Raw genomic sequence first — 40,446 nt, forward strand, 5'->3', positions numbered from 1 at the left:
GGAGGGCCACGTCGCCGCCGAGGTGCTCGTCGACGAACCGGACGCGGCCATCGACGAGTTCGACGCCCGCATTCGTACAGAGCTGTTTCACACCGTCTGTGAGCCGTGCGACGACGCCTGCCTGCCACTCCAGCAGTTCGTCCCAGTCGATGTAGGGGTCGGCGTAGATCCCCATCGACTCTCGGTGGCCGGCGTCGTGGACGATGTCCGCCGCCGAGAGCAGCGCCTTCGACGGGATACAGCCGTAGTTTAGACAGACCCCGCCGAACGCGTCGGCGTCGGCGAGTGTGACGTCCAGACCCAATTGTCCGGCTCGAATCGCGGCGGCGTAGCCGCCGGGGCCAGCACCGATAATTAGGACATCCGTCTCTGTAGGAGGTGACGACATTGCCACCGGATGGCCACCGCCTGTGATAATAGTTCTTGCGTTCCGCTAGGCCCGTCGGTGTCCACGACCCGCTCCGTGGGTCGAGCGAACCTGGAGTCGTCGGGCCGACGGCGCTCATCTGATGGTGTACCCGCCGTCGACGACAAGCGTGGTTCCGGTGACGAACGACATCAGGTTGGAGGAGAGTGCAATAACGGCCCGCCCGATGTCCGACGGATCCCCCATCTGTCGGAGCGGGATATCACCCTTGTCGACCGACTGGTGTCTGTCGCTGGTGTTGAGTCCGCTCATCGTATCCGTCTCGATCGGCCCGGGACAGATGGCGTTGACCCTGACGTCCCGTGGTCCGTACTCCTCAGCGACGTGTTTCGTGAGGCCGATGACGCCCCATTTCGAGGTGGTGTAGTGCGCCCCAGCAAGCACGCTGATTCGCTTGCCGGCTATCGAGGAGACGTTGATGATGGACCCGCCCCCCGAGCCAGCGATAAGGGGGGCACCGATCGAACAGCAGTGGTGGACCCCGTCGAGGTTGACCGACAGTACCCGACGCCACCCCTCGTGGGATATCTCGTCATACTCCGCTGGATCGATAATGGCCGCGTTGTTTACGAGGACATCGAGGCCGCCGAACCGGTCTTCGATTTCGTCAAATAGCACCTCGACTTCTTCGGGATCGGAGACGTCCGCTTCAAGTCCCACCACGTCACCCCTCACGTCGGTCAGTTCGGCGGCAGTCTCCTCGAGACGGGCTTGCTGGATGTCGTTGATGACGACGGTACACCCGTACGAAGCGAGCGTCTCCGCGATGCCGCGGCCGATCCCCTGGGCGCCGCCGGTCACTAGTGCTGTCTGCCTGTCGAACTCGCTTTTGTTCACACTCATCTATCGATTGCAACAGGCTCGCCGCAATAAACACTCGGTTCGGGCTAACTCTTACGACGGGCGTGCTCTGAAACCCGCGCCGGTTCGTTTCCCGGTATCGACGGCGACATAACCGTCGCCTTGACGCCAGCGTCAGTCCCCGTCAGCGTCGACGGATGGGACATCGTACTCGGCGGTGATGCGATTCGCCGCCGCTTCGAGACGGTCGAGGTAGTCGGAGATGTCCGCGCCCAGTATCGGGTTACCGTGGATGGGGGCAACCGCTGACACCTCGTACCGGTCGAAGATATTGTCGAGCGCCTGGCGGAGTTTGGTGGGGTCGACGTACCGAAGCCAGACGAGGTTCTCGGCGTGGTACCGGTAGACGGACTCCACCGGGATGCCGTCGTCGAACTCCGGCGAAAGGAGGTCACACTCGTCGTCGTGGTAGTTCCCGAAGCCGTCGGCGGTGAACAATACCTTCGACTCGTCGTCGTGGATCCACGTTGTGTGCGAGCGGTCGGCGAGCGGCGGATCGATGAACGAGAATGTCCGCCCGAGGACATTGAGCTCCTCGCCGATGACGCAGCGCCGGGCGTTGGAGAGACCCTGGATGGCCGGCGATCCCGAGGACGCGACCAGTTCGACATCGTCCCACTCTGCTCGGAACGTCGAGACGTTCGCGGAGTGGGGATAGTCGGAGTGTGATAAGAGTATCGCGTCGAGACCCGCGCCGCCGGTCGTCGTCTCGATGGCCGACCGAAGTTGCGCCTCGTGGTGGAATGACCCCGAGTCAACGAGGACGTACGAGCCGTCGTGTTCGATGAGGTAGACTGAGACATGTTCGTGATGGCCCTTGACCGGGTGACAGACTGACAGCCATTCGACCGTTGAGGTGAGTCGTCGTACCACCCTTATCCCCCCAGCGCCCCGACTCGGTCTCGCCGTTCGATCTCCGCAACGACATCGGTCATCAGTTCCAGGTATTCCGTTGTGCGTTCCCTGATGACGAGTCCGTGCGTCGGGAGGACCAGTTCTGGGTCGTACGTTTCGACGACCTGTCGAATCTCGCGCTGGACCTTCTCGACGTTGACGTACTGGTGCCAGAACAGGACGCGACCGTGGAACTCCACCAGCTGGTCAAGGGTGAGGTCGTAGTCGAGTTCGTCGACGCAGGTCAGTCGGTCCGCATCGTGGTGGGGGAAGCCCATCCAGTCGACAGGGAGCAGCATCTCGTGGGTCCGCTCGGTCATCCACAACGAGATGGGCGCGTCGAGGAACGTCGCTTCGTGGAACGCGACCGTGAACCTCCCGAGGTCGATCTCGTCGCCCTCGCCGATGTGCATCGCCTCGTCGAGGTGGTAGAGGTCGTGAGCGTTCCCATACCTCGGTGCGACGAGCGTGATGTCGTCGTACTCGTCGAGAATGGCCGACGCGTTCCCAGCGTGTGGGACGTCCGGGTGCGAGACGACAAGGTAGTCGAGGGATCCACCGTCCAGTGCGTCGTCGAGGTCTGCGAGTATCTGCTCGCGGCTAGCCGGCGAGAGCGTGTCGAACAGCAACGACCGCTCGCCGTCGAACAGGTACGAACACTGCGGGATGCGCACCGCCGACCCTGGTTCGTACCAGTCCGGAGCACTCCGGCCGTCGGTGACCATCTCGAGTCGGTCCGGCCCGGGTTCGTAGAACCAGTGGAGTCCGGGGAGTACCTCCCGGCCCATCAGCCGGTCCTCCGTGACCGTCGCGATCGACGGGTCGGTGACGGGCGCTGCCTCGGTGTCGCTGTCGGTCGCCAGGCGCGGCGGGCGGGCCGCCCGCCTGCATGACGGTCGCGTAGTGGACGAATCATCAGTGATCTCCCAGCGTCGTGACGTGGGGATACGCCTTACGAGACCCCACCACACAATAAATGTACGTGAAGTACGGCCTCCGCTGGGAGTGGACGACGCAGCGGACGGGAGTGATCCCCAGCGTGGCGGTCAGCGGTTCGTCCGGGTTCCTCAGGAGTCGACCGCCCCAGGGTCGTCCGGAACGAGTGCCGCGTGGACGAGGTCCGGGTTGTGTGCCTCACCCGGTAATTGGCGCTTGATAGCCGTCTCGGCGTCCGCGACGGAGAGGACATGAGAGTTGATTCGCCCGATGGACTCCGCATTCCGTTCGAGGATGCCCATGGCTCGCTCGACATCGAGCGCCTGCCCGCGACCGCCGAGCAGCGAAATCTCGTCGACGACGACTCGGTCCAGGTCGACCGACACCGGTTCGCCTGACATTCCGACGAGGACAACAGTGCCCCGCTCGCGGACGACATCGATACCGAGCTGGATCGCGGGCGAGGACGGGGCAGCCACGACCACCACGTCGAACCCATCGACGATATCACGCGCCCGGTCGACCGCGTCGTCCCGGTCGGCGAAGACGGTATGCGTCGCGCCGATGGACTCTGCGAGTGAGAGCTTTGTCGCGTCGGCCTCCAACCCGAACGCCGAGATGGGCCTCGCCCCGACCTCTGAGGCGACGACGGTCGACGCCAACCCCTGTGCACCGGGACCAACGACGGCGACGCTGTCGCCGGCGGTGACCTGGCCCTTCCGGAGTACCCAGCGGACGCCGTTCCCGACGACGGTGCCGAGACAGGCCGCGCGAGGTGGCACGTCGCCGGCGTCGTGGACGCGTGAGTTCGGGTCGAGGAACATGTACTCGCCGTAGCCACCCCACAGGTGCGGAGCCTTGTCGGCGGGGATCGTCACACCGTACGCCCGATCCTCATCACACATGTGGTAGTTCCCGCTCAGGCAATTCTGACAGTCTCGACAGGGTACGTACGGTTCGGGGACCACCCGGTCACCGACGGCGACTCCCCACCGATCGAGCGTCTCCGCGTCGCCGGCGACAACGCGACCGACGACCTCGTGGCCGAGGACGACTGGGGCGGTCCCCATCGCGGACTTCCCGGCATAGAGGCCGACATCGGTACCACAGACGGACGTCATCTCGACCTCGAGCAGCGCACCCTCCGTGACCGGCTCGGGGAGTTCGAACGTCCGTGGTTCGAGATGTCCCGGCTCGGTCAACACCATAGATGTGGTTTGCATGGCAACGAATCGATGATCAATCGGTATCGGTATGAGTGTTACTATCACCCGATCGCCGCTCCCCACCCATTACCGTCCGCCATCGGCCGCACTCGCTCGCCGGGTGTTTTTTTGCCCCTGGGCGGGTGGGAGTGACATGGACGACCTTTCGGCGGCCGAACTTGAGGAGTTGAGCGACGCCATCGGACTTCCGGTCAAGGACGGCGAGATGGCCGAAGTCAGGGCGACGGTCGCGACGTTTCACGAGGAACTGGACGCGGTCGACGAGTTGCCGACAAGCGGGTCGGTGTCGCTGAGCGAGCGTCGCTGGCGCCCCCCCGACTCGAACCCCTACAACGCCATCTCGCGACGGTGTCATGTCCCGCCTGCTACGGACCACTCGGGCGACCTGTCGGGCATCGAGGTCGGTCTCAAGGAGATTATCGCCGTCGGCGGCCTCCCCATGGAGTGTGGCTCGGCGACGATGGCGGGATACGTTCCGCGAACGGACGCGACGGTCGTCGAGCGCCTCCGGGAGGCAGGCGGCACTATCACGACGACGCTCGCGCTCGACGAGTTCGCCGGCAGCGCCAGCGGCACCACCGGCGTCGATGGACCGGTCAGGAACCCCCACGACCCCGAACGGACCGCCGGCGGGTCGTCCGGCGGGAGCGCGGTCGCGGTCGCCATCGACGACGTCGACGTGGCCCTAGGGACCGACACCGGTGGATCGGTCCGCATTCCGGCGTCGTTCTGTGGCATTGTGGGGCTGAAACCGTCCTATGGGCTGATCCCGTTGACGGGTGTCGGAGAGAACACGTACACGCTCGACCACGTCGGCACGTTCGCGGAAACGGTGTCGACGACGGCGAGGATCCTCGACGTGCTGGCGGGGGCCGACGACGCCGATCCGGCGAGCCTACAGGCGGCCGGACGAGCGGGATACCGGATCGGCGACTACGAGAGCGCGGTCGAGGCGGAGAGCGTCGAGAACGTGACCGTCGGCGTCCTCAAAGAAGGGTTTGGTGACGGCGTCTCATCGGTCGTCGCCGAGCACACGTTGGGGACCATCGACGAACTCGAAGCCGACGGCGTCACTGTCGAGTCGGTGTCCGTCGACCACTTCTCGGCCGGGAAGGCCGTCAAGAATCTCCTCAGTCTCACCGAACTCGCGACGCTGTGGCGCGACGGTGGCGTGCCGTACCGACGAGCGAGCGTCGTTGACGACGGCTACCAGGCGGCATTCGCGGCTCGATCGCGCGCCTTGGGGAGGAAGCTCAGTACGTGGTACAAGAGCAAACTGCTCGCCGGGGCCGCCCTCGTCGAACGCGACTACGGACTGCGGTACGGGCGGGCGCAGGCGGCCCGCGATCTGCTCGCGCGCGAACTTGACGACGCCCTCGACGGCGTCGACTGTCTGGTACTCCCGACGATGCCCGAGACGGCCCCGCGTATCGCGGACGCGCCATCCCCGGATTTCGACTACGCTCGGAACACGCGCCTGGCGAACATCACTCGCGCACCGGCGCTCACGCTCCCGAACGGAACCGTCGACGACCTCCCGGTCGGGCTACAGCTCCTGGCCGGGGAGTTCGAGGAGCGGACGTTGCTCCGCGTCGCCTCCTACGTCGAATCCCGGCTGGCGTAACTCACTGTTCATCGGTCGCGCCGAGGGCGTTCCGGAGGCGCGCTATCTTCCGGTCGCGGCGATGAACGACGGTCTCCAGCGACTCATCGTAGTCGTAGAACCCCGCGCCGGCGTCGACGCCCTCCCGCCCGGCCGTCAGAAGCTCGTCAAACCGCTCGCTCGGCGTCTGCCGCGCGGAGAGTTCCGGGTACAACTCCTCGCCGATAGTCTCGAACAAGTCAACTCCCGAGATGTCGACGGTCTCGAACGGGCCGACGGTGGCGGTCCGCAGCGCGTACCCGTCACGGACGGCGGCGTCGACCGCTTCGACGGACGCAATTCCTTCGTCGACGATGTGTATACACTCCCTGAGCACCGCAAACTGGATGCGGTTCCAGACGAACCCCGCCGCGTCCCGTTGGAGCCGGATGGGCGTCCGGTCAACCGACTTGACGAGACTCTCCAGTTCGTCCACCGTCGCGTCGCTCGTCTCCTCGCCCGGGACGAGTTCGACCAGCGGCATGATGTATGGAGGGTTCCACCAGTGGCAGCCGACAATTCGCTCGGCGTACCGCTCCGCCCCGGCCGCGATGTCGGTGATGCGCAACCCCGAGGTGTTCGACGCCAGTATTGCGGTGTCGGGAGCGGCTTCTCCGATGGACCGGAACAGCTCCCGTTTCACGGCGAGGTCCTCCGAGACGGACTCAACGACGAGCTCGGCTGACGAGACGCCCGCCTCCCGGTCCAACGTGAACTCGATTCGCTCCAGTAACGCCTCGGCCGTCGTCTCGGCGCACGACTCCTTGGAAAGCAATTCGGCTGCGTCGACGATTCTCTCGATGGCGTCGTCGAGGTTGGACTGGCGGTGGTCTACGAGCGTCACCGGGTGGCCGTGACGCGCAAACTGGACCGCGAGTCCCGCGCCCATTGTTCCGGAACCAACGACCGAGACGGTGGTCTGTGAACTCATATTTTGACACTCCCGCCGGGAGGCTTAAAACTGGAGGTCGAGACTGACCGACAGCGGGCGACGGCTCACTCCGCGCCGTGATCGAGCAGTCGTCGCTGTTCCTCAACGACGGGCCGGTCAACGAACGTCCCCTCGAAATAGACGACTCCGGCGTCGGCCGCCTCGAAGGCGTCTACAAGGCGACGTGCCCGGTCGAGTTCGCGTTCGGTCGGCGCGAACCCCTCGTTGACGTTCGGTATCTGTGACTCCGCAATGGCCATCTTGCCGTCGAACCCAATCTGTCGGGCCTCCTTGGTTTCCGCGCGGAGGCCGGCGTCGTTCTCTCTATCGAGGAAAACGGTGTCGAGCGCGCGACAGCCGACCGCGCTGGCGGCCATCGAGATGAGGTAGCGCGGGAGGTAGACGTCTGCGTTCGAGTCGAGAGCCGACATCCCGATGTTCATCCGGAAGTCAACGGATCCGAACGCGAGCATGATCGTTCGCTCGCTCGCGCCCGCGATTTCGTGGACGCGGAACACGGCCTCGGGGCGTTCGATGAGCGGGACGAGACCGATATCCGACGATGCCGAATCGAGTTTGTCAGTGACTATCTGCACCTCCGTCGCGCTGCGGACATCGGGGACGACAATCGCCTCAGGGACGGCTGCACAGTCGATGAGGGCCTCAACATCAGCCATCACAAATTCGGTGTCGAGGCCGTTGACTCGGACGTACAGCGTTGGGTCGTCCGCCGACCACTCTTCGACGGTTCGTACGGTGGTATGGCGTGCCGACGCTTTCGCGGATTTCAGGACGGTATCTTCAAGATCGACGATGATGGCGTCCGTGCCGGATTGCTTCGCTGACTCGATCGCGTCTTCGTCATCGCCGGGGACGAACAGGTGGCTTCGGTCGCTCATCGGTCGTCCTGTAGTCGGCGCAGGTGGTAAATGAACGAGTCGGTCTCTACGTCCACATCGTCGTAGGTGAGTATCGCGTCGCGATCGACCGGTTCCGTCACAGTCGCGCCGTCAAGTAGTTCGAACGGAATGTGGCCCGACTCGTCGACAGTCGTGGCGTCCTCGAGGACGCCGTAGATAGTATACCCGCCGCCGCCGTCGAGATCCTCGCCAGGCTCGAGTGGCTGTTTCGCCCGCGCGACCACCTCGCCTACTCGGTGGTACGACGCGCCGGTCGGCTCGTCGTACAGGACGGCGTTGGCGATGCTAATGGTCGTTTCCGCTCCAGGGAGGTGGTATGGGCGATAGAAAACCTGGTAATCGCCATCGTCGGAGACGTAGAACCCCGTTCCAGCGTTCTCCTCCAAGTAGGCCCGGGTACGCTCGGTCGGCGTCGTCGTGACAACGAAGACGCCGAAGCTGATGTCGCGGGTGACGCTCGATCCGTCGGGGTGCAACGAACTCACGGTCTCGACCACGCCCATGTCGTCAAGCAGACCGCCGTCAGACTTCGGGCGCAAGAGGTTTGGTATCTCAGGTATCTCCGCGGTCGGGAGGTGCATCCCTGTCCTGTCCGGGCGCAGGCCCGTCGCGTTGGCAACGGCACACATCTCGACAGCGACCTTCGTCCCGTCGAGGAAGGAGTTGTACATCCGTGCGTTCAGGTCGTGGGAGTCAACGAACGCCTCATCCAAGTCAAGACGGTCGAACACGTCGTCGGGCGTGCCGTGCCGGTACTCCTCCAGGTACGCGTTGCCTTTCCCCGCAGCCACGATGTCGAGACCGACGCTCTCGGCCCAGTCGCACAGTTCGACGATGAGTGCGGGTTGATCGCCGTACGCCATCGAATAGACGACGCCGCACTGTTCGGCCAGTTCTGTGAGAATCGGGCCGACCACGGAATCTGCCTCGACCGTCGCCATCACGACGTGCGTGTCGTTCACGATGGCGTCGTACGCATGGCGAGCACCAAGGTTCGGGATGCCGGTCGCCTCGACGACGACATCGAGGTCCATCTGCACTAGGTCCAGACCGTCGTCGAGGATCGTTCGTTCGTCGGCGGTAATGGCCTCGTTAGCGTCTCTAGGCGTCTGAGCGGTGACGACGGTGCGTTCGTCGACGCCAGCGGCGCGGTACGTCTCGGCTGCCTTCTCAGCGTTGACGTCCGCGATGGCTGCCGTCCGCATCCCCGGCACGCGCTCGATCTGGGCAACGGTGTTGCTGCCGAACAGTCCCGCCCCGATGACTCCGACCCGGACTGGTGACTCTCGATCAGCGAGCTTTCGCGATGTGTTTAGCATCGCTAGCTTTGTTTTTCGGTGGCCTACTAAGTGTGACGCAAACTGGCATAGAGTGTCCAGAGTCGAATAGTGCCGCCACCAAGGCTCTTGCCGCGAGATTCGATAACCACGTTTATTTTTGGCCGCTTTGGGGGCGTCTCCCGCTGGGGATACCCCTTTGTCAAATCCTGCTTATCGGAGAACATTTGTACATCGTCACGGAGGGGTGGTGCAGTATTGAGATGTGATCCTCTGTTAAATCTCAGATCTTCAGGGGTGGGGGATTGCACTGCCACGGGTCTATTGAATCCGCAGAAGGCGAGGGGATTCACGACTTGAGGGCCTGTTCGACGTTGTAGACGGCAGCGGTGAGCGAGATTTCACGAAATTGGCGATACCACGCTCGCGCTCGGACGGCGGAGCCGTACGAGCGCTTGATCACCGAGTTCACGCACTCGCAGATCGATCGTTGATGATAGCGTTCGCTCTCGATCCGCGCGTTGTGCGCGTGATCGTAGGGCGCGAAGACACGGTGTTTGATCAGCGAACGGACGCCTTCGGCCCAGAGAGCCTCGCGGAAGCTCATGTCGTCGTAGCCCTTGTCGGCGGCCAAACTGAGCAGGTCGCCCGCGTTCCGCAGGGCGACCTGCGGACCGACGTTCGTCCCGTTTGGCCACTTCGCACTACAGTGAACGTCGATCACCGCGCCCTGAGCGGTATCGACGAGAAACGTTGCCTGGATCGTTCTGACGTCTCGGTCACACCGCTTGAGATAGTGGCTCGACGCCTCCCGGCGGTCGAAGTAAGTGGCGTCGATGGCGGCGTGGCCTGACTGGTCGAGCAGCTCCGACTCTCGTCGGAGCAGCTCTCGCCAGACAGCCATCGGTGCGTGATCGAAAGACTTGCACAACGCCGATGGACCGATGAATTCGCCCCGTTGGAGTGCGAGCCGGGCTCGCATTCGCTCCATCTCTTCGGCCCAGTCGAGAACTTCGCTGAGCGTCGCTTCCATATGAACACGGAGGAAGTGCAGGACGGCGTGCTTCCAGCCGGCAACGGAGTTGCCGGCAGGATCGCGGATCTGCATCAGCGCTGCATCGGTGAGTTTTCGTGCGATCGAGACAGCTTGCTTGACGAAGCGGAAGAAGCCAGTTGTGCAAAAGGTCCTCTTTCGCTTCAACGCTGTCGTTCTAACGACTCAACCTGCTGCCGTCGGTGGATTCAATAGAACCCACTGCCACTAATCACACTCCTTCTCGTTCTACCGAATCAGACAAATCAACATCTGGTACAGACCTCCTGGACTTTCCGATAATTATAAGTATGCACAGCTTGGGTAGACTGTTGTTAACAATGGTGAACAGACGAGACGTACTAAAGGGCAGCGTAGGACTATCTGCGGTAGGGTTCGTAGGACTTAGTGGTTGTACGGGCAGTAGCGGCGGAGGGAACAGTAGCGGCGGAGGGAACAGTAGCGGCGGAGGGAACAGTAGCGGTGGAGGGAACAGTAGCGGTGGAGGGAACAGTAGCGGTGGAGGGACTATCCGAGCTGCGACGGTGTTCAACCAGGATCATATCCAAGCACGAATACTCAAGCGGGGAGTAAACAACTTCATCGAGACCGCCGAGGGCGACTACAGCCTGGACCTCCTCGCCGGTTCCATCGGGGGAGAAGAGGACCAGATGGAGGCCGCTGCGAGCGGGAACGTCGACATCCACAGCACGAGCTACGGTGGCCTCACCAACCGATACGCTTCCGGCTATGGGTTCCTCTCGGCACCGTTTGTTGCACAGAGCTGGGAACACCTCCAGGCGATGGAGAAAGAGTACGTGGAGGGTGAGAATGGACTGAATAGCGTACTCTCTGAGGAAGGAGGCCAGCGGGTCATCCGAGCGGCGTACCGCGGCGTCCGTCACACCACGTCGAACAAGCCGGTCAAGTCACCAAAGGATCTCCAGGGTGTCCCAATGCGGATGCCGGAGATCAGTTCGTGGATCGCCCCTTGGAAGACCATCGGCGTCGATGTCACACCCGTCCAAGCCGACGAACTGTACTCCGGTCTACAGACCGGCGTTGTCGAGGCGTCGGAGGGCCCGATCGGTCAGTTCGTCGATTTCAGCCTCTACGAGGTCCAGTCGCACTTTTCGAAGACCGGGCACATGATTCAGGCGTACCCGCAGGTCGTCAGCACGTCGTTCTGGGACGGGCTCTCGGACAGCGAGAAGGAGACGTTCAATACGGCCGTCGACGACGCGGTCAACTGGGGGTACGAGACCATCCAGAGCGAGTTCGAGGACCTGACGCAGATGGTCCAGGAGGAGCACGATACTACGGTTATTCCCGCCGATGAGGTTGACCAGCAGGCGTTCCAAGAGACCGCCGCCCCGGAGATCAGACGTCTATTCGAGGAGAACTGGAACACAAGCTACGACGACGTACAGAGCCTGGTATAACTTACCGACCGCGAGTCCACCACAACCATTGACATCACATAACATCCTTGAGAAGGTTCACACGATGCTGGAGATCGTTGGCGTCGCGCTCGTCGCCGTCATCGGCGTCACAGTAACCCTCCGGGTCGCCTCACGTCCGCTCGACTTCCTTCCCGACCTCCTCTGGACCGGCGAAATCGCTCGCTACAGTCTCGTCCTCCTCACCATCGTCGGCATCCCTTACGCGATGCGAACGAACGACCACATCTCCATCCGACCCTTGCTGAAGTCCTTTTCCGGGAATTACCAGACAGTTCTATTCATGGTGACGAACGTCCTCATCACGGTGTTCTGTCTCTTCATCGCCTACTCGTCGTTCGTCGTCTCCAGGCGAACGCTAGGCAACCCGCTGCCGACGGTCAGGTGGCTGAACTACGGGTACGTCAACCTCGTCATGGTCGTGATGTTTCTCCTGACGGCGGTCTACACCACCAATGACACGCGGGGCCTCTGGCGGGAGTATCGGACACCGAATCATGAGGAGACGGAAACCTCAGAGGCCAGCACGGAGGCTCGTCGATGAGCGGCGAGATACTACTGGCGCTGGCCTTCCTAGTTGTCCTCCTATCCCTCTATCTGCTGGGAGTACACGTCGCGTTCGCCATCGGCATCTCGTCGGTAGTGATTATGCTGTTGCCGTTCGGTCCCGGGTTTAATGTGCAAATCGTCGCCCAGCGTTTCTACACGGGGTTGAACAGCTTTATCCTCATCGCCGTCCCGTTCTTCCTGCTCGCGGGACGCATAATGAACGAGGTTGGGATGACCGAGGACATCTTCGACTTCGCCGAGGAACTCGTCGGACCCGTTCCAGGCGGACTAGGACACGTCAACGTCGTCGTCAGTATGATATTCTCCGGGATGAGCGGCTCGGCCGTCGCCGATGCCGCCGGTCTTGGCGTCATCGAGTATCGCTCGATGGTGGACCGGGGGTACGACGAAAACTTCGCCGCGGGCATCACAGGCGCCTCCTCAACCATCGGCCCAATCATCCCCCCGAGCATCCCCATCATTGTCTACGGCGTTCTCGCGAACGTTTCTATCGGTGCCTTGTTTATCGCAGGGGTGGTTCCAGGTCTGCTGATGGGGCTCAGTCTGATGGGGATGGTACTTATCCTGAGTTTCCGTGGTGAAGACATCGGCACCGTTCAATCGTACGATCTTGGACGGCTCGGTCGAACGTTCCTCCGTTCGATTCCCGCTCTCATTACGCCTGTAATCATCGTGGGGGGAATCCTGACGGGAATGTTCACGCCAACTGAGGCTGCTATCGTCGCGACAATCTACGCGCTGGCGGTCGGGTTCTTCTACTATCGAAGTCTGAGTTTTTCGTCGCTCTACAAGACCACTCAGAAGACATTCCTTGACACAGCTGTTCTGCTGTTCATCATCGGCATTGCGAACCTCTATGGCTATCTGCTGGTCCTCTCAGGCGTCCCTGACCTCATAGCAGGGCTACTGCTAACGGTATCGAGCGACCCGACAGTTGTCATCCTAATCCTCGCGGTAATCCTCCTGTTGCTGGGAACATTCATGGAGACGCTCGCCATCATCACTGTCATGGTGCCCATTCTCATCCCCATTTTTCCAGATATTGGAATAAATCCTCTTTCCTTCGGGATTATAATGATGGTTGTCCTGATGATAGGCATCATCACGCCACCGTTTGGTATTGCACTATTCTCGCTTGAACGGGTGACCGACAGGAAACTTGAACAGATTGTCCGGGGGGTCGCTCCGTTCTACATACCGCTAATCCTCATTGCGCTAGCGCTGATCCTCGTTCCAGACATCGTGCTTGCGCTCCCCCGCTCGTTCGGACTTACTTGACTGGCGAACACTTCTCTCGACGCCAGGCAGGCGTTTGTAGCGCGTCGTGACTCGCCAACCGCCAATCAGACGGCCAGGACTTACACCACCTCCGAGAAGAACGCGCGTATCGCGCTGTTCGCGCGCTCGGGACGTTCGTAGTGCGCGAAGTGCCCCGCATGCGGAAGGCTGTCGAACTTACAGTTCGAAAAATACTCGTCCAATCGGTCTGCCCACTCGACTCTGAGGACGGGATCGAGTTTTCCCCAGAGGACGCGGGTGGGTACGTCTATCGTCGGCAAGGACGGCGCTCCCTCGCGCATTAGTCGTTTCCGGGCTTCGTCCGCCGCCACGTACCAGTTGAAACCGCCTTGGAGATTCCCCTCACGTAGGAAGTTGTCAATCCAGGCTTCATGATCCTCTCGGTCGAACGCCTCCGGGTCGTCGGCCCAGTGAGTGAGGAAATGCCCGATATACGTCGCACACGACTCGCGGGACGAACCAACAAGGGCGGCGGCCCACGGCTGCTGGTTGAACGACTGGTACCATATCTCGCCGATCCATTCGGCGCGAAGCCACCGGTCGCCGATGCCGGGATACGGACAGTCGAAGAAGAACAGCCCTGTCACCGATTTCGGGTACTCCCGCGCGAACTGCTGGGCGATGAGTGCACCAAGGTCGTGGCTGACGAGTCCAAACTTCTCGATATCCAGCGCCGTCGTCAACGCTTGTAGGTCTGCGACGTGGTCCCCGACAGTGTACCCTTCTTTCGCCGGTAGATCCGGCTTCTCGGTCGCACCGAATCCGCGGAGGTCGGGCGCGACGACATCGTAGGTCTCCGAAAGAGTCGTTAGGTTCTTTCGCCACGTCCGCCAGAACTCCGGCCAGCCGTGGAGGAAGACAAGAGGGTGGCCAGCGCCTTCTCGGACGTAGTGGATGTCAATACCGTTCGCCGAGACCTGTGAGTGAGAGAATAGCATGATTAGTAGCAATACTGCGAGGGGTATAAGTAAATATTTTCTTGTGGTCAGAATGACACCGTTAACCTATCTCGGTTTGACAGAGGTTCCTCAAGCACTCACCTATCAAGCGAACCGAGATCGAAGAATGCAACAGAAGTAATTAAATCATATTACTGATCGACGACCCGCCTAATCATTCCTTAGATAATTGTACCGGAGGACAGTCAGTAAACGGAGTACTAGAAGCTACGGATTCAAAAGCCAGGTGTGGAACGGATAGCACCATGGTACAGTGACCGATACCACACCCGGCAATATAGTCTTTGAGAAGTTTTATTATAAATGTTTGCCCTGTCGACCTCGCGCAGTTGTGGAGGCGCTCGAACACCAATCGCTCGGCTTTCTGCCGCTCTTACTCCTCGGGAACAAGGCTCTCCCTCCTGGTGAGGGGGCGTTCTTTGTCGATCTGCGCGATCACGTCATTGAGTTGGAAAGCAGGACGCTCTGTTGGATGGAAGGCTTTACCACGGTCGCATGTCGACGTTCTACCGGTATGCCCACTACCAGTGACCGCGTTCTCCGAGTCAGTTGAACAACAGCGGTTCGACCGATTGATGAGCCTCTCACCCAGCGCTAAGCTCGTGTTCGTCGTTCTCCAGAACGACCACCCACTCACCACCCAGGAGATACACGAAGAAACACTTCTCCCGCCCCGAACCGCACGATACGCGCTCAACAAGCTCACCGACGCAGATATCATCAATAAGCGGGTCAATCCACACGAACCGCGTTCACAACTCTACACTCCACAACCTGTTGCTGAACGGTAATCGACTACGGGTCTCTGTGGTCCAACAGCAGCCCCTGCGCTCAGGGGCCCTGAAACCGTCTCCCGAAGAGAAATTGAGCTATTGGATAATTCCAGAAAACCAGCATCCACTACTCGGGGATGGCCATCGGAACCCCTACTGAACGGAATGCGAGGGGTAGGATTCGAACCCGCGAACCCCTACGGGAGCGGATCTTAAGTCCACCGCCTTTGGCCAGACTCGGCCACCCTCGCCCACTCACGTCTCGATAGTCATAGGCATGGTCGTTTCGGTCGGGCGGGAATTTCCCGTCACCTTCGCCATCCAAGGCCGGGTTCTCTGGCATCCTAGTCGACAGCGTATCGAAACAGTCTCACACGTACCCTAACGTCCCGCTCTCTCTTCGGCCGATTCACCCGGTTTAACGAGAGGTCCCCGAGCTCACGTCCGTAGCGGGGCGTCTCTTCCAGAGGGGTCCTTCGGCAAACAGACCTATAAGATCTCTTCGCGTACACCGAAATAATGGCGACATGCTTCGTCCCGACCCATGTGCGGTCCGCAACACCAGTCGTCGAAACTGACCACGAGCGCACTATCACTGAACGCGATGCATTCGCCAGATTCGCCGACTGTGTCGCCGATTTCGATGTCTCATCGGTCGATCTGCACCCAGACCATGCCCAGCAGGCACCCGCACAGACACTGGTTGCTCCCGAGACAGCAACGCGCACCAAATCCCCACTCGCGCGTGTTCGTGGCGCATACCGTGACTCCGTCATGAGCGTGCCTCACTACGACGAGGAGTACGACGACTCGCTTCTCGAGAGTCTCACTGGGGAATTCAGCCCCGAGGTTGCTGCCGCGGTACTCACTAACGATCAGCTTACGCCCCACCTCCGAGACCGACTCATCGACGCTACTCACCAAGCCCGAGAGAGTCGACACGCCCTCTTACAGGGTCTCAACAACGAACGCACCGCTCTCGAAGCTACCAACGAGAACCTCACCCGCCTTGGTGCTGATCTCGATGACGTCCTCTCCGCTCAGTCATTCCACACATGGACTGGTGAGGAACTCGCGACCGCGCGAGAGTGCATCCACGCACGCCAGCAAGAATGTGATCAGCTCGCCGCCGACCGCCAAGCCACCCTCCAAAAACAGCGGATTCCCAGCACTCACCACATCGATCACGAGTTCACACAGTATCTCTACGAGTCACTGCCAGTGACCTATCCTGTTTTGACGGATATCACCAGTCTCGTCGGGACGCTTCGTACCGCCCAACACGGTGTCGAACGCGCGCTAAACGCGCGAAATTCCGAACCCTGACCTGGAGCTACCCCTTGGAACTCCCTCGGGTGTCCGTGTGCGCTCGGTTCGGAATTGACCGTTTTGAGTCTCCTGCTCGTAGTTACTCGTCCTTAGCTCTCTAAGCGCGAGTAACACGCATTTCTGCTGGAGGGATTAGTAATCAAATCTATACGTTAGATTGCATACTCACCGGCGGCTGTCAGAAGCGCCGTGCAAGATTCAGAGGGTGTATGCAGCACGACACCCGAAGCTCGATGCCGTTTTCGTATTTCTTAATGGTATCTTCCCGCTCCCGCTCGTTCATAGATGGACGAGGCCCTCACCGATTTCAAATGGAGGCCTCGGAAACCCCCGCCTATTTATAGCAAGAGAGGTACGAACGTTCGTACCTCGCTACCAATAGACGGCGACCGGCTTGATCGCGATTAAGGGCTCGTCCGAGGAGAAGAGATCTGCATCGATGTTCAACCCCTCCGAACTGTTCGCACCATCAATACTATCTTCGAAGTCGCTGCGGAACTCCTCCATCTCGTCCCTACTCATCACCGTATCAGCCACCCGCAGTACCTCGGCATAATCCCACTCACCATCCTCCGAGATCTCCACAACCCGGCCGAGCGCCGTGTACTCTTTCACGGCTAAGAACTCGTTAGGCTCTGTCTGGATGTGATTATCCGCCAGCAACATCCCGCACTGCGTGAAGGTGCCATCAGCGCCCTTCGTCTTGTCCTGGTCAAGATCCAACAGCAGACACGTGTTCTCCCCGTAAATCACGTTGAGCGCTTCATCGAGGTCCTCACTGATAACATCGCTCGCGGACGTGCCGACACGGTCCAGCCCCGGGTTCTGACCGACACCCAGCATATCGGCAAACGAATTCTCCCCCTGCAGGCCGAACGGATCGTCCCCGCCCATCATCCCCATCGGGTCTTCCTGCTGCATCCGGTCGCGGGGATCTTCTACGCCCTCTCGGCCGCCACCGAGGTCGGGCCGGCCCTCATCGCCGCCCTGGTCATCCTCAAGCGTTTCGAGACGCTGGGATATCTCCTCCAATTCTTGAATGGCCACGAGGCGCTTGATCGCGAACAGCTGGCGATACAGGGGATCGGTCATTCCCGTCCCGGTCACCTCGACGACGTCACCGGCCTCCAGATCATCATCCACGGACTTGATCAGGCCTTTCTCATCTAGGTCGTTCCGCAGCTGGGTGTGCAGGCCCTGGTCGATGACCCGGTCTGTGGTCTCGGTCATGCGCTGCGCTGAGACGGACCCGCCGAGGTTGCCCTCCAAGCCGAGCTTTCCGAGCCACTCAAGAAGCGGGAGTGCTGCCTCCCCCTTCGCTCCGGCGCTGGCCTGACCGTCGACGTTCGTCTCGTTGCCTTGCTGGCGGGATTCCGGAATCCATCCGTGTAGGGAGGCATACCAGCTGTCGAGTGTTCCGGGATCGAGGTAGACGTAGTCACGGACCGCGAGGTCATCTCCGGAAGAACCGAACATACTCAGAAGCACACCCGCGTGCGCCATTAAGTGACAGCCAACCACGGTGAAAGTGATTAGCGGCGCAGTGATTAGAGTGCTATTAACTGTATATCTGATTACACCTATTGTAATTTCCTTGAGACAAAAAGATTCAGAAAGATAACTGTTAATATACAACAACTATTGATCCCGTAGCCACAGAGTTCGTCATCAGCCAAGGGTGCTGAATATGCGCCCTGTATCTTGCACGCCGATTTCAACACGTCGACAACCTGTGATGTGAGAAACTCTGAGAATCAGTGCTAACCCCCTATACCTCTCCATGATTCTCAAGGAAAACACAGTGACCCGCGACGACCGAGTGAATGTTACCCCACCAACCCAAGATCATTCAGACGTCTGATGATCTCTTCCAAGGCTGCTTCGGCTTCGTCGTGAATCTTCGCCCCCGTAATCACCATTTTCCCCGATCCGAACAGGAGTGCGACCACATCGGGGTCGTCGAGCCGATAGACGAGACCAGGAAACTGCTCGGGCTCGTATTCGACACTTTCGAGCCCCAGCCCGATCGCAATTGCATTCAGATTCAATGTCTCGCCGAGGTCGGCACCTGACACGATATTTTGGACCGTTACGTCAGGTGCCTCAACATCGATCCCGAGCTCTACCAGTGCACCCACGGCCGTATGGACTGTCTCCTGAACCTCCTCGATGCTTTGCGCTCCCGTACACGTGATCGCCCCTGACCGGAAAATTAGACACGTCGCTTTTGCATCGTCTGGTCGGTAGATCAATCCCGGAAACTGTCCTGGGTCGAAGTCCGCGCCTGTGAGATCCATCGCAACCGATTCCAGATCGATTTCCTGGCCGATCCCCGATGAGGCGACCACGTTCTGAGTTTCGAGTGTCGCTACCGGATCGTCGACAGTATCTTCGCGGGTCATTTTTGAGCGATGGCGTGTCCCAATGAAGAGATGTGGGGTTCCTCGACCAACAGTCCGCTGATCGCGAGAGAGTGTGGATTACTCATCAAGAGCAATTCTCCGCCGGTGCATTCGGTGAAGGAAATCAACCAGTGTCACTCCCAGAACTGGTCTATGGAGATGGCCATCTTAAACCTCGGGAGATAGGGTGCACCCACTGGGAAATGCCCGAACCACGAAGTAAATCATCCGAACTACCTCAGCGTGCTGTGAGATTCTACTTCCACTATGCTTGGCAAGCGTATATGCAAATCTCCGACGGTATCCAGAACGAGGGTGATTCGCCCTCCAGAGGGAGAGTGCCCGGGACCGTCACACGCTCCGGATCTCTTCGGGTCCCAGAAATTCAAATCGACCCATGACCACACAGAATTCCAGTTTTGGCACCTGCCCGTCTTGCGAGACGGGGATCCCTGCAGGGTTGGTCCTGATCGAGTATGAACGCGCAGACGAATCGGCTGCGTTCGCCGAATGTCCTGGCTGCCGAGAAGTCGTTCGTCCACGCTAACCCGGTATGAGCCAGGGATTCCGCTGGGACACAGACAATGAGTGTCGAACCCACCGACCAACTCCTGTTAGCTCCAGTCCGTCCGCTCAATCGAATAGCCGCCACACTCGGGACATACCTGCCGTTGGACCCTGAAACAGGCTCCACACTCCAGACACTCGTATGCAGGCGGCTCTCCCCGATCACCGCGTGTGAACACCGCTCGCAGCTGTGTGAATCCCTTCATCGAATTACCATCCGGCGAGGATATCAGGTGCGGTCCGCTCCGGACTCGGACGACGCTTCAGTCACGTCTTCGTCGGCAGGTTCGTCCGTCGTGTCGAGACTTTCCAGCGCCGCAATCGCGCTCTCCCGATAGACGCTGATCGACCCCCCATACTCCTCGCGAGCCATCTGGGCGTACTCGTTGGTCTCAGCATCGAAGCCCTGGAGCCGCTCGATCGTCTTCTCGGCGGTCTCGACTACCCACCGGTCCCGAGCTGTCTCTTCGACCCGATTAATCGATTCGGGGCGGACTGCCACGTTGGTATCACCCTCATCGGTCTCGTAGCTCCGGGGTTTGCCCACGACCGCGACGTACGCCGGCGTCTCGATCTCCCGGAGTGAGTTTGCCGCCTCGGGTTGATACTGACCAGCGTACGCGTAAAACGTGCCTGTCGGATCGACCACGCGACCCTTCCAGTATTCCGAGTCCGACCCGACATCTTCGGTCTCGGTGAGCGTCCCCACGAAGAACAACCGATTCGCCCGCTCGCCCGTCGGCAACAGCGTGTAGTTCGGCGCGAGTTCGTCGTCGGACTCTTTGAACATATAGGTCGCGTCGTTGAACTCCCGTGCAAACAGCCGGCGGGCAACCTCCCGCCCGGTACTCGCAGTTGAGCCACCGGACGAGCTCGCATCCCCATCGCCATCGTCAGCGCCATTTCCATTCGCGCTCATCTACAGCGACCTCGCTCTGATCAGCACGTTCTCAGCATCCGTGTGCGGCCCCAGTTGCTCGAACTCGTTGGCGAGGACGTACCGACCGAGGGTTGGCCCCTCGATCCGATAGTACTTCCCGAGGATTTTCTCGCTGATATCGTCCGCAACCACGCTCGTATCCAGTGCGTCCATCGCGCGTTCTTTCGCCTCGTCAAGCGAAATTCCTGCAAGCTCTTCAGTCATCTCCTGGTTGAAGATCGTCTCGTGGACCTCGCGCCCGTCGTCGATCACGCCCTTCACGCGAAGGTCGAACTCGCCTTCGACCTCGCCGTGTTCGGAACACCGTCCGTTCTGGAGCACGCGCGTGCAGTCGTCGTCGGGACATCGCTTGATCAATCCACTCCCGCTTTGCATGTCGACCAGCGCGCCCTCGATCTCGGTGGTGTTGTCGCCGACTTCGATCTCTTCGTCGGTGTGCTCGATCGTCGTCGTGCGATTGAGTTTGACCGAGAACTGGCCCTCGTACTCGTCAGTGACGACGTTCCCGAGATGGTAGACCTCGCCTTCTTCGAGCGTGTCGAGGTCGGATTTCGCCCACGCGGTGAACTTGATCCGTCCACTGGTATCGCCCAGCAGGCCGACCTGGCCGATCGCATCGCTGCGTGGCTCCCACAGCTCGACCACCTTCGCGGTAATGTCGATCCACTCTTCGGCGGTCTGGATCGAGTCGAGCTCACGGTGTTCGTTGGCGTCGTCCAACGAGTCCTGATCGACGTCCACCTCGTCGTAGTAGGTGCTGGTGACGCTCCGGCGAGCTTCGTCGATGGGGACCTGATAGTCGTTGACGAGCGTGTCGAGGCGATCTTCGACCTCGTCGACGGTGAGATCGGTCTGGTCGGCGAACTGGTCGTGGATGTCTTCGGCGTGCGAACGGAGATCGGGCATGCGTTGGAATCGTCCTGCCTCCATGTGTGTTCGATGGGAGACGCCTGCGGTTGGCGACTAGCACCCAAAAACATCCGGGAAGAGGAGTGAAAGTGAATCTGCTGGCACTTCACCGGCCACGAATCAGTCGTCTTGGGAGACATCCAGTCCGCAGAAACGGGACCGAGAACAGGATCAGGGGTAGAGATCGTCACCCGCTCTCTGGCGGGGATAGAAGTTCTGAACCGCCGACTGACGAGTATAGTACAAGATCTGGCAGGCTGCACCGAACACGGCAAACTAGTCTGTAGCCTTCACCGACGACGCTATCGATTATTCCCGGTTCATCACGTTCGTGCTCCCGCAGTCGGGACACTGCGTCATCGTTCCCAGCGGAGGAGAATCAACTGAGTCCCACTCACCACTGCCGGGAGCGGCTTCGAACCCACAGCTCAGGCAGCGCGATGGCAGCGTTGGCGAACTACTCCGTGCCACAGTAGACCCCCGGTTTCGGCAGTGTCCCCACTGCTTCGGTCTCCGATTCCGGATCATCGGTTTCGACATCGGGCCGTGTCATAGTAGCACACACCATGCCGGGGTCTGTAAAGATACCGCTGCCGAGCAGGCGATCAGTTTCGGTGGCGGCGTACGTCGTCGGTGTCCGTCCCGTGCCACGAAGCTTGGGAAGCACCTGTCATAGTCGGCCAAATCTCTCCTGAGTAGCCCGGAACGGCTATAACGAATTCGATACTCACCGCTCCGGCCAGGTCCGAGGAAGAGAATGGTCGAGACTTTCCGGTGTAGTCGCCAGTATTTTTCACATCTGTGTCTGAAAAACTAGACATCAAATTAACAGAGTAGTGCCTGTTTGAAATTCTATGGATAAACGGGGGAGGGACATCCGGACACGGCCAGCAAGGTGTAGCGAGTGTGGTACCATTTTCGTTGCAGGCGTGACAAAGAAAGGAGCGTACATGATGGGCAATGAACGCTGTACCTGTGGCCCCGAGGAGTTCGAGGTAATCGCTGTAGAGGGATCGAAACCGGAGAACGCCTCGTAACGGTACTACGCCGGGATCGGTTCGCGCTTCTCTTTATCCTCGTCCGAACTGTAACTGCCGCTCTTGGCGAGTGCGTCAGCAATCTTCTCGGCCAGCAGCATCAACGCTTCCTGGTGTTTCCCTTTCTTCGCGAAGACGTGCTCCGGCTGCACTACCAGCTCGTCGTACTCCTCGAACGCCTCTGCGTCAATCCCGTACTCGATCTCTACGTGCTGTTTCATGGCGCGGAGCAGCGCGTGAACCTGGATCGATTCGTCTTTTCTCATAGTGTTAGAACTATACTCTGGAGAAGGACAAGTCTTTTTGATGCATTAAAGAAAATCAAGGTCTCGTTGCGTCAAACCGCCAATTCCAGCGACTTTACCGCTGTCACACGAAGGCAGTGTTTAGTTCAGCGAGCTTGAGAAGCGAGCAGGTCGTAGCGAGTGCTGCACAAGAAACTCGGAGAACTGCTCAGAGAAACGTTGAACGTGGATTGTGATCTGTCCCGTTTCGAGTTGATAAGAGCACCGAGCGAGCAAGGTGTGGGAGACGACAAGAACTGGCGTTGTGAATCGGCCAGCGAACTGATTGGCGTTGCGTTCCTGCTGTTGTTACTTCCAGTCGTGCTCCCGCAGCCGGCCAGCAGCGCGAGTCCGGCCGTCGTGCTCGCCGCAAGGAACTGTCGTCAATTCGTCGAGGATTGGTCAGTCATGGAGTAGTTCGGTTTCGTTCTGGTTGTGTGACAGTGCATATACCCGTATCAATCACCGCCGAGGAGAGCCGCGAGCGCTCCGAACCCCGCCAGTACCCCCACCACGATCAGCACGATCGCCCCGAGGAGGAGGAACAGTATCAGGAGGAACCCGCCGAACACTCCACCGATAATCTTCTTCAGCACCCCCTGTTTGCGGCGACGGCGGCCAGCGCCAACACCAGCGGTGCCGTTGTAGCTCGGAGCAGGCAGCGAACTCAGATTTCCACTGCTGCCGACCTTCTGTGGGGCTTTCAGCCCGCCGGCCGTACACTGCTCCCCGAAGCCGACACCGCTCCCGATTTTCATGCCGCTGACGCTCTCCGGCGAGGAACCGGGAACTGTGAAACACGTCTTTGTGACCAACGAGTTCTCCCGGCCGCTGACCTGCACGATCGTACCCGTCTGTGCCCCGCTGAAGACCGAATGAGCGATTGTGATGTTGTGCGGTGGCGGTGACGTGTGCCCGCTGTACCCATCACCGGGACCCTCAGCACTAACCGATGGTTGATCGAGATTGTTGACGATCCGGCAGTTCTCGATTTTCAGCGCGCCGCCACTCCCGCGGACGAGGACCGGCGCACCGATTCCCTTACTCCCGACCGAGCCAACACGGATGTCGGCGTTCCGAAGGACCGCGCCACCGGCTTTCGCATAGCCGTTGTCGCCACGCTCGATTTTCACCCCGTTCGTCGAGAACACTTCATTGAATCCGCCGCCACTCGTCGGGCCTTTGTAGCGATCCTTGTCGATGACGAGCGTCACGCCGTCAGCCCAGCTCCCAGTGCCCGAAAACCGCAGCTGGCTCACCTCGTTGTTGACCCATTGTCCGCCTTTGATCTGGACGTTCCCCGATGTCCGACCGCCGTACACACCGTTGTCGGCCGCTCCTTGCGAGACGCAGTGACCGATCTGTGCTGTCCCGCTATTGCCGCTTCCAACCCAGAACATCGGCGCTCCACCTGAGTTTTTGTCGCCCGGCAGTCCGACATACTGGCCGACGACCCGCTCGGCGCGGGCGGTTGCTCCCTCCTCAGCCTGGAGCGCACACGGCGAGATTGCGAGGCTATCCGACACCCCCTCACCTGTGTTGTCCTGTACGCCGACGAACCGAATGTCACGCCCTTGAACGAACCCGCTTGATCCGATCACGATGCCCGTGCTGCTCTTCGAGCTTCGCTGATCCATCACGAAGTTCGCGAACAACCCGGTGCTCGCCCGGAAGTTGATGCGCGTCCGTGAACCACCCGCTGCAACGATCATGGCAGCGTTCTTGCCGGGCTTTGGCGGGCTGCTGGCCTGTTCGTAGCCAGCGCCGACCATCCCAAATGTGCCATCCACGCTCGCCTGAAACTGTCCCGAGAGCAGATATTTCCCCGGTGGAAACACGATGAGCGTCCCATCCTGCATCGCCGACCCATCAATGTCCTCGTGGATCGACCTCCCGCCCGACGGGTCACAGCCAACGTCTTTCACCGCATCGAGCACGCGGTCGAAGCTCGGCGACGTGGGCGATCCCGATCCCGAGCCACCGCTGGTGTTGCCGCCGGCACCGGCTTGCTGAGTCGGCCCGTCACCCATCCGCTGCTGGTAGTGCGTGTATTCGGCCTCAGCCCACGCACGTTCGGCCTTTCGTGAGGGCGAGCCATGCCTGTCGAAGCGGCTTCCCGCTGTTTGACCCAGCCCCGCCGACTCTCGATTCGCCTCCGCGCTCACAGTTTGGGCACCAGCGCTCGCGGAGAGCGCGACGGCGGCCGCGCCCGTCATGAACGTCCGCCGTGAGACTTCGACGGTTTCGCTCACCGTTACAGTCGCCTCCAGAGCGACGGTATCACGACGATCACCGCGAGGACGACGACAACCACTCCGAGGGGATGCGAGGCAATCCACGCCCCGACACCGCCGCCGCTGGAGTCAGGCGCGCTCGTTCCGGGTTGGCTCGTTACGACAGTAGTGCTCTCGCTGGCCGTGTCCGACGGCGTGGCGCTCGATACCGCCTCGGAGGTGGACGGCGAGCCGGTGATCGTTACGCTCGCCGTGTCGGTGATGACCTCCCCGCCGTCGGTGTAGCCGACATCCTGGAATCCGTCGGTACGGACGTAATCGTAGCTTCTGTTGCCGTCCGTGTCCCGAGAGGGGATGGCAACGAGTGTTTGGTCGCGTTGAACAGGCTGTAACAGCGTGATCGAGACGTTCCGGTGGGTTCCAGCCGAGAGGTACTGAGAGTACCCGACCGAGGTTTGGGTCGGATCGCCGCCACGAAGGTAGCTCTGGTTGTGAACGACGACGAACCCGCCTTGGGGCAGCGTCACCGATCGGATGGTTACTTCGACGCCATCCGTGCGCTGGTCGGCGAAGCGGATACTCGCGGTCGGCGTGGGTGTCGCGTTCGGGTCTTCGCGCGACCCACGAATGGTGATATAGCCGCTATCCAAAACGAGGCGAGCGGGAGAGCCTGATTCGTTAACGAACGGGCGGTCAGTGGCCCGCCCGGAGGTGATGAACTCGAAGCGGCTGTTGTTGTTGCTGTCCCGGTACAGCACCGCCTCATAGGTGCCGGTGCTGTTGAGCGTCGTCCGATTAGCGACCCCGCCCGGCGGGCTGCGATTGACGCGCAGCGAGACGTTCCAGTGAGTGCCCGCGTCGAGGCGCTTGGAGACCGCGATCGTACTCTCTTCCAGAATTCCTTCTTCGTCCGGGCCGGTGCTATCGAGCACGACGAAGCCGGGTTCCGACAGCGTTACCGATCCGACTGTGACCGTCGAGCCGTTGATCGTCTGATTCGCCAGCGAGACCGTCGCAGTAGCGCTCGCGTTGGTTGCGTTGGTCGCGTTCGTCGTGTTCGTCTGCGGGGTTGCAGTTTGGTTCGTACTCTGGGCGTCAGCAACACCGGCCGGCGAGAGGGTCGCCGGCCCACCGAGAAACGCACCAGGAACGGTCGCAACGACCACGAGCGCGATAGCGACCATGCCAGCACCGAACAGCGCAGAATTCGCCGTCGGGCTATCCGCTCGCAGCGAGCTCAAAGAGAGCCGCCAGTTCGAGACCGGCAGGAACGGCTTGACGCCCCGAACGGTAATCACGTCACCGAGCAGGTGCGCTAGCACGCCGTAGGCACCGATCGTGAACCCGAACAGCGCGAACCCCCATCGGCTCACGTTTCCGCGGGCCTGCTGCTGGAGCGTCGTGACGATCTCGGCCGGCGGAAGGTTCGGGATCATTTTGAGCACGCCAGCGACGATCACCATCGAGACGATGATCGTCCCCGCTCCCTGNATCGCCCACGTCGCCGAGCTTCGACCGCGTGCTCGATGCGGTGAAAGACGTTGGCTGTGACCCGTCGGGCGGGAGGTCGATCCACGAGCACCGAGAGCAGGCTATACAGCAGATCGAACCCGGTCCCACCGAGGAGCCAGCCGGCCGCGCCGAACACGCCCCCGACGACGAGCACCGAGAGCAGCGAATGACTCACGCCGCGATGGTTCAGTACCGGCAGGTGAAAGTCGCGGTCGGGCAGCGGTTCGACGGCTTGAATCCCGAGCCAGCAGACTCCGGCGAGCAGAAGCTTCCCATCGCCCGCGAGCACGTATGCCAGCGGTGCGAACGCCAGCAGAGTCATGCCAGTATGGCCTTGTCTGTTCATGCTCAGTTCTCATCCCCGTGATCGCAGCACAACGAGTCGCTGTCGACCTCGATACGCCGGTCGATCTTCCTGATTTCAGTCTGTGCGTCGATCAGCCAGTCTCGGAGTTCGTTCTGGAAGCGTGATTCGACCTCTTCGGGTGGGAGCGGTGAATAGACGAGACCGATGCTGCCCGTCTCGAACGTGCGTTCCTCGCGTTCGACGAGACCGGCATCATGCAACGCGCGAAGCGATTTCGCAACATACCGACGGTGGCGATCAACGACCTCAGCGATACGGTCGATCTTACTGTCGGGATGTTCGACCACCGCAATATACGCGCGGACGTGTGATTCTTGGAGATCGAAGACCGAAAGCAGCGCCTCTTGAGCAGAAGAGGGATTGCGGAATATCTCGCTGATTTCCTTCGACTCGACCAGTGGTGTGATGTCAGTTCCAGTCGGGGTATCAGTATCGCCCATACCCCCGTTCCCTGCTGCATATAGGAGTAAATAGAGCGGCCATGTGATTTATTTGTAGAATTCTTCTGTTATTTTGGCGTCCGGTTTAGTGTGAATATTTTGTGCAGATTAAATGATATGCCCGCTCTATTTTTACCTTTATGTAGAGGTGAGAGGTCACATCGGCATCATACACACGAAGATGCCCAAAATTGCCCATGTCAGTTACGCTCGCAGATGTTCAGGATCAGGTTGCATCGCTCAAGCAGGGAGCCTATCGGACAGCTCCAGTCCACGCGACGCTCGCCAGTTGGTCGTTTGTCGGCCTCGAACGCCTCGGTGAGAAGGCAACGAGTACCCGCAAACGGCGAATGTCGCTGCTCTCGGTGGGGCTGATGATGGCTTTCATCGGTCCCGCAGCCGCGCAGGTCAGCTGTAGTAGCGGCCCGCTGTCGTTTCTGAGCAAGATTCACTCGCTCATCACCCAGGGAGCGGGGACGATCATCGTCTCGATGGTGATCGTCGCTGGCGTGCTCAAAATGATCCCCATGCGTGGGACGAACAGTTGGGGGAACGCACTCATCGGCAGCGTCATCGTCGGCGTGCTCTTCCTCGTCCTCGGGCCGGCGGTGGTTGATCTCGCTGACCAGAGCACGGGCATCAACCTCGATGCTCAGTGTACCAGTGGCGGTGGCGGCAACAGTAGCGGGTGATTCAGCGGCGCTTTCGCTCCCGATTATGCACGTGTCACCATTTTCAACCGATCAGGACGGGAGATTCGGTCGTACAGTCACCATCGCCCTCGTTGCCGCTCTGTTTGTGAGCACGATAGCTGGAGCCATCGCTGCTCCACCCGTCGCTGCCCAACAGAACGGCAGCGAACAGGACGGAGGCGGTGATTCCATCACGAAACAGGAGTTCCGCAACTGGATCAGCAAAGTGATGGGTATGGAAAGTAAGGGTGCTGCTCAGGAGGCGGCCCGGAAGAACCCCGATAAGGTTGACATCCTCGCACGCGCGTTCAAGCAGAATGTCGACACATCGCTTTCAGGCACCCGCCTCACGGATACGATCAAACAGCGCCCGCAGTACGTCATCAACACCATCAAGCAAGCCTCCGGTGGCGGGCCGTTCCCCGCGCCGGTCGCCGCAGCGAACAACGGCGGCGGAGGCGGAGGTGGAGGCGGGAACAGCACGAACGAAAGTGCCAACGGGACGGCCGAGAACGGAACAGCCGGGAATGGGAGTGAGGGAGGCCCCACGTCGAACGAGTCGGTCAACCGCATCATCAGCGAGTTCACGTCGAAAAATCTCGGCTACAACCAACTCTCGCAGGAAAACAAATCGCGGGCGAACGACATCCTGCTGTCGGTCACGCAGGGCAACCTCAGCCAACAGCAGATCAACTCGAAGTTCACTAACCTCGAACAGCTGTTTGCGAACGCCAGCGGCGCGGGGAACCTCGGCAGCACTGGACTGAAAGAACAGCGCCGCCAGATCGTCATGGAGTACGTCGGTGAGCGCGAGAAGCACAATCCGATCCCAAAGATCGACATCGACATTCCGGGGCTGCTGGATCAGAAACTCGAATCGTTTGCCGATTCGATGCGCGAGGGCGCGGCGGGCATTCTCAAGAAGGTCTACGGACTCGCCTTCTCGACACCCGTCCCGCAGAATGATGGCTGGCAGGGAGTTCTCGGCACGCCGACCAACGAGCCGTTCCAGTCACTCTACGAGCAGTTGCTCAAAGGCAAGCTCTACCCGGTGTTGAACTACCTGCTGGGGACGGCGGTGATCGTCATGGGCATTTCGTTGGTCGTGAACCCGCTCATGTCGCGCTTTCGCGCGCTCGATCTGGCGATCAAGTTCGTCTCGTTTCTGCTGTTGTACGTCTCGGCGTGGGCAGCGGTCACGCTCATGCATGGGGCCGTCGATGGCATCACGGTGTGGTTGCGGCCCTCCGAGCAGGCGATGGAGGCTCTCGCAACCAACGTCACGAAACTCAGCGCCGGAGCCATCGGTGCGTACTTCATCGGTGCAGGCGGGATACTGGCGAGCGTGTTCAGTCTGGGTGTCGAGCTCGGCTTGCGGAAGGTCGCACTCCAGTATTTCTTCCCGTATGTCTTCCCAGCCCTGCTGTTGCTGCTGTACGTCTCACCGTGGCGGCGGCTCAAAAGCTTCGCGAGCGTCGTCATCTGGCAGTATGTGAATGTCCTGACGATGGTGATTCCGATGGCGATACTGCTGAAAGCCGCAGCCATCGTCAGTTTCACGACCAGCGACGGTGTGGTGGCGATGCTCGTTCTGGTCGCGTTGTTCCTGTTCGCGGTGAGCATCCCGACGATCACGACATACACGTTCCTGCAAGTGCCGGGCAAAGCCGCCAGCGTCGGGAAATCCGCCGCCGCTGGTGCCGCAGATCGCGCCAGCACGGCCAAAGACAAGCTCGGATGGGATGGTGACGATTCGGCGAGCACGGGCACCGCGACCGCCGATACCAGTCCCGGCAGCCGCACCGAGCAGGCCGTCGAGGTCAGTACCGACGGCGGAACGACGGGCATCCCGAGTTCGGGCGAACTCGCCCCCGAGCAGGTCGAGAACATCGACCCTACAGGCGGGTCGGCTACGACCGCCGGGCAAGTCCGCGATCTCGAACAGGCCGAGCATCAGGACCCGATGAACCCCTCGGCGATGAAGGAATCGTACTTCGAGGACCATCCCCAGCGGATGACGATGGATGAAAAACTCGCCAGCCAATCATGAGACAGAACCCACGCGAACTCATCAACGACATCCACGAGACCGTTAGCGACGACGACAGCGAGCGCAAGATCCTCGCTGACTATTCGGAGAACCCTACGATTTGGGGCTACTCGAAGGTCTGGCTGTTCTTCATGCTCATCCCGGCGATGGTCATGTTCCGGGTCTCGGCGAGCTATCTGACCGGCCAAAACCAACTCTACGGATTCATCGCGACGGTCCTGCTCGCCGGGCTGGGCATTCTCGCGACGGTCGCCTCGCCGGGCGACATGTCCGCCCGCGATTACTTCGAGGCGATCGTTTCCAGACACGCTCACCAGCAAGAGATGATTCACGACAGCGCACCCGAAGAAAGCCGACTCGAACAGCCGAAAAACGACTCGCTGCTCGGCCGGTTCGCACGCCTCCCACTCGTCCGCGACTGGCCGATCATCGGTGCGGGCGATTACAAGCCGACGCAGGAACTCGTCGCGCACAAGAAGCCCTACCGCGACGAGTACGCCATCGAGCTTGACGATGGAACGCTCATCGCTGGCATCCGCGTGCGGGCGATACCGCTCCGCCTGGAATCCACCGACGCTAAAGAGAAGGCTGAGAGAGCTGTCGCCAACGCGCTCGAAGGCACTGTCGATTACGACGCCCAGTGGATTTCGCCGACTCGCGTGGCGAACTTCGAGCGTCGACGTTCGGAATGGAAAGATCGCGGCCGCGAGTATCAGGCGCAGGCAGATCGCCTCACCAGTGCCGAGGGTGAGGAGATGGCCGTAGATGCGATACGGCAGCAAATTCTCGCCGACATCGCCAACGAGCGCGCCGCCGGGATCAACCTCTACGAGGACACCAAGCGCATTCGAGAACACTACATCATCGTCAGCGTTGACCCCGGCGAGGCCGTGATCGACCGTTCCTCGGAAGCCGGCGGTCTCGGTAGCGTGCCCGGCTTCCGGTGGTTCGTCGAGCAATACCGCCTCTACCAACAGTCCGGCTCCGAGGAGCATACCGCTACGCTCATCAGCAAGCTCGAACGCCGTGCGGACGATCTCGAACGAGAGCTGCGTCGTATCGACGGCCTCACGCCCACCACGCTGCCGTCCGAGGAGTTCTCGGAGGTCATCGCGGACTACTATCGAGGTACGAACGTCCGGGCTCACGAGGAATTCACGCAGACGATTCGTGGCTCGCCAGTTCCGGGCGACGAGGAAGCCGGCGACCCCGAACACGACGTGGGCTACCAGCACATCACCAACCGCGACCGTGCTGGTTCGTCTCCGTCGCCATCGCCAACGAGCGTTCACGCTACCGACGGCGGAGCAGCCAGCGAGAGCGAACCAGAACAGCCCGACCAGACAACCGACAGCGACCAGCGAGGCGATTCTTCATGAGCAACGCCGCTAACACCGATGAACAGGCAGTAGGCGAGTTGAACGAAAACGTGCTCGTGGGCCTCGCAGCCAACGACGAAGAACTTGCGTGGCGGTACAAAACCGCTCTCGCGCCCGATTCGTACAAGCGACACACCGACGGTGATGAAGTGAGCGGCGAGTACGGCGAGATCGACGGCGACTACTACACCCAGACGCTCGAAATCCGCGACTGGCCCGCGATCCCCGCTCACGGCTTCTTTGATCGCATCGTGTCGTTCTCGATGCCGAAAGTCGATGTGACGCTCTCGACGCATCTCACCGGGGAAGACGAGCGCGAAGCCGACCGGAACCTCGCAGGAGCGGCCGACTCGCTCAAAGGACGTGTCAAGAACCTCGCCAAAAACAAGTGGATACCCGATTACTTCGTCGAGGAAGCCGTCGAGGAGTACGCCGATGTGAAGCGCACGCAGAACACGGTATCTGCGTCGGAATACGGCCTCTACACCTCCCACACGTACATTGAGGTGCGAGCCCCGGACCCGGACACGCTCGATACGGCGATCAAGCAGATCCGCTCACGGATGCAGGACGTTTCGGCGGATGCCAAGCCGCTGAAATACCACTCCCAACTCGGTTATCAGACCGCCGCGCCCGCGTGTAAGGACTTCATGGGCGGCAAGACGAAGATGACCGGCGACGGTCTCTCGCGGCTCATTCCGTGGACTGCGCGGAACCTCATCGAACCCGGCGGGATCGAACTCGGCATCAACGAGGACACGGGCGACCCGATCGTGCTCGATCTCCAGAACCGCGAGACGGGCTTCAACGTCGGCGTCTGGGGCACTATCGGCAGCGGAAAGACCACGACGGTCACGCGGCTGCTCTCCCGGCTGAAAATGAAAAATTCCGATATGCCCGTGGTCATCATCGACCCGAAAGAGGAGTTCGCTGGCTTCACGTGGCTGTTCGACGGCGACCGCGTGGTGATCGGGTCGGATACCGGGATCAACCCGCTCCAGATCGAGGAGACGTCGGTCGAGAAACTGGAGGAGATCGGCGAGGAAGCGCCCTATCGCAACGCGATCCGGCGGGCGATGGACTTCGTGCGGAGCTTCTACGATTATCAGGGCATCCCCTTCGAGAACAAACAGGGGACGTGGCGGAAGGCCATCCAGAAGGCGTACCGGGGACGCGGCATCACCAACAACCCCGAAACCCACCACCACGAGAGCCCGACGTTCGCCGACGACGTGTTCCCGATCTTCTTGGAGATGATTCGTAACCCCGAGAAACACGTCGAAGACGAACTCGAAGATGTTGACCTCTCGAAAGACGAACTCCAAAAGACCGCCAACGACATCTATCAGAACGACATCGGCGCGCTCCGCGAAGACGGCGAGTTCGCCCACCTCTCGAAATCGACCGACATCGACCTCCAGAGCATCGACGTGCTGTATCTCGACTTGCAGAACTACGAGTCCGAGACCACTGCCGGCCTGATGATGGGACCGCTGCTCACAGCAGTTCTCGAACAGGCCAAGAAGGTTGACGAACCGATGGCGCTCGCAATGGACGAGTTTCACTATATGCTACACAACTCGTCGTCGCTGGAGACGCTGAAACAGGGCTACCGCCACTCGCGGCATTCGGATCTTTCGATGATAACAGCCACCCAGTCGGTCGAGGAATTCTTCACCGAGAGCGACGACGGCAGCGGCCAGCAGTTGACTGAGACCGCGAGCACTCTGACGAATCTCATGTCGGTCAAAATCTGGCACTACCTCGAAGAGATGGACGACGACTGGGCCGGCGAGTTCGACATGAGCGAATCCGAACGCCAGTATATCGACGACGCTTCCACGGGCGATCCGACTGCCCAAGCGCTGTTGCAGACCCAGAAGAAGGGCAGTTATCGGCTGGACGTGAACTTCTCGGACAAGCTCAATCCCCGAGAGTTCGCGATGAATCAGTACGACCCGACAGATCACGGGCCAGACCCACTCGCGTTCCTCGATGGGTACACCGACCGCACTGGCCGCGATGTCACCGAGTGGTCGTGGTCGATGCCGACTGAGAGTGACGAAGAGCAGTCGGCAACTGAGCTCGCCGACGGGCGCACGGTCACGACCGACGTTTCCGACGTTGATACCATGCCCGGCAACGGTGCCGACAGTGCTCACTCCGCGAGCGAGAGCACCGACGGCGAGGATGAAGCCAGCGAGTCGGACGACGGGCAGCAGTCGGATGGGTTCGCTAGTCGCCTGAAAGACTCGGTGAGTGATGCTGTCGGGCGCAACGACCAAGACGAGAGTGAAGTGGTCGAAGACCTGGAATTGACCGACATTCACGGTACCATCACCGCCCGAATGGCCAGCGATCTTCGAACAGCGGGCTACGAGAGTGTCGAGGATTTCTTCGAGGCCGACAACGCCGCGCTCGCGGAGATCGAGGGCCTCGACGTGACCAAAGCCGCGTTCCTCCGTCGACAGGCCGCCAAAACTCTCGACCGGTCGCCATCGGTCGTTGAATCACCGGAAGCAACGGATAAACGAGAAGCCGCCGCCGACGCGGAGAGTGGTGAAGAAAACGCCGAGAACGGCGGACACCAGCCCGAGGGAGCGCAGCCTTCGGATACTCCCGACGGCGATGAGAGCGCCGATGCAGCCGAGCACTCGCCCGAGGACAACGACGCCAGCCAGCCCGCGCTCACGGACATCCAGGAAGTCGGCAGCGACCGTGCCGACGTGCTCCGCGAGGCCGGCTTCGAGACCGTCGAGGACGTGGCAGCCGCCAGCGAGAACGGTCTAACCGACGCCGAGGGCATCGGCGCTGCTCGTGCCGAGACGATCAGCGGGAGTGCGAGCGCCCTGCTCGATGACTCGGGGCGAGCAGAAGCCGACGCTACGGGAGATGGTGAGTGAGATGACCGCAGTGCTCACCCGATTCCACGCTCGGCAGAAGTACCGCCATCTATCCGCTTGGGCGTTTGGCCGGGCGTTCTTCGCTTATGCGTTCGCACAGACGTACCTCTACCTGTACGGCCCTGCACCGGCTGTGGTCCCGCGTCTCGGGATGACTGTCGCGGCGCTCTGTGGCGCAGTTGCCGTCTTGTTCGGTGCAGCGGTGCTCGTACTCTGGCTCACCGACTGGGTAGAGAGGATGCGCCAGCAGTGGCTTCCGCGACTCATAGGAGCCAGAACTGGAGGTGAGTAGCGGTGTTCGACAGCGATTCAGACAGCCTCACCAATCGGGAGCGCGACCGAGTGTTGAACGCCGAAACACGCCGTGCGCTCCGGCGTGCGGCCCGACTGTTCGGCGTGGCGGCCGTTGGAATGCTCACAGCCGCCGCCGTTCTCTCGCTCACAGCGGCAACGGCGATACTCTCGGCCCCGTGGCAGTTGCACCTCGCCGTCACCGTGATCGTCGCGCTTGCGCTTCCGGTTGCCGTGCCCTACGCGATGCTCCGCGTGTACGGTCTCGCCCACCGCGACGTGGTGTACATCGCCAAACAAGCCTATCGAGAGGCCGCCGCCGAGATCATCGCGCTCAGTGGCACCTCCACCGTTTCCGTTGCTTTCGACGAGGCCAGTGCCGGCACCGATGAAGCGGTCGATGCGGCCTCACACAGCCCCGTCGAGGACGGCTCCGACGAGACAAGCCCCGGCTTCGAGAGCGATGAATCCGCCGATGAGAGCAGTATCGGCCACGAAACAACCGAGACAACCGAAACCGAACCATGACTGACGATACTCCCAACGGAACGCCCGACAACGACCTATTCGCACAAGATGAAGCGTCCGCTCACCGCTTCGTCGCCGGACGCACAGGCACCGGGAAAATCGACTGTCTCATCGAGCTAGCGGCGGCCGCCCATGCCGAGAGCGCCCCCGAGTGGTTCGACCCGAAAGCCGACCACGAGGACGGAACCACAGGGGGTGACAGCTAATGGGTCTGACCTCGTTCCTCAGCGGTGATTCCGAGCCGTCGGTCATCGAGGCCGACGACACGCTTGCGACCGACCTCTACGACCGCTCGCGTGACGCGCGCCTCCAGACCGTTCGCCCGTACAAAAACACTGAGAACGGCCTCGAACGCGGCATGAAGCTGCTCACCGCGCTCCACGATCCCGACACCGGGATGTTCGGGATGCGAAACAAGTCCGAATCGCTCGCTTTCGAGCTCCACTACGGCGCTGAAACCGAACTCTTGCAGTCCCGCGTTGCGACGAAATCCGAAGAACGCTTCGAACTCGTCGACCGCCAAGTGCAATCGCATTACGGCGATAGCGACACGCGAGAGGTGGACCCCGCGTTTCTTGAGGTTCAGCCCGGCCAGTACGTGTCCGGCACGACGCTGCAACTCCGCCAGCGCGACGAGTTCGAGCGCCTGCGCCCGATCAGGAACTTCCGACTCGATCCCGACCACTTCGAGATCGGCCCGTTCCGCTCGATCGCCCGCGAGATGGTCGGCGCGGCCCACCGCCCCGATTGTGACGTGCTCGTGCAGTCAGTCATCAAGCCCGCCGTCTCCACCGCCAAATGGGACCGCAACAACTGGTGGTACGGGATCGACCAGACGATCGATTCGGTGACTGGCAAGGACGGCGGGAGCTCGATGAACTGGGGTGAGGTCGGCAAGGCCATCACCGAACCCATCCAGCAGGCCGCCATGACTGAAAAACAACGTAGCCGTGAGGAACGCAGTCGTCGACGCGAGCGTGAGGAGAACGGCAACCGCTTCACCGGCGGGAGCGGCGAGGAGCCGACCGCCAGCCGGTCGGACGTCGCCCAGTTGCTCGATCAGCAGCGCGGGATGCGTGGCTATCACCTCTGCATCCGTATCATCGCCGTCAGCGACGATCGCGAGGAAGCACAGAAGCGCGTGCAGGATACCGCGGGGATGTTCCGCAACTTCTACGACTCGCGCTTCCAGCAGGGCTTCGTCCCGGTCAACCCCTCCGGCAAGAAGCTCCACCGGATGCTCCAGCACGCCGCGAGCCGGGAATACACCGACCGCAAAATGACCTTCCCCGTGGATACGCTTACCGGCGTCTGTAAAATCCCGACCGATCTCGCGCTCCAGCAGTTCGACCACTCGATGTCCGCCGCTGGACAGGGTGTTCCACCACGCACACCCCGGTTTGACTGGGACGAAGCGGGCCTCGACAGGGCGACGGCCTCGCTTACCGAGCGCCAGCGCGCGCTGCTGTCGACGACCGACCCGACCCAACCCTACTGGTACGGCTACGGGATGCGGAGCGAGGTCGAAGCCGGCGTCAAGCCCGACATCCTGAACGTTCACCAGTTCGTCGGTGGCTCGACTGGTGTCGGGAAAACCACGCTGCTCACCAACTTCTTCTATCAGGTGATGCAGCGCGGCCACGGCGGCCTGTTCTTCGATCCGAAGGGACAGGATGCCAAAGACATCGTTCGACTGTTGCCCGACCACCGCGAAGACGACCTCGTATTCATCGATATCGGTGCCGATGCCGAGTACGAGGTCGGCTTCAACTTTCTCGAAATCCCGCTCGAAGACCCCGATCCCGAGAGTCAAGCCTTCGATAGTGCCGTGAGCGCTCTCGCAGACGATTTCGAGGCGCTGCTGGCCCAGTCCGGTGACGGCAGCAGTTGGGGAGCGCGTATGAGCGGGATTACCCGCGCGGTCGTCCGTGGTCTCGCCGAGTATCAGGTGCGTACCGACGAGACCGTGACGATGCTGGATATGGCGTTCCTGCTCGCCGACGAGGAAGGCCGCCAGCGCATCCACGAGATGATGGGCGAGGAACGCATCGAGTGGATTCAACAGGCCACCCACGTCATCGCCGAATACTCGCAGGATGACCTCGAACCGCTATTCCGGCGGCTCTGGGAGTGGATCTTTTCGAGTACCATCCGCTCGGTCGCGAGCCACCCCTCCACAACGATCTCGATCGACGACATCGTGCGCGAGGGGAAGATCGTGGTCGTGCGGAACAGTTCGGGCGCGGACACGCCGAAGCGACTCATCACGACGGCACTCCTGCGACGATTGTGGGTATCGATCCGCGAGCAGACCAACCGCGACGATCACCCCGACCCGCCGCAGTTCTACGTCGTCTGCGACGAGTTCGATAAAGTCGTGAGCGAGAAGTCGAACATCCACAATATCCTGCGAGAGGCCCGTGCGTTCGGTCTCTCGCTGACGTTCGCCGCCCAGAACCTCGACACGGGTGGTGGTGACGACGTGGGTATCCCCGAGAGCATTCAGAAAGCGATCCGCGGCAACTGCAAGACGTTCCTCACCTTCGACCCCGGCGACCCCGAGGACGCCAAAGACATCGCCCACCAGCACTCGAAAAGCATCGACGGCGAGGACATCGAGGAGCTGTCGAAGTTTCGCATCTACATGCGGACTCACGACGATCAGGACGACAAGACCGACTCCTACAAGGTCCAGACGTTGCCGCCAGCGCCGGAATCGCTCTCCGACGGGAAAGTGCGTTCTGACGCCGAGACCAACACGTTGATCGCTGAGTCACAGGAACGCTACGGCCAGCCCGTCCGTTCGAACAGCGACATCAAAGACGAGATGCTGATCGATGCGACCGGCGGCACTGGCACGATCGACGCCGATGCAGCGCTGCCCGACGAGCTCGACATGGAGGACAAGCGCGTGCGTAATCGCGCGCTGAAAGTCATATACGACGAGTCGGTGCGGCAGGGCGATCCCGGCGGCTTCGTTGCCGTCGAGGACTGCCTCGGCCGCCTACGCCGGTATCTCCCCGGCGGCGAGGAGATCAACAGTGTCGGACAGGCATGGCGCGAGGTTTTCCAAGAAATCTCGGATGCCTACCTCGCCGACCGCGAGAACGTTATCGAGGAGGGTGAGGACGCCCAGACCGAGGTGAAGGCGCTCGATACGGGCTTCATGAACATCGGCCACAAGGAAAACGACGGCGGGAAAGAGCACTGGGAGCAGATGGCCGACGCCTACGTACCGTTCACACAGTTGGGCTTCGTCTTCGACATCCCCGAGCAGACGGGTGGAGCCATGCCCGACGGTCTCGCCAAGCTCGACGACGCGCTGTATCTGGATGATCTCGACGTCGACGACCACGATCGGGTAGCCACGCGGGTCAACAACTATCGCGACGAGCACGCGGTTCTCGACCGGCTGGCCGGGACGCAGGATGCGTTCATCGAATCCGAGCACTCGACAGGTCAAACACAGCCCTCGCAGACGATCTCGAACCTTGCACAAGCGCACAACGAGGGCCATCGGTGCCTGTTCATCTGCCGGCCGGGGGACGCAGAAGCGATCTATGATACGGTGGCCGGCGAGGAACCATGTTACCGGGATGGTCATTCTATTGAGGGCGAGCAGCGCTTCTACACGTTCACGAACAGTCTCAGCATTGACGGCCAGCAGATCACCCGCCCCGGTGCGTCCGACAACGTGTGGGTGTACGACGAGCAGACCGGCCAGTACATCCTCCGTGACAACGACGGCACCGAGCACGCACGCTTCAACACGGCAGCGGACATCTTCACCGACGCCAGCGCCTATCCTTCCGGTGGCGACCGGACGATCAAGCCGCCGGCCATCCCCGAATACGAGTTCGACGGTGGCGATCCGAACGCCGTCGAGTGGGACATCATCACCGTTCCCGAATCCGAACGTGACGAGGACGGCGAGAAGATACCGCTCTCGTCTGCTGATCTCGAACTCTACCGACCGGACGAGGAGAACCAACCGCTCTCAGAGATGATCTTACAAGTGTGCCACGGCGATGGCAGCGATGAACAGGCGGTTGAGCCGTCCAGTCCAGCGGATACGGCAGGGAAAGAGCCAACGGTGTCAGATGGTGGTTCTGACACAGCAGAAGTAGCAAACACCGACAAGACCGACGGTGTTAGCCAGAACGAAACCAACGAGGAAGAAACTCAGGGCTCTCACGATGATCCAGAAGCGGATAACATCTCCCGTCTCAGCTAATCAGTCAGAGTCCAACTGTTGAGCGAGATCTTCAACGAAATCAGCCATCTCGTTGTGGGCGTCTTTTATTTCCTCAATCTCAGTCTCGATTGAGTCAACCCGCTGTTCAAGCACTGCAACGTCGTCCGGGGAGACGAATACACGGGCTGGTGTTGAGACTACCTCGTCGCAAAACGATCTTCCCCGTGAGGTCAACGTCCACGTCCGAGCAGTGGGTCCACCGCCGTGATGATATTCCCGCTCATCTTGTTCTGCGACGAGTCCCCACTGCTCTAACCGATCTAAATGGTGTATGATACTACCACGAGAGACAGATGTATGATCGCGCAAATCTGCCGTGCTCAACACCTCCCGGTCAGTTTCCAAAAACGCGATGAGTAACTCTTCCCGTGGCTCCCCAAGTGCTTCCCCGATTGTTTCAAAATCCAACTCTTTGCCGTCCGTCTCTGCGCTGAATGGTCCGCTACTCATAGGCCTATATTATCTTATATTTGCTTATCCTAATAGATGACGATATGATCATATTGAAGACACCGACCTACCCGCATGGGGGGACCCCTTCCCCCGGTTAGAGAGTATAGCTGGTTGGGGGTCCGAGTGAGCGGGTGCCGCCGCGGTGGCGGTGCTGGCAGAAGCCCCGTAGCCATGCCCGGCCGAGTGGCGGGTGTGGTGCTGACTGAGCAAGCCCTGGATGTCCAGCGAGTGGACCAGCAGGTGAGGGGTGAGATGAGTGCTGAGAACTGCCGGATATATACCAAAGGTGATGTGACAGTATTGTGGTGGATGTCCGGCTGTGATGACTGCCAGCAGGGGATGTCAGGTGGCGAGTGACTGAGCCGATATTGACGATGACTGGCGACGATGAACTGGGGGTCCGGCCGAGTGGAGCAGCGAGCAGCATGGGGTAGTGCTGGCGACGACTAACTGCGGGGCCAGTGAGCGAGAACTGAGGAAAACCGCTGAGTGTAGCTTCAACCGAGAATCTACAGGTATATCGTCTCTGGGCGCGTAACTACTGGAATGAGTGCGAAAAAATATCTTGTTGAACTCTCTGAGGAAGACCGCAATACGCTTGAGTGGTTCATTTCCACCGGTGAACGGAGATCTGAGGACAATACGCGAGCACGAATTCTCCTGAAG

At 60.7% G+C, this 40,446-nt stretch carries 34 protein-coding genes and 1 tRNA gene; 15 read left to right on the forward strand and 20 right to left on the reverse strand.

The features are described 5' to 3' along the window. The 5 genes from C450_RS04695 to C450_RS04715 all read right to left on the reverse strand — a co-directional run. Window positions 1-388: FAD-dependent oxidoreductase (locus C450_RS04695; RefSeq protein ID WP_152424402.1), on the reverse strand; the 388-nt coding region annotated here is incomplete at its 3' end. 114 nt (window positions 389-502) lie between these two features. Continuing rightward, the gene (locus tag C450_RS04700; protein ID WP_005040720.1) at window positions 503-1,270 is read right to left on the reverse strand and encodes an SDR family NAD(P)-dependent oxidoreductase; all 768 of its coding nucleotides are present in this window, start codon (window positions 1,268-1,270) and stop codon (window positions 503-505) included. Window positions 1,271-1,402: 132 nt separating this feature from the next. Next, window positions 1,403-2,161 carry an MBL fold metallo-hydrolase gene (locus tag C450_RS04705; RefSeq protein ID WP_005040723.1) on the reverse strand — a complete coding sequence of 253 codons (759 nt, stop codon included), beginning with the start codon at window positions 2,159-2,161 and terminating at the stop codon, window positions 1,403-1,405. Between the two features lie 2 nt (window positions 2,162-2,163). Further along, window positions 2,164-2,970 carry an MBL fold metallo-hydrolase gene (locus C450_RS04710; protein WP_005040726.1) on the reverse strand — a complete coding sequence of 269 codons (807 nt, stop codon included), beginning with the start codon at window positions 2,968-2,970 and terminating at the stop codon, window positions 2,164-2,166. A gap of 279 nt (window positions 2,971-3,249) precedes the next feature. Then, window positions 3,250-4,341, reverse strand: a complete 1,092-nt coding sequence (locus C450_RS04715; protein WP_080510261.1) for a zinc-dependent alcohol dehydrogenase — start codon at window positions 4,339-4,341, stop codon at window positions 3,250-3,252. 136 nt (window positions 4,342-4,477) lie between these two features. Here C450_RS04715 and C450_RS04720 point away from each other — a divergent pair, with 136 nt between their 5' ends. After that, window positions 4,478-5,968: an amidase family protein gene (locus C450_RS04720; RefSeq protein WP_005040729.1), complete on the forward strand. Its 1,491-nt coding sequence runs from the start codon at window positions 4,478-4,480 to the stop codon at window positions 5,966-5,968. 1 nt (window position 5,969) lies between these two features. Here C450_RS04720 and C450_RS04725 read toward each other — a convergent pair whose 3' ends face one another. The 4 genes from C450_RS04725 to C450_RS04740 form a co-directional block, all read right to left on the reverse strand. Further along, window positions 5,970-6,917, reverse strand: a complete 948-nt coding sequence (locus C450_RS04725) for a 3-hydroxyacyl-CoA dehydrogenase family protein (protein WP_049909848.1) — start codon at window positions 6,915-6,917, stop codon at window positions 5,970-5,972. Window positions 6,918-6,982: 65 nt separating this feature from the next. Continuing rightward, on the reverse strand, window positions 6,983-7,816 hold the full coding sequence (locus tag C450_RS04730) for an HpcH/HpaI aldolase/citrate lyase family protein (protein WP_005040732.1): 834 nt from the start codon (window positions 7,814-7,816) through the stop codon (window positions 6,983-6,985). Next, a complete protein-coding gene (locus C450_RS04735; RefSeq protein ID WP_005040734.1) occupies window positions 7,813-9,156 on the reverse strand; it encodes an NAD(P)H-dependent oxidoreductase in 1,344 nt (447 codons plus the stop codon). The genes C450_RS04730 and C450_RS04735 overlap by 4 nt, the downstream gene beginning before the upstream one ends. A 307-nt stretch (window positions 9,157-9,463) precedes the next feature. Beyond that, window positions 9,464-10,315, reverse strand: coding sequence for an IS5 family transposase (locus C450_RS04740; RefSeq protein WP_049909849.1), 852 nt, complete (start codon window positions 10,313-10,315; stop codon window positions 9,464-9,466). Window positions 10,316-10,692: 377 nt separating this feature from the next. Here C450_RS04740 and C450_RS04745 point away from each other — a divergent pair, with 377 nt between their 5' ends. The 3 genes from C450_RS04745 (at window position 10,693) to C450_RS04755 (ending at window position 13,455) form a co-directional block, all read left to right on the forward strand. Then, a complete protein-coding gene (locus C450_RS04745) occupies window positions 10,693-11,589 on the forward strand; it encodes a TRAP transporter substrate-binding protein (protein WP_005040737.1) in 897 nt (298 codons plus the stop codon). Window positions 11,590-11,653: 64 nt separating this feature from the next. Further along, window positions 11,654-12,151 carry a TRAP transporter small permease gene (locus C450_RS04750; RefSeq protein ID WP_005040739.1) on the forward strand — a complete coding sequence of 166 codons (498 nt, stop codon included), beginning with the start codon at window positions 11,654-11,656 and terminating at the stop codon, window positions 12,149-12,151. Continuing rightward, window positions 12,148-13,455, forward strand: coding sequence for a TRAP transporter large permease (locus tag C450_RS04755; RefSeq protein ID WP_005040741.1), 1,308 nt, complete (start codon window positions 12,148-12,150; stop codon window positions 13,453-13,455). Before C450_RS04750 ends, C450_RS04755 begins: the two co-directional genes overlap by 4 nt. A gap of 80 nt (window positions 13,456-13,535) precedes the next feature. Here C450_RS04755 and C450_RS04760 read toward each other — a convergent pair whose 3' ends face one another. Then, a complete protein-coding gene (locus C450_RS04760; protein WP_005040742.1) occupies window positions 13,536-14,414 on the reverse strand; it encodes an alpha/beta fold hydrolase in 879 nt (292 codons plus the stop codon). A gap of 596 nt (window positions 14,415-15,010) precedes the next feature. On the opposite strand from C450_RS04760, the gene C450_RS04765 reads away from it, so the two are divergent. Beyond that, complete coding sequence (locus C450_RS04765) at window positions 15,011-15,226, forward strand: MarR family transcriptional regulator (RefSeq protein ID WP_241430254.1); 216 nt, start codon at window positions 15,011-15,013, stop codon at window positions 15,224-15,226. Between the two features lie 148 nt (window positions 15,227-15,374). On the opposite strand, the gene C450_RS04770 is transcribed toward C450_RS04765, so the two are convergent. Next, window positions 15,375-15,459, reverse strand: a tRNA-Leu gene (locus tag C450_RS04770). 268 nt (window positions 15,460-15,727) lie between these two features. Here C450_RS04770 and C450_RS04775 point away from each other — a divergent pair. After that, complete coding sequence (locus tag C450_RS04775; RefSeq protein WP_005040746.1) at window positions 15,728-16,534, forward strand: DUF7260 family protein; 807 nt, start codon at window positions 15,728-15,730, stop codon at window positions 16,532-16,534. Window positions 16,535-16,909: 375 nt separating this feature from the next. Here the strand turns inward: C450_RS04775 and C450_RS04780 are convergent, their stop codons facing one another. Both C450_RS04780 and C450_RS04785 read right to left on the reverse strand, forming a co-directional pair. Next, on the reverse strand, window positions 16,910-18,013 hold the full coding sequence (locus C450_RS04780; RefSeq protein ID WP_152424405.1) for a DUF6414 family protein: 1,104 nt from the start codon (window positions 18,011-18,013) through the stop codon (window positions 16,910-16,912). Between the two features lie 350 nt (window positions 18,014-18,363). Next, complete coding sequence (locus C450_RS04785) at window positions 18,364-18,939, reverse strand: TATA-box-binding protein (protein ID WP_005040750.1); 576 nt, start codon at window positions 18,937-18,939, stop codon at window positions 18,364-18,366. 397 nt (window positions 18,940-19,336) lie between these two features. Between C450_RS04785 and C450_RS23660 the strand changes: the two genes are divergently transcribed. Further along, a complete protein-coding gene (locus C450_RS23660) occupies window positions 19,337-19,486 on the forward strand; it encodes a DUF7837 family putative zinc-binding protein (protein WP_440717419.1) in 150 nt (49 codons plus the stop codon). 249 nt (window positions 19,487-19,735) lie between these two features. Here the strand turns inward: C450_RS23660 and C450_RS04790 are convergent, their stop codons facing one another. The 6 genes from C450_RS04790 to C450_RS04830 form a co-directional block, all read right to left on the reverse strand. Beyond that, on the reverse strand, window positions 19,736-20,425 hold the full coding sequence (locus C450_RS04790) for an RPA family protein (RefSeq protein ID WP_005040752.1): 690 nt from the start codon (window positions 20,423-20,425) through the stop codon (window positions 19,736-19,738). Continuing rightward, window positions 20,426-21,352 carry a hypothetical protein gene (locus tag C450_RS04795; RefSeq protein ID WP_005040755.1) on the reverse strand — a complete coding sequence of 309 codons (927 nt, stop codon included), beginning with the start codon at window positions 21,350-21,352 and terminating at the stop codon, window positions 20,426-20,428. It abuts the gene before it with no gap. Between the two features lie 1,045 nt (window positions 21,353-22,397). After that, window positions 22,398-22,658, reverse strand: a complete 261-nt coding sequence (locus C450_RS04805) for a UPF0058 family protein (RefSeq protein ID WP_005040758.1) — start codon at window positions 22,656-22,658, stop codon at window positions 22,398-22,400. 476 nt (window positions 22,659-23,134) lie between these two features. After that, complete coding sequence (locus C450_RS04815) at window positions 23,135-24,928, reverse strand: hypothetical protein (RefSeq protein ID WP_005040760.1); 1,794 nt, start codon at window positions 24,926-24,928, stop codon at window positions 23,135-23,137. 2 nt (window positions 24,929-24,930) lie between these two features. Continuing rightward, a complete protein-coding gene (locus tag C450_RS04820) occupies window positions 24,931-26,373 on the reverse strand; it encodes a DUF7282 domain-containing protein (protein WP_005040761.1) in 1,443 nt (480 codons plus the stop codon). Between the two features lie 397 nt (window positions 26,374-26,770). After that, a complete protein-coding gene (locus tag C450_RS04830) occupies window positions 26,771-27,229 on the reverse strand; it encodes a helix-turn-helix domain-containing protein (RefSeq protein ID WP_005040766.1) in 459 nt (152 codons plus the stop codon). 197 nt (window positions 27,230-27,426) lie between these two features. On the opposite strand from C450_RS04830, the gene C450_RS04835 reads away from it, so the two are divergent. The 8 genes from C450_RS04835 to C450_RS04870 all read left to right on the forward strand — a co-directional run bounded on the left by C450_RS04835 (window position 27,427) and on the right by C450_RS04870 (window position 39,306). Next, window positions 27,427-27,921 (forward strand): hypothetical protein, encoded by a 495-nt coding sequence (locus tag C450_RS04835; protein WP_005040768.1) that lies wholly within the window; start codon window positions 27,427-27,429, stop codon window positions 27,919-27,921. 106 nt (window positions 27,922-28,027) lie between these two features. After that, the gene (locus C450_RS23165; protein ID WP_152424407.1) at window positions 28,028-29,971 is read left to right on the forward strand and encodes a hypothetical protein; all 1,944 of its coding nucleotides are present in this window, start codon (window positions 28,028-28,030) and stop codon (window positions 29,969-29,971) included. Next, window positions 29,968-31,350 (forward strand): hypothetical protein, encoded by a 1,383-nt coding sequence (locus C450_RS04845; protein WP_049909851.1) that lies wholly within the window; start codon window positions 29,968-29,970, stop codon window positions 31,348-31,350. The genes C450_RS23165 and C450_RS04845 overlap by 4 nt, the downstream gene beginning before the upstream one ends. After that, window positions 31,347-34,253, forward strand: coding sequence for a helix-hairpin-helix domain-containing protein (locus C450_RS04850; protein ID WP_049909852.1), 2,907 nt, complete (start codon window positions 31,347-31,349; stop codon window positions 34,251-34,253). The genes C450_RS04845 and C450_RS04850 overlap by 4 nt, the downstream gene beginning before the upstream one ends. Before the next feature lies 1 nt (window position 34,254). Next, on the forward strand, window positions 34,255-34,545 hold the full coding sequence (locus C450_RS04855; protein ID WP_152424408.1) for a hypothetical protein: 291 nt from the start codon (window positions 34,255-34,257) through the stop codon (window positions 34,543-34,545). Between the two features lie 2 nt (window positions 34,546-34,547). Beyond that, window positions 34,548-35,072, forward strand: coding sequence for a hypothetical protein (locus C450_RS04860; RefSeq protein ID WP_005040774.1), 525 nt, complete (start codon window positions 34,548-34,550; stop codon window positions 35,070-35,072). Beyond that, the gene (locus tag C450_RS04865; protein WP_005040777.1) at window positions 35,069-35,278 is read left to right on the forward strand and encodes a hypothetical protein; all 210 of its coding nucleotides are present in this window, start codon (window positions 35,069-35,071) and stop codon (window positions 35,276-35,278) included. The genes C450_RS04860 and C450_RS04865 overlap by 4 nt, the downstream gene beginning before the upstream one ends. Further along, window positions 35,278-39,306 (forward strand): type IV secretory system conjugative DNA transfer family protein, encoded by a 4,029-nt coding sequence (locus tag C450_RS04870; protein WP_005040780.1) that lies wholly within the window; start codon window positions 35,278-35,280, stop codon window positions 39,304-39,306. The genes C450_RS04865 and C450_RS04870 overlap by 1 nt, the downstream gene beginning before the upstream one ends. Here C450_RS04870 and C450_RS04875 read toward each other — a convergent pair whose 3' ends face one another. Next, complete coding sequence (locus C450_RS04875; RefSeq protein WP_005040781.1) at window positions 39,307-39,777, reverse strand: ArsR family transcriptional regulator; 471 nt, start codon at window positions 39,775-39,777, stop codon at window positions 39,307-39,309. Between the last annotated feature and the right edge of the window lie 669 nt (window positions 39,778-40,446).

This window comes from Halococcus salifodinae DSM 8989 (assembly GCF_000336935.1).
In the GTDB taxonomy this organism is placed as follows: domain Archaea; phylum Halobacteriota; class Halobacteria; order Halobacteriales; family Halococcaceae; genus Halococcus; species Halococcus salifodinae.

Bases quoted from the DNA above. Each gene is read 5' to 3' on its own strand.
- C450_RS04700 (WP_005040720.1), bottom strand. From the start codon at position 1,270: ATGAGTGTGAACAAAAGCGAGTTCGACAGGCAGACAGCACTAGTGACC.
- C450_RS04710 (WP_005040726.1), bottom strand. From the start codon at position 2,970: ATGGGCCGGGAGGTACTCCCCGGACTCCACTGGTTCTACGAACCCGGG.
- C450_RS04715 (WP_080510261.1), bottom strand. From the start codon at position 4,341: ATGCAAACCACATCTATGGTGTTGACCGAGCCGGGACATCTCGAACCA.
- C450_RS04720 (WP_005040729.1), top strand. From the start codon at position 4,478: ATGGACGACCTTTCGGCGGCCGAACTTGAGGAGTTGAGCGACGCCATC.
- C450_RS04725 (WP_049909848.1), bottom strand. From the start codon at position 6,917: ATGAGTTCACAGACCACCGTCTCGGTCGTTGGTTCCGGAACAATGGGC.
- C450_RS04730 (WP_005040732.1), bottom strand. From the start codon at position 7,816: ATGAGCGACCGAAGCCACCTGTTCGTCCCCGGCGATGACGAAGACGCG.
- C450_RS04735 (WP_005040734.1), bottom strand. From the start codon at position 9,156: ATGCTAAACACATCGCGAAAGCTCGCTGATCGAGAGTCACCAGTCCGG.
- C450_RS04750 (WP_005040739.1), top strand. From the start codon at position 11,654: ATGCTGGAGATCGTTGGCGTCGCGCTCGTCGCCGTCATCGGCGTCACA.
- C450_RS04755 (WP_005040741.1), top strand. From the start codon at position 12,148: ATGAGCGGCGAGATACTACTGGCGCTGGCCTTCCTAGTTGTCCTCCTA.
- C450_RS04760 (WP_005040742.1), bottom strand. From the start codon at position 14,414: ATGCTATTCTCTCACTCACAGGTCTCGGCGAACGGTATTGACATCCAC.
- C450_RS04765 (WP_241430254.1), top strand. From the start codon at position 15,011: ATGAGCCTCTCACCCAGCGCTAAGCTCGTGTTCGTCGTTCTCCAGAAC.
- C450_RS04775 (WP_005040746.1), top strand. From the start codon at position 15,728: ATGGCGACATGCTTCGTCCCGACCCATGTGCGGTCCGCAACACCAGTC.
- C450_RS04780 (WP_152424405.1), bottom strand. From the start codon at position 18,013: ATGTTCGGTTCTTCCGGAGATGACCTCGCGGTCCGTGACTACGTCTAC.
- C450_RS04785 (WP_005040750.1), bottom strand. From the start codon at position 18,939: ATGACCCGCGAAGATACTGTCGACGATCCGGTAGCGACACTCGAAACT.
- C450_RS23660 (WP_440717419.1), top strand. From the start codon at position 19,337: ATGACCACACAGAATTCCAGTTTTGGCACCTGCCCGTCTTGCGAGACG.
- C450_RS04790 (WP_005040752.1), bottom strand. From the start codon at position 20,425: ATGAGCGCGAATGGAAATGGCGCTGACGATGGCGATGGGGATGCGAGC.
- C450_RS04795 (WP_005040755.1), bottom strand. From the start codon at position 21,352: ATGCCCGATCTCCGTTCGCACGCCGAAGACATCCACGACCAGTTCGCC.
- C450_RS04805 (WP_005040758.1), bottom strand. From the start codon at position 22,658: ATGAGAAAAGACGAATCGATCCAGGTTCACGCGCTGCTCCGCGCCATG.
- C450_RS04820 (WP_005040761.1), bottom strand. From the start codon at position 26,373: ATGGTGATCGTCGCTGGCGTGCTCAAAATGATCCCGAACCTTCCGCCG.
- C450_RS04830 (WP_005040766.1), bottom strand. From the start codon at position 27,229: ATGGGCGATACTGATACCCCGACTGGAACTGACATCACACCACTGGTC.
- C450_RS04835 (WP_005040768.1), top strand. From the start codon at position 27,427: ATGTCAGTTACGCTCGCAGATGTTCAGGATCAGGTTGCATCGCTCAAG.
- C450_RS04845 (WP_049909851.1), top strand. From the start codon at position 29,968: ATGAGACAGAACCCACGCGAACTCATCAACGACATCCACGAGACCGTT.
- C450_RS04850 (WP_049909852.1), top strand. From the start codon at position 31,347: ATGAGCAACGCCGCTAACACCGATGAACAGGCAGTAGGCGAGTTGAAC.
- C450_RS04855 (WP_152424408.1), top strand. From the start codon at position 34,255: ATGACCGCAGTGCTCACCCGATTCCACGCTCGGCAGAAGTACCGCCAT.
- C450_RS04865 (WP_005040777.1), top strand. From the start codon at position 35,069: ATGACTGACGATACTCCCAACGGAACGCCCGACAACGACCTATTCGCA.
- C450_RS04870 (WP_005040780.1), top strand. From the start codon at position 35,278: ATGGGTCTGACCTCGTTCCTCAGCGGTGATTCCGAGCCGTCGGTCATC.
- C450_RS04875 (WP_005040781.1), bottom strand. From the start codon at position 39,777: ATGAGTAGCGGACCATTCAGCGCAGAGACGGACGGCAAAGAGTTGGAT.